The sequence below is a fragment of the Aquimarina latercula DSM 2041 genome, from assembly GCF_000430645.1.
Lineage (GTDB): Bacteria > Bacteroidota > Bacteroidia > Flavobacteriales > Flavobacteriaceae > Aquimarina > Aquimarina latercula.
On sequence record NZ_KE387186.1, the window covers coordinates 127583 to 185253 of the forward strand.

Here is a 57671-nt window from a genome sequence, read left to right on the forward strand (position 1 = left end):
AGACAAGACCCTACATCAGATGATTCAGTACTAACGGTATATCCAAATCCATCCAAAGAATCGATCACTATTCTGGGAGTGGAGGCTAATGATATCATTACTATTTATGACATCACTGGTAAAACGATTAAGAAAACGAAACTAACTTCTGGAGATGAGTTAATATCAATTTCGGGTATGGAATCCGGAGTTTACATACTATCTGTTTTCGGAAAAAGTAAAATACAATTTGTAAAAGAGTAAATCAGCTAATTAAATTAATTTATAATAATCAAACCATGAAAATTAAATTTTTAATTGGCTTTCTCTGGGTATTCTGTGCCCAGAGTTTACTCGCCAAGGACTATTATGTAGCAACTAATGGAAATGATAATAACAACGGTGCTATAAGTAGTCCTTTCAAAACATTTGCTAAAGCAGTTTCAGTAATGAAAGCTGGGGATGTATGTGTTATCCGAGAAGGAGTATATACCGAGCCTTTAGTTATTAATAAAAAAGGAACTCAAAATAATTATATCACCTTTAAAGCTGCAGATGGAGAAAATGTAAGAATCAAGGCGACAAAGTTTATAAATGGATGGCAATTACACTCCGGTAACATTTATAAGGCATCTGTGAATATGACCTTAGAAGAAAGGTTTCGGAATGTTTACCATAATCAACAATATATGGATTTGGCTAGGTGGCCAAACAATGTTGATAACAATAGATTTACGGTAGATTGTAAGTTTATTGATAATGGTGGTAGTAATTATTTTAGTGTGTCAGGAACACCAAACTTCGATTGGACAGGCGGATTAGTGTATTATATTGGCGGACACTCTGGTACTAGCTGGACGAGAAGAATTACTCGTAGTGCCGGAAATAGGATTGAACACGCAGGAGTGAATATAAATAAATGGCCATTTAATCCTCATAACCCAACAATTGTAAGAAATGGACATAGAGGACAATTGTATCTGTTTAATAAATTTGAAGCCTTAGATTATGCCAGAGAATGGTATTACGATACTGTAACTAAAACACTATATTTTCAACCTGCGAATGGTAAAAAACCTGCTAATAATACAGTAGAGTATGCCACTCGTAAATTTATTGCGGAAGTAAAAGGAGATTATATAAAAATTGAAGGTATTGAGTTTTTTGGAGGAAGTGTAAAGATCAATGGTCGTTCTAATATCTTTGAGAATAATAAAGTAATCCATGGAAGTGAAGGTTTTGATAATATAAATAGTACGAGCGCAGGTGTAGGTGAATCATCAATCGAAGTGTTGGGACCTAATACTATTATAAGAAATTGTACCATTAATCATAGTTCTGCAAATGGAATTTCGGTTCAGAGTTGGGCAAATGCTCATAATTCTATTATCGAGAAAAATACCATTTCAAATATCGATTATTTAGGAATTCATGCTACGCCTATAAGAACGAGAGCAAATAATGTAAAAGTCCTAAAGAATAAAATTACCAATTCAGGAAGAGATGGAATGTACGTTAGTGGAGATAACTGCGAAGTTGCTTATAATGATGTGTCAAGAGCGCAGCTAATCAATGCTGATTCAGGAGTTTTTTATACAGTTGGTGATGATAGACGAAAAGGAACTGAAATTCATCATAATTGGTTTCATGATTCAAAACCACCTTCATATGCCGGAAATAAAGCGGCTGGAATTTACTTAGATAATAATAGTAAAGGGTACGTTGTTCATCATAATGTAGTATGGAATGTATCTTGGACTGGTTATCAGGTAAACTGGAACAATGAACATTTAGACTTTTTTCATAACACTATCTGGAATGCAGGAGAAGCGATGGATTCTTGGGTAAATGGTTATCCACAAAGTGATAATAGAGTTTATAATAATTATTCGAATAAAGAAGGATGGCATGAAGCACCAGGGTTTGAATACAAGAATAATATAATAAATGCTACTTCTCCATTTGAGAATGCAAATGGTCTAAATTTTATGCCAAAATCTAATGGATCTGTGGTCAATAGCGGAAGAGTGATTGCAGGATTCGAAAAAGCTTATAAAGGTTCTGCACCAGATATTGGAGCTTACGAACGAGGAGGAACGAGATGGACCGCAGGAATTGATGCAATAGAAGATACAGGAGAGGGAGATGCAGCAAATGATCAAATTGTATTTATCAACCCTTCTACTACAATTGCTTCTCAAACTTCCTATGATTTTGAAGTGCAATACAGTGCAGATACCAATAGAGATATTGTAGTACAGTTTTGGTCAGCTACCGAATGGTTAGGTCAGAAAAGAGTTACTGTGGGAAGTGGTTCAGATACTACAATTGTAACAGTCGATTTACCAACAGCACCAATCCCGGGTTCTGGATATGTTTATAAAGCAGATATTAGACCTGTAGGTACTAGTTGGCAAGAGGCTATTGATACTGATCAGATTAATAATGTAACTGTGCAAGGGCAAACATTAGAAGATAAAATATCTTTTAGTAATTCTCCGAATAGTATGGCGCAGGCGACTTCTTATACTTTAGATGTAAACTATGAGGCTTCTTCTAATAGAGAAATTGTAATGTCTTTTTGGTCAGCTACCGGATGGATTGCAGCGCAAGAAGAAGTGGTAACAGCAGGAACTGGATCTAAAGCAATTACAATCGATCTTCCGAATATGCCACAACCTGGTTCAGGATATTTATTTAAGGTACATATTAGACCAGTAGGAACTACTTGGCAAGATGCATTAGCTACTGATCAGACAAATGATATTACTGTTACTGAACTTTTTACTCAGTTAATTCCAAATGGTATTTATCATATAGAATCTCCTCAGAATAATGAGAGATTACTAGCTCGTGCTTTAGAAAGCCATAGTGCCAGAATGCATAAGCCAACAAATTTTGATGATCAGAAATGGGAGATTAAGCATATTAGTGATAATTCATATACCATTAAAAATGTTGGAACTAATAGATATTTGGAAGTTCCTTATGCACGTTGTGAAAATGGAAGTAATGTAGGTACTTGGATCAATGATTTGGATTCTCATAAGAAATGGAAAATCGTTAAGAATGGAAATGATATTTATGGAATAAAACCGATGCATTGTCTTTCTAGAGCATTAGATAGAGCCGGAGGAACCATTGGGACAAATGCCATTATCTGGAATTATAGTAGTACCAATACAAACCAAAAGTGGAAAGTTCTCTCCGTAGGAAACAGACAGGATCCTACATCAGATAATTCATTACTAGCAGTATATCCAAATCCGTCCAAAGAATCGATTGCTATTCTAGGAGTTGAAGCGAATGATATTATTACTATTTATGATATCACTGGTAAAACGATTAAGAAAACGAAACTAACTTCTGGAGATGAGTTAATATCAATTTCAGACATGGAGTCTGGAGTTTATATCTTATCCGTCTTCGGAAAAAGTAAAACACAATTTGTAAAAGAGTAACAACTCTAAAAATTATTTAATTAAAAGAAAACATTCCTTATGCGGTTATCAAGAATATGGTAAGCGCGTGAGGTGATGTTAACGAACTAAACCGATTGATATTGTAGATCAAAATTTTTAGGGGAAATTATCTATATCTAGAGTAAAAAAATCTTGATATAGTCCTAATTTATGTAATGGTCTCGAAATATCTAACGAATTCTTTTTGAATCCTAGCGATTAATAAAATAGAAAAATACGTTTTAAACGTATTTTATACATTTAAAAACCAAAAGCTACTCAAAAACCATGAAAACTAACCAAAAACTTCAATTCATATTGCAAAAATATGTCTTGATATTCTTCTTAACTATAGCATCATCGTTATGTGCTAAGAATATTTATGTTTCTAAAAACGGAAACGATAATAATCCAGGAACACAATCTAAACCATATAAGACAATCGCAAAAGCTTCTTCTGTTGCCCAAGCTGGGGATGTGGTCATCATTGGAGGCGGTACTTATGAAGAACTGTTGCGGCCTGTGCGATCTGGAACAGCAGGGAATCCAATTATATACCGATCCAAAGCTGGAGAAAAGGTAATCATAACAGCAATGCAAGCTGTTAATAATTGGAGTAAAGACCAAGGTAAGATCTATAAAGCACAAGTTACTTGGGATTTAGGACAAGATAATATGACATTACATAATGATAAACTCATGGATCTTGCTAGATGGCCAAACAATGTAACGCAAAACTTATTCAAACGTGATTATTTACCAGCTTGTAATAGAGGTGCTGCAGGAGGTGGGAAAACTTGGTTAAATTATAATGGAAGCCAATCCAATGGACATGCAACGAGTATTCCTCATGCTGGTAAATGGCAAAATGGAGGTTCAATTCATTTTTATGGTGGAGCAGGATTTTTAGCCTGGACGGATTATGTAACGAATTCCTCTTCTAATCGAATAGATTTTAAATTACAAAGAGCGCAAAACTGGATTCAATTAAGGCATAATCCAGGATATACTGGACATGGTATCAAAAAGGGTGAGTTTTTTCTACAAGGAATAAAAGAGGCTTTGGATTATAAAAATGAATGGTTTTATGATAAAAGAAATAAAACACTTTATGTTCAAATTGAAGGTGGAGGATCACCAGCAAATAATTCTATTCGTTTTAGAAGAAGAACACAGACTATAAATCTAAATAAAAATTACATTCATATTGAAGGAATAGCTGTTTTTGGCGGTTCCATTGATATCAGTGGTAATAATAATAAGTTATATGCGGTTTCAAGTTTTTATGGTAATCACACCTTAGGTGTTATCAATGGATTTGACTCTAGACGACAAAGTGTTCTGATAACAGGTAATAAGAATCTTATTGAAAAATGTGAAATTGCTTGGGGAGCAGGAAATGGAGTTTATGATAAAGGAGATGATAATAGATTGTTGAATTCTTATGTTCATGATTTTAATTATTTAGGTAACTATGATTGTGTGCTAAATACTCGTGGGGCAAAACGAGGAAAATACAGAAATAATACCCTAACTAGAGCTGGTAAAGATGTAATTCAAGCATATGTTGATGGCGGGGAATTTGCATATAATGATATTAGTAATAATAACTTTATCGCCGATGATGGAGGATTACTTTATACGACTAACGCAAGAGCTGCTAAATCATCTATTCATCATAATACTTTTCATGACTCTAAAGCTCGAACTGGTAGATTTAAAGGAGCAGGAATTTATTTAGATAACGATTCTAAAAATTGGGATGTCCACCATAACGTTGTATGGAACACTAAATGGACCAACATACAGATTAATTGGGATGGTACAAACCTCAATATTTTCAATAATACCTTTGCCAAAGGTTCTGCAACTATGGGGGCATGGCACAAACCAGGTACTCAATTTAGTAATGTAAAAGTTTGGAATAACATAACAGATAAAGAAGCTACAGATCAAGATGGAAATCAAGAAACTGAAAGTACTTGGGAACCGCAGTCCGATAAGCAGAATAACTTGGTAAGCAGAAATTCTTTTAAAAACTATAATAATAATGATTATACCTTAAAATCAGGAGCTCAAGCAATTGATTATGGAAGGGTTATTAGCGGATACACAGATGGTTATCAAGGGAATAAGCCTGATGTAGGAGCTTATGAGTTTGGTGTGCCACCATTTAGAACAGGAATCAACTGGAATTCGGACCTAGGTCCTACAGGAAATGGGTGTTATGGATTACCAGGTGAAGGTTGTAATGTGAGTACTACTCCAGATGAGGTTACTTTTGTAAATCCAGCAACAACTATTCAACCACAAACCTCCTATGATTTTAAAGTGAATTATAGTGCTTCCACAAATAGAGAAATTGTGGTAGAATTTTGGTCATCAACGGGCTGGTTAGGTCAGCAAATGGTATCAGTGAATGCAGGGACGGGAACAACAAATGTTACCGTTGATTTAGCATCTGCACCAACTCCAGGTACAGGATATATTTACAAAGCGCATATAAGACCAGTAGGTACTACCTGGCAGGAAGCTATCGATAGAGATCAGGTGGAAAATGTAACGGTTGCTAACCAAACATTTGCAGATAAGGTTTCTTTTAGTAATGCACCAACTACTATTGTACAAGCTACTTCGTATTCATTTGATATTAATTATGAAGCTTCAGCCACTAGAGATATTATCGTAGAGTTTTGGTCATCTACAGGTTGGATTGCACAACAAAATGTGCAAGTTGCTAAAGGTATTGGTACAAAAACAATTACTGTTAGCCTACCTAATTTGCCTCCACCTGGAAATGGATATGTTTATAAAGTTCATATCAGACCGTTAAATACATCATGGCAAGATGCCATTGACAGAGATCAAGTAAATAATGTGACAGTAAGTACTCGTTTTACCCAGCTAATCCCAAATGGTATTTATTATATAGAATCTCCTCAGAATAATGAAAGATTATTAGCTCGCGCTTTAGAAAGCCATAGTGCTAGAATGCATAAGCCAGCGAATTTTGATGATCAGAAATGGGAGATTAAGCATATTAGTGATAATTCATATACCATTAAAAATTTAGGAACGAACAGATATTTAGAAGTTCCTTATGCTCGTTGTGAAAATGGAACCAATGTCGCCACTTGGACCGATGATGTAGATTCTCATAAGAAATGGAAAATCGTTAAGAATGGTAATGATATTTATGGGGTAAAACCGATGCATTGTCTTTCTAGAGCATTAGATAGAGCCGGAGGAGTAGTTGGTGCGAATGCAACTATTTGGGATTATAATAATACAAATGCGAATCAAAAATGGAAAATTCTCTCCGTTGGGAACAGACAAGACCCTACATCAGATGATTCAGTACTAACGGTATATCCAAATCCATCCAAAGAATCGATCACTATTCTGGGAGTTGAGGCTAATGATATTATTACTATTTATGATCTAACAGGTAAGATTGTTAAACAAACTAAATTAACCACCAATAATAAATCAGTGAATGTTTCTGATATGGCATCTGGACTTTATGTTTTATCAGTATTTGGTAAGGATAAAGTGCAGTTTGTTAAAGACTAAATCAAAATTTTCAACCCTTTTTTTTAAACATGAAAAACATAAATCAAATAGTTAATTAAAAGTTAAAAAACAATAATTTTCAGTAGGACAAAAGTCCATTTGACCCAATAAGGTAGCATAAGTTATAATAACTATTTTGTTAATTAAATATCGAATTCTAAATGAATTTTAACGAATTCTATTTCCAAAAGAACACTTAATAGTTTTGATAAATTTAATAAGCTTATGAGATCTTAAATTCGAGAAATCTTTCGTTTTTAACTTCGTGTTAAAACTTGTTAACTAACTGTTTGTTAGGTGTTTTGATTCGAAATTAAAAACAATAAAAGACGTTCTTTGAATACTTACACGAACAAAATAAATATCTTAAAACCAAACACACACAAAAAACAATTTAAATCATGAAATTAACTAAACTCAACGTTCTATTAACGTTCTTGTTTCTAGGGTTTTTGCTACAAGCTCAAACACCAGAAGGAGAATTAAAGAGATGGCACAAAGTCACTCTGACCTTTAACGGTCCTAACACCTCAGAGACCGCAAACCCAAATCCTTTTTCGGATTATCGATTGGATGTAACATTTACACATCAAGGTAGTAATACTAGTTATACTGTACCAGGATATTTTGCCGCTTGCGGAAATGCAGAAAATAATAGTTGTGATTCCGGTAATAAATGGCGAGTAAATTTTGCTCCAGATCAGACTGGTACATGGAATTGGTCGGCTTCTTTTAAATCAGGATCCAATGTAGCAATAAATGGTGGAGGATCTAATGCTGGATTTATGAATGGTGATACGGGATCTTTTAATATTGCTGAATCAAATAAGTCAGGAAGAGATTATAGAAGTAAAGAACTTGGAAGGCTTAAGTATATTGGAGAACATTATTTAAAGCATGTAGGAACAAATCCCAGTAATCCGAATGGACCTTGGTTTGTAAAAGCTGGAGCAGATTCTCCAGAAAATGCTTTTAACTATGTAGATTTCGATGCTACACCAAGTTATAATAATAACCTTAATAAAATAGGAAATAAAACGTGGCAACCACATCAAAGAGATTATGTAGCTGCTGATGCATCTTCTTATACTTGGTCGAATGGTAAAGGAACAGAAATTTTAGGTATGATCAACTACCTATCTGGTCAAGGAGCTAATGTTGTTTCTTTTTTAACATGGAACACTTCTGGAGATGGAGGAGCAGTTTTTCCGCATGTTTTGAAAGTTTCTGAACAAGAGTATGGAAACACAGCAAGAGGCCAACAATGGGATAAGGTTCATCACGATAGATTTGATGTGTCCAAAATGGCTCAATGGGAAAAAGTAATGGAGTATGCTGATAAAAAAGGAGTATATCTTCATTTTAAAACCATGGAGACGGAGAATGATAATAAAATGGATGGTGATAATTTCGGAAGAGAAAGAAAATTATACTATCGTGAATTAATTGCAAGATTTAGTCATCATTTAGCACTAAACTGGAATTTAACAGAAGAAACTACTTTAAAAGATCAAGTAGCAAAATCGACTGCAACTTATATTAAAAATGTGGATCCATATGATCATAATATTGTGATTCATACATATCCAAATCAACAAGACCAGCGATATAATCCATTGTTAGGAAATAACTCTGATTTAACCGGGGCTTCTATCCAAACAGGAAAAAACAACGTTCATAATGATGTGCGAAGATGGTTAGAAAAGTCTAGAAATTCAGGTAAAAAATGGGTAGTTGCTAATGATGAACAAGGTCCTGCTTCTACAGGAGTTAGAATTTCTGATAAAGAAGTAAGGCATAGAATTTTATGGGCTACTCTTATAGCAGGAGGAACAGGAGTAGAGTATTACAGTGGTTATACTAATGATGATGGTGATATAAACGGAAATGATCAGCGTAAAAGAGGTAATAAGTATAAAGAAGGAGGTTATGCACTTAGCTTTTTTAATCGTTATCTCCAGTCAGATATGGTGAACATGGTAAGTTCTGACGGTGTAACTTCGGATAATAACGATTATGTATTAGCAAAATCGGGTAGCATCTATGCAGTCTATAGACCTAATGGAGGATCTACAGGATTAAGTTTACCAGGAGGTAATAATAAATACGATGTACAATGGTATAATCCACGTTCTGGGGGAAATTTATCCACTAAACAAACTCTTGGAAACAATCTTGTTGCTCCAGATAATAATGACTGGGTAGCCCTAGTAACAAGTAAGGATGGTGATAATAATGGTGGAGGAAATTGTGGTACAATTTCTATGCAGGCAATTACAGATTTCCCTACACTTTCGGTAGCGGGTTTTTCACCTGCTTATAAAGATAATGCTCGAAATGCTCTAGCAATTAATGCCGCACAATACAAAGATAAGTTTGCTGCTGCAGAAGCTACTTTTAATGGAGATTCTGGAACTTATGATATCAATTTAGCTACACTTACAGAAATTGATGGCGAATCAACATACAGAGTTTCTGTTAATGGAACACGTATTGGTGAGTTTGTAAACCCTACAACTACTACTGATTATACTGCATCGGGGAGAACTTTTACAGGTGTTCAGGTTACTAAAGGTGATAAAATTAGAGTAGAATTTAACTCTCATACCAATGGTACCATACCAGAAGGTAATAGTACTGCATATTCTAGAGGAAGATGGACAGCTTTAAACTTCACTTGTACTGACAACGGTGGTGATGGAGGCGACGGCGGAGACGGCGGCGGTGATGGAGATAACTGTATCCCAACAGAACAAAATGGAATCCTAGCTGTAGAAGCAGAGAAGTTTGAAAGTCAAACTAAAGTAGCTGATAGAAAATGGTACGTGTTAGATGGTAGTGGAGCTTCAACTCCTACACCAGATCCGGATCCAGATCACTCTAATGGAGCTAGTGGAGGCGGATACTTAGAAATCTTGCCAGATACGCGAGTAACTCATAGTGACCCATTAGTAAATGGAGTAAGTTTTTCTAATACTCCTGGACAAGTAGCGATCATCGATTACAAAGTTAAGTTTACAAGTGCTGGAAGATACTTTGTATGGGTTAGAGCACATTCTACTGGATCCGAAGATAATGGAATTCATGTAGGATTAAATGGAAACTGGCCAGCATCAGGTGCAAGAATGCAATGGTGTGCTGGTAAAAACCAATGGACTTGGGAAAGTAAGCAAAGAACCAATGCAAATCACTGTGGAGAAGCGCAAAAGATCTATTTAGATATTCCTTCTGCAGGAGTGCATACAATCTCTTTCTCTATGAGAGAAGATGGTTTCGAAATGGATAAATTTGTATTGTCAAAAGCTTATAATAAGCCATCAGGTGCAGGACCAGATGTATTCTATACAGATTGCCAGGATCAAAATACCGCTCCTCAAGTTTCTGTGACATCTCCTGCCAATGGTGCAAGCTTTGATATAGGTCAAGCAATTCCATTAGTGGCTAATGCTTCTGATAGCGATGGATCTATTGCAAAAGTTGAATTTTATATAAATAACAACTTAACGGCTACAGAGCAAGTAGCACCTTACGAAACATCAACAACTATTAATGCTGCAGGTAGCTATACAATTACTGCAAAAGCTACTGATAATGAAGGAGCAACAAAGACGTCTTCTCCAGTAAATATAACTGTTAAAGATGATTCTACTCCACCAACTGATGCAATCGATATTCCTGGTTCTTTTGAAGCAGAAGATTTTGAGTTAAAATCAGGAAGTGTACGAATAGAAAATACTCCAAATAGTACTGGTAAAAACCTTGGGTTCATTAACAATGGAGATTTCGTATCATACAATGTAAATGTTGATGCAACTAGCGAGTACACTTTTGATTTCTATGCATCTACTAAAGGAACAGGTGGTACAGTGGATATTCTTGAAGCAGGAACAGTTGTAGGATCTGTATCAATTCCGGTTAATGGACAATGGCATGATTACAAGAAGTATTCTACCTCAGTGTCTCTTTCCTCAGGAGAAAAAGAATTGAGATTCGTATTCAAAGGAGGAACTGGATATCTGTATAATGTGGATAAAGTGGTTACAACAAAAATACAACCAGTAGAGCAAACAGTAACACTTAATCCAATACATGATGCATATATGCAAGGATCTACAGGATTCAATAACGATATGGTTCGTATAGAATTAAATAAGAGAACGGGATATTTAATGTTTGACCTTTCTTCTATAAATGGAACTATTACGAAAGCAGACTTAAAGTTTACTATATATTCTGATCCTGGAAATGGTAATATTAGTGTAACCAAAGGAAGTACTAACAACTGGACCGAAGCAAATTTGTCAAATTCAAACAAACCTGGAAAAGGAACCCAATTAGGTTCGTTAAATGCTAATTTCCCAGAAGGAAGCATAAAGACGATTCCATTAAAAACTGGGCAGATATCTGGAAATAGACTTTCGTTGATTATTGATGCTGTTTCTGGGAATGATTTTGCTTTTGCATCTAAAGAAAATGGATCCGTATCGAAGCCTCAGTTAGTAATTACATATACTACAAATAGGGATGATGGACAGGTTGAGGATGATATTACATTATATCCGAACCCAGTTGTGGATGTAATTAATATTTCTGGTTCAACTGCAGGAAAGACAATCAAGGTATTTAATACTGTTGGTATTCTTGTGAAAGAAGTAGTACTAACCGATGGTCAAAATACTGTTGACATGAGTAATTTATCATCTGGATATTACATCATAAATATTTTAGAAGCAGGTAAAACGAATAAGATTCTTTCGGCTAAGAAAGTATTAAAGCGTTAATCAAGTTCTTTCATCTTTTATTAGATCAAAATAAAATTTAAAAAGAAGGATAGGAAAATAGGCGGTCATTTAAAGACCGCCTTTTCCCCTAACTTATTATTAAATATAAGAAGTAAAGTGTTTTAAAACCTTTACCAAAAATGTTAAGATACTCTTGTATTATACAATCTGAAAAAGATTGGTTTTTGATCTAAAAAACAAAACGATTTTAATCATGGAAAAAAATAACAAATCAATCATATTCTTATTGTTATGTATGATAACAGTAAGTGTTTTTGCACAACCAACACCTCCAAATGGTAAGAAGTGGGAAAAAATAGACATCATGTCTGATGAGTTTAATGGTTCTTCATTAAATACTAATAAATGGGCAATAAATAGTCCTCAATGGGAAGGTAGAAAACCTGCCAGATTTGAAACATCATCAGTTTCTGTTGGAAACGGAGACCTTAAAATTTCTGCTTCTAAAAAGGCAAACCCATTTAATGGTTGGACTCATAACGGAGGTCTCGTTAGATCCTTAACAAAAAATACATACGGATATTACGAAACGCGAATGAAAGGTAATAAAACCTTTATGTCATCCACGTTTTGGCTTATTAATCAACGAAATGAAGGTAGTGGATGTAATCTTCGCGTTACAGAGTTAGATATTACGGAGACGGTAGGTGTTAACTCTAATGGAGCTAATTGGGTGAATAATATGATCACTAATATGAATTCCAATACGCACAGTAGAAATACAAATTGTAATAATACGCCTGTTGGGCAACAAGGAAACAAAGCTCCACTAGGAGAAGCTTCTTGGAAAAATTATCATACTTATGGAGTTTGGTGGAAAAGTAAAAGTGAAATTTTATTTTATCTAGATGGTCAGTTTGTTGGGCAAATTAAGCCACCAGCAGATTTTAATCTTCCTATGTACTTGCGTATGGTAGTGGAGACCTACGATTGGAATCCACCAAAAAATGGTCAGGATGGAATAAATGATTCTTTGGAAAATCGAACTACATATTATGATTGGGTACGCTCTTATAGATTAGTGGATGATACAAATCCTAATACCCCTCCAACAGTTAATGTTACGGCACCTACAAATGGAGCAGATTATCAGGTTGGTCAAACGATACCTTTAAAAGCGAATGCATCCGATAGTGATGGATCTATCTCTAAAGTAGAGTTTTTTGTAAATAATAACTTAATAGCAACAGAGCAAGTTGCTCCATATGAAACAACTACGGTTATTAATTCGGCAGGAAGTTACACTATCACAGCAAAGGCCACTGATAATGATGGAGCTGTTGCTACATCACAAGCTGTAAATATTGTTGTTAAAGATGATTCGGTTCCGCCAATTGATGTAATTAAGATACCAGGATCATTCCAGGCAGAAAGTTTTGAATCAAAATCGGGGAGTGTTCGTATAGAAAATACTCCTGGAACAAACGCTGGTAAAAATTTAGGGTATATTAAAAATGGAGATTTTACTAATTACACTGTAACTATAGATGCAACAAGTGAATATACACTCGATATATATGCCTCAAGTCAGGGAGTCGGAGGGAAAGTAGATATCTTAGAATCTGGATCTGTTGTAGGTTCTATAAATATTCCAGTTACTGGACAATGGCATAGTTATAAGAAATACTCTACTACTATTTCTTTGACTTCAGGAGAAAAAACATTGAGATTATCTTTTAAAGGAGGTTCTGGATATTTATATAACATTGACAAAGTTGTTGCTACAAAGATTCAGCAAGTGGAACAAACTATTACATTATCGCCAATTCACGATGCATATCTACAGGGATCAACGAGATATAACTCTGAGCTGGTTCGTATTGAGAATAACCGTCGTTCGGGATATTTGATGTTTGATTTATCGTCAATTAATGGGACAATAACAAAAGCGGATCTTAAGTTCACTGTATATTCGGATGCTGGAAATGGGAATATTGCTGTTAGTAAAGGAAATAGTAATAATTGGACAGAAACTAATTTATCCAATTCGAATAAGCCAGGAAAAGGAACACAATTAGGATCATTAAATACGAACCTTCCAATCGGTAGCACAAAAACAATTCCTTTAAAAACAGCACAAATTTCCGGTAATAAAATTTCATTTGTTATCGATGCTCTTTCGGGAAATGATTTTGCATTCGCTTCGAAAGACAATTCATCAGTCTCCAAACCTCAATTGGTGGTTACTTATACTACAAGTCGAAGTGATGAGAGTAACTCGAATATTATAAAATTATATCCTAATCCAGTGGTAAACACAATTAACTTTTCTTCTGACATGGAAGGCCAAATAGTTAAAGTGTTTAATGTTAATGGAGTATTGATGAAAGAAACTACTTTAGAAGCTGGTCAAAATTCTATTGATGTAACTAGCTTGTCATCTGGATATTATATTATCAACGTTTTAGAAGCGGGTAAGTCAAATAAATTAATTGTTTCTAAGAAAATAGTTAAACAATAAGAATCAATTATAACAAGAAATACTAGCTAACTACTAGTATTATTTACACAAACTCAGTATGTAGAAACTATCCCCTGAAAAAGGGATAGTTTCTCTTCTTTAATTTTAGAAGAAAACTCAAAAAAAATGAAAAATTTAGTTTCAAAAAAATATAAATATTCTACGCAGAAAACTATAGGAAGTATGCTGTTTCTATTGATTTTTATAACCACTCAATTAGAAGCCCAATTGAGAGTAGGAGATCCAGGAGTTACTTTTGATTCGGAAAAATTTGATAACCGTTATCAACAAATGAAAGAATGGGAAAAAGCCGGTGTTAGAGGTGGTATCCCTTTTTTAAAAGACATTAAAATTGTAAAAACTCTAACTAATGGTGCGGATAGTGATGCAATTAATAGGGCAATTGAGGATGCATCTAAACAAAACGGATTGGTAGCAGTGTTTTTGAAAAATGGAACCTACAATATCAATAAACGAGTTTCCATGAAATCAAATGTCTCTTTGATAGGAGAGAGTAGAGAAGGTGTTAAATGTATCATTAGGATGAATAGTAGCAATGCCTTTAGTTTTTATAAGGTTAGTAAAAGTGGAATATATACTCTAACAATCGAAGGGAGTTGGGGAAAACCAAAATACGACTGGAATTATAGTTTAAGTGCTAACGATGAATTAAGAGGTAATGATAATATATCTGTTAAGTTTAATGATTCTCCTGACTGTTGGTTAGATAAAGTAAATATTATTAATTCTGCAAGAGATCCAGTAAGGGTTCCTTCTAACCATGTGACATTGAGAGATTTAATGGTAGATGGAGCTCATAAAAAAGCAGGTGGTGCGCAAGGATATTTTTTTATACAAGGAGCTTATAATCTTATTACAGGATGTAAGGTTACCCGTTTACGACATATATCTTTACAAGGAAGTAACGTTGAATATAATGTGGTGTATGATAATGATTTTAGGCAAGAAGTAAGTTTCCATAGTGGTGATAATGGAAATAACCTAATAGAAAATAACAGAATTACATTACCTAGAGATATGCCTAACTCTAAAGCTGATACACCAAATGCGGCTTATAACAATAGAAATGAACCCAACTACTATGCAATTATGGGACCTTGGTCCATCCAACATCAAAATTCAAAAAAACCAAATTTTATATATAAGAATAATTGCCTTGAAGAAAATCATAATAATATTAAACCATGGTCAGATCCTAATTTATTGTACAAAGGACCTCGAGAAGTAAAACCTTCGAATCCTGCAACAAATTTTCCGGCGTTATCAGCGAGTGAATCTCCAAAAGGAGGAACGCTATACCCTGTATTACTTGGTAGTGGAGGTACTAATATAAAACCAGAAGTATCTGTAACCTCACCATCTAATGGAACTAATTTTGAAGAAGGGCAATCGGTTACGATAAAAGCTAACGCTTCTGATTCTGATGGAACAGTTTCTAAAGTAGAATTTTTTGTTAATGGTAGTTTAGTAGGAACAGACACTACCTCTCCATATAATATAACTACTACGTTAAATAATGTGGGAAACTATACAATAACTGCTAAAGCAATCGATAATGATGAGGCTGTATCTACATCTGTACCCATTACTATTACTGTAGAGGATGATTCGGTTCCTCCTGGTGATATAATTAATATTCCAGGATCTTTTGAGGCCGAAGATTTGATTACAAAATCAGGTAGCGTTCGTATCGAAGATACTCCAGGAACAACCTCAGGTAAAAATTTAGGCTTTATCAAAAATGGAGACTTTGTTGATTATACTGTAAATATTGATATTAGTAGCGAATATACTTTTGATATTTATGCCTCAAGTAATGGAGCTGGAGGAAAAGTAGATATTTTAGAATCAGGATTTATTGTTGGTACGATAAATATTCCGGTAACAGGACAATGGCATAATTACAAGAAATATTCCACTACTGTTTCTTTAACTTCAGGAGAAAAAACATTGAGATTATCTTTTAAAGGAGGTTCTGGATATTTATATAACATTGACAAAGTTATCGCAACAAAGATCCAGCAAGTAGAGCAAACAGTTACTTTAATTCCAATACAAGATGCTTATTTACAAGGATCAACTAGACACAATCTTGATATGATTCGAATTGAGCATAATCGACGTTCAGGGTATTTGATGTTTGATTTATCATCAATCAACGGAACTATAACAAAAGCTGATCTTAAGTTCACTGTATATTCAGATGCTGGAAATGGGAATATTGCTGTTAGTAAAGGAAATAGTAATAATTGGACAGAAACTAATTTATCCAATTCCAATAAGCCAGGAAAAGGAGCACAATTAGGATCATTAAATACGAATCTTCCAATCGGTAGCACAAAAACAATTCCTTTAAAAACAACACAAATTTCTGGTAATAAAATTTCATTTGTTATCGATGCTCTTTCGGGAAATGATTTTGCATTTGCTTCAAAAGAAAATATATCAGTCTCAAAACCTCAATTGATTATCACTTATACTACAAATCGAAGTGATGAAAATACATCGAAGGATGTGCTATTGTATCCTAATCCAGTGATAAATACCATTAATTTTTCTTCTAATATAGAAGGTCAAATAGTTAAAGTATTCAATGTTAATGGAGTGTTGATGAAGGAAACTGTTTTAGAAGCTGGTCAAAATTCTATTGATGTAGCCAATCTGTCATCGGGTTATTATATAATCAATGTTTTGGAAGCTGGTAAATCAAATAAATTAATTGTTTCTAAGAAAATAGTTAAGCAGTAAAGCAGGTAAAACTATAAGAGTAAATACTAGTTAACTACCAGTATTATTTGCACAAACTCTGTATAGAGAAACTATCCCTTAAAAAAGGATAGTTTCTCTTCTTAATTTTAGAATAACAAGAAAAAGGTCTTTGTAAGAATTTTTTTCAAATAGCATAAAAATATCTTATCACTCTCTTAACAATGAAAAAAAACAGCAATATGTAACCTGAAAAAAGAGTTATGAAAACCTTTAACCTCACATAAATTAAAATAATACACAAATCATTTAGACATGAAAAAAAACTTACGAAACTTATTGTTAATCTTTTTAGGATTACAAGGGACACAGGTCGTCGCACAACACAATTATGGTGAAGCTTTACAAAAATCAATATTGTTTTATGAATCACAACAATCAGGGGTTCTTCCAGATTGGAATAGAATTAGCTGGCGTAGTAACGCCGGTGTAAATGATGGGCAAGATGTTGGATTAGATCTAACTGGTGGATGGTTTGATGCTGGAGATCATATAAAGTTTGGTTTCCCAATGGCATTTTCCGTAACTGCATTAAATTGGGGGTTTTTAGAATATAAAGATGGTTATGATGCTGTGAATCAAACAGAACATTACAAGAGAAACATAAAATGGGTAACAGATTATTTTATAAAATGTCACCCTTCTAAATTTGAATTTTATGCTCAAGTTTCTAAAAAGGGACAAGATCATAATTTTTGGATGCCTGCCGAGATGATAGATGTACATCCGCAATATGGTCAAAGAGAATCTTATAAATTAGACGTGGATCACCCAGGAACAGAAGTAGTTTGTGAAACAGCTGCTGCTTTAGCTTCTGCTAGTATTATATTTAAAGACAGTGACCCTACATATAGCGCTACTTTATTACAACATGCTAAAGATCTATATGAATTTGGAGAAACGTATAAAGGAAAATATACTGAAGAAGGTGGAATTCCAGCTGTTGGGACTTATTCTTCTGGAGGGTATGAAGATGAATTAAGTTGGGGTGCTTTATGGTTGTACAAAGCAACAGGAGATAATACGTATCTTCAAAAAGCTGAAGCCGCTTATGGAGAACCAGATTATCTATGGAGTTTTGTATGGGATGATAAGCGATATGGAAATATGGTTTTATTAGCGCAGCTTACAGGAAAGCAACAATATATTGATAATACAGAAAGACATTTGCAGTTTTGGATAGACAATGGGAATGGTATAACATACTCTCCTGGAGGTCAGGCGCATCTTACACAATGGGGGTCTTTACGTCATTCTATGAATGCAGCATTAACAGCTTTAATATTTAGTGATACTGTAGATACTCCAAATAAGCAAGAATATCACGATTTTGCTGTTGATCAAGTTAATTATGCTTTAGGCGATAACCCTAATAATCGTAGTTTAGTTACTGGTTATGGAGTAAACCCTCCTACAAAACCACACCATAGAGGACAACATTCTAGTTGGATAAGAAGTGAAAGTATTCCAGAAGAATCAAGACATACACTTTGGGGCGCATTAATGGGAGGACCAGGAAATCCTGATGATGTTTTTGTAGAGAATAGATCAGATTTTCAAGCTAATGAAGTTGCTTGTGACTATAATGCCTGTTATCAAGGAGTTTTAGCTAGAATGGTAATGGAATTTGGAGGTACTGCATTGGATAATTTTCCGCAAGAAGAGCAAGCGAATACTGAATTTCTTAATGAAACGAAAATCAATAGTGAGTCAGGAAGATTTACAGAATTGGCAATTTGGCTAAATAATAGGTCAGCTTGGCCTGCAAGAATTCCGGGAAGTTTAACAGCACGTTATTTTATTGATATTACCGAAGGAATTAATGCGGGATATACACCTAGTGATTATGAAATTACTAGTCGAGGAAATGGTCAAGCTACAGGAGGTTTACAAGTGTGGAATGCAGATGACAATATATATTTTGTTGAGGTAGCTATTGATAATGAAAATATGCCTTTTCCAGGTGGGCAAGGAGAACATCGAAAAGAAATTCAAGTAAGAGTTTCAGTGCCTAATGACGCTTCTGATAGTTCTTGGGATCCTACTAATGATTATTCTTATGAAAATTTAAGTAATACACTTATCGAATCAGAAAAAGTTCCTATTTATGCTGATGGGGTATTAGTTTGGGGTACGGAGCCTTCAAGGTCATTATCTGTAACTGATTTTGATGTGTTAGGACTACAGTTATTTCCTAATCCTGCAAAAAATGTAATCTACATTTCTGGAGATTTAACAAAGATTCAAAATTCGACTGTTGTGATCTCTGGAATAACCGGAAATATCATAAAATCTATTACAGTATCTGACGTTGCTACAGATAGGATTTCGATACCAACTTGGAATTTATCATCTGGGATGTACTTTGTTAGTTTAACTTCTAATACTGGTGCTAAAGCGACTACCAAGTTTATGAAGAATTAATATGATCGTTTTATATCTATAAAAGAAGGTGCTTATTTGTAAGCACCTTTTTTTAGTAAAGTTGTTTTAAAACAAGAAGTAATTCTGTTACTAATCTCCCTATATTTGTAGGTTCAATATGTACAGATGCTTTATCAATACACAAAAGAGTTTAGTTATAATCTGAAGTTGGCAGCCCCAGTAATGTTGGGTATGTTGGGACATACTTTTGTGGGATTAATTGATAACATTATGGTTGGGCAATTAGGTACTGCGGAATTAGCTGCAGTATCTCTAGGAAATAGTTTTATGTTCATTGCGATGTCTCTAGGTATTGGTTTTTCTACTGCAATAACACCTCTAGTAGCAGAAGCAGATGGAGAAGATAATTTTAGCAAAGGTAAATCAGCATTTAAGCACGGATTATTTTTGTGTACAACCTTAGGTATAGTTTTATTTTTAGGGATATTATTAGCGAAACCACTTATGTACTTTATGAGACAACCAACAGAAGTGGTTGAGTTGGCGATACCATATTTGGACTTAGTTGCAGTCTCATTAATTCCTTTAATTATTTTTCAAGCTTTTAAACAGTTCTCCGATGGGTTGTCAATGACCAAATATCCAATGTATGCAACATTAATTGCGAATATTGTTAATGTGGTGTTGAATTATTTGCTAATTTTTGGGAAGTTCGGTTTCCCTCAGATGGGGATAGTAGGAGCAGCAGTAGGAACATTAGTTTCTAGATTTGTTATGGTAATCTTTTTATGGTTTTTTCTGAAATATAAAGAGAGATCAAAAGCGTATGTATCTAATATTAAATTCTTTTCTCTCCAAAAAAACATGTTGAAAAAAATAGTTACATTAGGTTTTCCTTCTGCATTACAGATGTTTTTTGAAGTTGCTATTTTTACGTCGGCTATTTGGATCTCGGGTATTTTAGGTAAAAATCCGCAAGCAGCCAACCAGATAGCATTGAATTTGTCGGCAATGACTTTTATGGTAGCTATGGGATTGAGTGTTGCTGCGATGGTTAGAGTAGGGAATCAAAAAGGATTGAAAAAATATAAAGAACTCAGAAGAATTGCTTTTTCGATATTCTTATTAACTTTTTTTATTGAAATTGTATTTGCATTATGTTTTGTTATTTTTAATAATGTTCTTCCCGAGATTTATTTAGATGTTAACGACACAGAAAATTTAGCGGATAATACAGAAGTAATTGGAATCGCTGCGAAACTTTTGATCATTGCTGCATTGTTTCAGATATCCGATGGAATACAAGTGGTAGTTCTTGGTGCGCTACGAGGATTACAAGATGTTAAAATACCTACTGCTATTACATTTTTTGCGTACTGGGTTGTTGGTTTTCCTGTTAGTTATTATCTAGGTTTATATACTGAATATAAAAGTTCAGGTATTTGGATAGGACTATTGGCAGGGTTAACAACATCGGCAATATTACTTTATTTTAGATTCAATTATTTAAGTAAAGATCTAATGTTAAAAAAAGGTAATGCGTAATCTTTTTTGACTTTTACAATATAGATAGTTTTAGATCGTTTCTTTTTTTGGACTAGTTTTTGTTACTTGTCAAAGTATATTTCATATTAAGAAATATTTAACTATATTTCGAATATATCTAAACCTGAAAAGAAAAGAGATGAATAGCCCAAAATCTAACCTTTACCTTTTACTTTTTGCGATTTTTAGTGTTAGTTTTAGTAACACTATTAATGCGCAAAATTTAATTCCTAATCCAAGTTTTGAAGAAACGAATGCAGCTGTTAGAAAATTAAAGCATGAGATGCGAAACTTTGGTGTCATTTCACATTGGAAATCTTTAACAAATACACCTGATGCACACCATCCAGCTGTAAGCGAAGTAAAGTTTGACCATAAAGCACCTGGATTTCTAAAGCAATTTGGTCCTCAGGTTCCTAGAACAGGTGAGTCTAAAGTAGGATTATATGTAACGGGTAACAATACGAAAGAATCCATTGTTACGAAATTGGTTAGCCCTTTAAAAGCGGGGAAGTATTATTATTTTCATATGTATGTGTCACTTGGAGAAGGAAGAGTTAGTAATTCGTGTACTTCATCAATAGGTTCTTATTTTACAGCTAGGGTTCCTAGGATTACAGAAACATCAACTTATAAACTGCACATAGAATCTTCAGAGATGATTTGTGATACAAAAGAATGGACGAAAGTTTGCGGAGTTTATAAAGCTAAGGGAACTGAAAAATATATCTCTTTAGGGTATTTTTCGGATACACCTAATGGAAAATCATTAAAAGGTGGACCATTTAACGATGCATATTATTATATAGATGATGTAGAGCTTAGAGAAATGCAAGATGTGCAAGGTGTAGCAGTGGATAATATCTGTGATATGGCACTTGACTTTTCTGATATAGAATACCTAATCGGAGAAAGTGAAGTTTATGAGGAGATTAAAACAGCACTTGATTCTTATCTTCAATATCTTAAAGTCTTTAAGTTTGATAGTATTAAAATAGTTGGTCATGCGAATGATTCTGAAATTGAATTTGAAAATGAAATTCTTTCATCTGCTAGAGCTGGATTTGTTAAAGATTACTTGATAGAAAATGGAATTGACGAAACCTTGATAGAATATGTGGGTGTTAGTAATACAGAACCTAAAGAAGGAGAAGGTATAGATAATTCAGAATTGGGTTCTAACGCTAGAGTTCAAATTATTATAGAATAAATCCTAATAAAGACATAACAAACAAGAAGAGGTAAATTTTAAAATAAATTTACCTCTTCTTGTTTTTGTTACTTTGGGATTAAACTTCGTAGCTTTGCTTAACATAATATTTTATATATGAGTTTTCCAAAATTCTTATTAGGTGATAATACAGATTATCCAAATGCCATCTTTGTAGTGCATACAGAATTTCCTCGGTTTATTATTAATTTAGAGAATGATGAGGTGGAGTGGTTAGAAGAATTTGATAAAAGCGATGAAAAAGAATTAGAAAGTGAGGCTGAGAATCTATTTCAGGCTGCGAATGATTTTTATGATCGAGAGATTGAACGTTATGAAGATTAATTAATGTTTTAATTAAAAAAGAAATATAAATTACTTGTCATTATGGAAGAACTTATACAATTAGATAAAGATCTGTTTGTTTTTCTTAACAATTTAGGAACTCCTTTCTGGGATGGTTTTTGGTTGTTTATGACAGAAAAATTATATCAAATTCCCTTGTATGTACTTCTGTTATACTTTTTTTATAAGTACTATGGAATTAAAGGTACGATTATAACACTTGTTATAGTAGCTGCTTTAATAACAGCATCTGATCAGTTATCTAATTTATTTAAAAATGTTTTGTTTATGAGGCCAAGACCTTGTCGGGCAGAAGGGGTAGAGGAATTTACCAGATTTATAGCTGAGAGATGTGGTCGTCATGGGTATTTTTCTGCTCATGCTGCTAGTTCTATGGCATTAGCCTTTTTCACTGGATTGGCTTTGCAAAAAAAGTTGATATATATATTTCCTTTTATGGTGGTTTGGGCTACTGTAGTTAGTTATAGCAGAATTTATGTTGGAGTTCATTACCCAGGAGATATTATAACGGGTATGGCTATCGGAATTCTTTTAGGTGTAGGCGCCTATAAATTACTTATGTTTTTAGTCAAAAAATATGTAAGATAGATCTATAATTAAGTCTAATGTTAGTGTTTCACTAATTTTATAACTTTTTTCTTTTCTAATATTAGATAATAGATACCATTACTGTAAGATGATATATCTATTTCTTTACGAGAACCTTGATCTAATATTTTACCCGCATTATTTACCAGTTTCCATTTTTTAGTGTTTTTTGTGATATGTATTATATCTGATGTTGGGTTCGGATATAATACCGTTGCTTCTGTAATATCAACTTCTGGTATAGAAAGTTCTTGATTACATTCTTCTGGAGTAGAAAATTGAAGTCCTGTATCAAAATCTTCGTTTAGATTTAATGCAATATTTTCGAAAATCAGTTCTTCTCCTAAAATTGAAGTTACTCTTAGATTCATCGGAGATGGAATTCCAGAAGTTTCTATAAAAAAGTTAAATAGTTCTCTATTTGTGTTTTTCCAAGTATTATCTGGTAATTGATATTCCATTTTAGAAATTGCATGATTAATGTTTCTAAATTGGATGGCTGTCCAGAATTCACTGGAACCTTCTTTAAAATTAATTTTAATAGTTTCATTAGTAAGTATAGTTTCACAGGGTACAAACTTCCACGATATTGGGACTCTACCGTCAATAACCTCGGCAATCATTTCAAAAGCCTCCATAGTCATATCGACATCACCAGAAGCGCACTCAGGACAACGATCAACTACATTTAGAATAACACTTCCTTTTGCTCCAGTCACTTCGATACAGGCTCCACAACCATTGCTGCCATCGTAATCAAAATTATTTAGTGCACAATGCATATAATCTCCAACTCCTACAGGCAAAGAACAATTACCAAAAGTACCTCCTGCTACACCATCATAAAATGTACCTTCACCCGTATGTACGGTATCGTTGCATTCCTGAGCAGAAATTTTCATAATCATGATTACTGCCAAAAAGCAGAAAATATAATTGTGTGAATTCATTAAGTTAGGTTTTAATTCTTTTTAAATTTCTTTCTTTTTTTCTTTTTACTAAAAAGCCTCTTTAAAAAATTATCTCTTTTTTCCGGTTTACATTCTAAATCTTCAAGCACATTATTAGAAGTTTTTTCGAAACTACTTTTGGTTATAGGATCGAAAACGGGGTTCTCGTTCATTTTTTGATAAAGTTCTCCGAAGATTGGTAATGCAGAATTAGCGCCTTGTCCCTGTTTGGTGGTTTTAAATCCAATATTATAATTATCATTCCCGACCCAGGTTACCGTGACAAGTTTTGGTGTAATCCCTACAAACCAACCGTCTTTGTTATCTTGAGTTGTACCCGTCTTTCCTGCTATATCATTTTTTAAGCCATAGGTTTTTCGTAATCTGGTTGCTGTACCATTATCTACAGTAGATTTCATCATTTCTAGCATTACCTGTCGGGTATAATCGCTATAGGCAGTTTCTGTTTTTTCTTTTTCAAAAGATGCAATTAGTTTGCCATTTCTATCTTGTATTTTTGTGATATAAAAAGGTTGAACACCTTTAGATTTATTAACGTAACTAGCATAAGCACCAGCTAATTCTTTAATTTTGATTCCAGCTGTTCCTAGTGCAATGGACGGTTGTTCCGGTAGCTCTTCATCGATTCCCATTTTTTTTATTTGATCAAGCACATTTGTAACTCCAACTTCGTCCATAACTTTTACAGCTATTGTATTTACCGAGTTACTTAAAGCAGTTTCTAGGTTGTAGTTTAAATAAGGATCTTGTTCTGTAGAAGAATTTTTTGGTGTCCAATCTTCTAAATTAGTATAAGTAACTTCTTTTAATGGGAAATAAGTACAAGGTTTCATTCCATTTTCAATGGCTGCAGTATATACAAAAGGTTTGAACGTGGAACCTACTTGTCTTTTACTTTGTGATACGTGATCATATTTAAAGTATCTATAGTCAATACCTCCTAAATATGTTCTAACGGCACCATCTGTAGGGTCAATTGCTATCATTCCTGCATTCAGAAATTTTAGATAATGCTGGACACTATCTTTGGTAGATACTTTTTTGGTAATATTACCTCCCCATTCAAAAAGTTCCATTTCTTGTTTTACAGATAATGAATCCTTGATCTGGTTTTCACTAAGACCTTGTTCAAGGTATTTCTTGTAAATAGGAAGTCGTTTAATTGTATTGTCTAGAAGTTTTGTGTTTCCTTTCCAAGGAGCCTTTAAACCATATTCTTTTTCATATACGTTTTGTAAGTTTCGCATATGATCTTTCATTACTTTTTCGGCTAATGATTGCATTTCGTAATCTAAGGTTGTATGTATTATCAACCCATCTTTATAGATATCATATAAGGTACTATCTGTTTTTTTGTGCTTTTTTAAGATCTGAATAAGTTCTTTCTTTACTTCTTCTCTAAAATAAGGTGCCAATCCCAGATCATGATTAAAGTATTGATAATCCAATACGATATTTTTATTCATCACTTGGTCTGCCACATTTTGAGTAATGTGTCCGTATTTTACCATTTGGCGTAAAACAACATCGCGTCTTAATTGACTTCTTTCTGGGAAGAGTCTAGGGTTATAGCTATGGTTAGCCTTTAAACTACCAATTAATGTAGTTGCTTCTGATAATGTAAGTTCTTTGGTTGATTTATTGAAAAATTTCTGCGAAGCACTCTCAATTCCATATGTGTTATCAGGAAAAGGAACAGTATTAAAATACTGGGTTAAAATATCTTCTTTAGAGTATAAATCTTCAATTCGTTTAGCAACAATAGATTCTTTTAATTTATTTACTACAATGCTAAAAACCCCATAGTCTTTTCTTCCAAAAATATTTTTGACTAATTGTAATGTAATTGTACTTCCTCCTCCAGAGGATTTATCACTTAATAAGATAGTTTTAAAAAAGACTCTAAGTAAACTAACATTATCAACGCCATTATGTTGGTAGAAACGAATATCTTCTGTGGCGACTAATGCATCTATTAAATGATCTGGGAGATCATCATAGGTTATGGGTTGTCTGTCATAGATATAATATTTTCCAATAAGACGTCCATCTTTGTCTAGAACTTGTGTTGCTTCTACTTGTTTTAATGAGCTCAATTCATCTTTGTTCGGAATGTTTCCCCAGAAACCAAAATAAATGCTTCCATAGAAAATAATGAGGATGAAAATAAATCCTCCTAATGAGATTAATGGATACTTAATCCATTTTTTTTTTAATAGTACTCGTATCATAGATCTGACTACTGTTAACGCTAAAAATATAATATTATTGAGGAGTATCATGCTTTACAATATTCCTAAAATTAATTTCAGGGAAACACTTACTTTTTTTGAAGGTTAATTATCACGGTTTTATGATTTTTTATTTTAAATTGTAGTAATAAATACTGTGTCATAAGCACTAGAAGAAAATTATTTGGAGCATCCATCAAAATTGAGCTTCAAAATGGATTGTATTAAAAAATGTAACACAAAATAACATTCTTTGATTTACTATTTATTAGTAAAGTAACCGACTAATCCTGCGCATTATGAAAAGAGTAATTGTTAACTACAAGAAACTGAATAAAGATATTTTAAATCTTTTAGTAGGTAAATTTCCAGATGGCTATTCAGACAGTGATATTATTTCTTTTAAAAATCATCAAAATCATACTATTGAGGCTGTTGAGGTAAAAACTAATGATACCATATATTTAGTCAAAATTAGTGAGCGTCTTGCTGGTGTTATGCAAGATCACGATGAGAACACTTCTAATATTAAAGTTCCGGAAGCTGTTACAAAAGAACAAGTGAGAGATGAAGTAAACTTTGATGTTTAACTGATTATATTATAGGCTCCAAGTAAACAGATAGTGCCGTTATTTCGATTTTTTATGTTGATTTAATAGAGATGTTGCTGCCGCAAAGGGAGTGATTTTATGTTGTTGTACAGCCTTAATTTGATCAGGTAAAGATTTTTTGATTTCTGGATGGTTATAGAATGAGCTTTTTAGCTCTTCTTCAATAGTTTGTAATAACCAAAATTTATTTTGTCGAATTCTATTTTGTTCGAAATACCCATTTTTTGTTGAAATATCTAAATACCTTAAAATTAATTCCCAGATCTCTTCAATGCCAGTATTTTTAAGAGCACTACAAGTCAATACTTCTGGAGACCAACTACTTTCAGCGATAGGGTAAAGGTGCAAAGCTTTTTTAAATTGGTTTTTAGCCTCCCTAGCACGTTTTAGATTGTCGCCATCTGCTTTATTAATAACAATTGCATCCGCCATTTCGATAATTCCTCGTTTAATTCCCTGAAGTTCATCTCCCGCTCCGGCTAATTTTAATAAAAGGAAAAAATCTACCATACTATGCACAGCAGTTTCGCTTTGCCCAACTCCAACAGTTTCAATGATTATTATATCATAGCCTGCAGCTTCACATAAAATAATTGACTCACGTGTTTTTTGGGCAACTCCTCCTAAAGAACTTCCGGAAGGAGAAGGTCTAATAAAAGCACCAGTTGATCTCACAAGTGATTCCATTCTGGTTTTGTCTCCTAAGATGCTCCCGCCAGAAATAGTGCTACTAGGATCTACCGCTAAAACGGCTACTCTTTTTCCTTTTTTTATAAGAAGATTTCCTAAAGCTTCGATAAATGTACTTTTTCCTACTCCAGGAACTCCTGTAACTCCTATTCTTATAGAGTTATTAGCATAAGGAAGACATTTTTCAATAAGTTGTTGGGTTTTTTGACTGTGTTTTTGTTGAGTACTTTCTACTAATGTAATTCCTTTGCTTAAAGCTGCTGTGTTTTGTGAAACAATTCCTTCAAATATATTAGGAATAGATACTTCCTTTTGCTGTAATTTTTTAAAACGATCAATAACATTCTTATTGGTGTTAGAGGGGATTTTAGAAGATTGATCTTTCATATAATTTTATTCAGAAACTACTTTAGAGCAAATTTATAAATTCATTTTAGTATACATTACTATTCTTGTATAGAATACAAAGTAAAATTATTATTTAGAAGTTATAGGGATCGCAATAGCCGTTTGATCCCAAGCTAAGAACATAATAGTAAAATTATTAGCCTCCTGAAAGTAAATAGAAAATTGTTCTACAACATTCAATAAATGTTGTACAGGAACTTCTATAGTTAGTATATCATATTCAGGGTTTCTAGATGGAGTACCGTCTGTAAAATTAACCCCCCAATTATATTGACCTTTATTAAAAATAACCTTCCAAGAGTCTTTTCCGGGGATTGTCCATAGCGTATAGGTTCCGGCTTTTAGTTCCGTGCCATCCACGAGAATTGACTTATCAGTCGTAAAAGTTGTGGCCTCATTGGCACCAGTTCTCCATACTTTATCAAAAGGAACTAATTCTCCAAAAATTTTCCTACCGTTTTTAATAGGTCTATTATAAAAAACAGTAAAGTTTGTTTCTTTACTTGCATGTGTCACTGTCTGTTCTGGACTATGCGCTTTGGTCTTCGATTTAAGAATTGATATTCCTGCAATTCCTATAATTACAATTCCGATAATTATGATTAATAATCTTTTTAAGAGCTTAGACATTAGTTGCTTTTTTGTTTTTAAAGATAATCCATTTTACATGTGAAAATACAGATATTTATGTACTTTTGGGCTCTTACTAGTGACATATGGTCGAAAAATCCTTTAAAAAATTTACTTCAGATATTAAATTTACCGATGATACTTATGTTATTATTGGTTCTGGAATTGGCGGCTTAACCACTGCGGTTTTTTTAGCTAAAGCTGGGAAAAAAGTAGTAATCTTAGAGCAACATTATACTCCAGGTGGATTTACACACACTTTTAAGAGACGAAAAGGATTGATTTGGGATGTAGGAGTTCATTACGTGGGGAACATGGAAGAAGATTCGGGATTACGTAGGATTTTTAATTATCTATCTGATAATAAGTTGGAATGGGATTCGATGGGAGATCCATACGATGTAGCGTACATAGGTGATCGTAAGTTTGAATTTGTTAGCGGAAAGGAAAACTTTAGACAGAAGTTTAATGAATACTTTCCTAATGATACTATTGCAATAGATAAATATTTAGAATTACTTCAGAAATCAATTAAGAAAAACCTTTTATATTTTGCTCAGAAAGCTTTTCCAACATTTCTAAGTGTAGTTTTAGGCCCTTTATTTAGAGGGATACAAAGTTCTATTTCTAAAAAAACTACATATGAGGTATTAAGTAGTATTACAGATAATCAGGAGCTTATTGCAGCGTTATGCGCCCAATGTGGAAATTATGGGCTATCACCTAAAGAAAGTAGTTTTGCTTCCCATTGTATAGTAATTAATCATTTTATGGAAGGAGGGTATTATCCTAGAGGAGGAGCTAATCGTATCCACGAGACCATAATTGATAATTTAGAATCTTTAGGGGTTCAGGTATATATCAAAGCAAAAGTTGAAAAAATTCTTACTAAAGGAAGAGCAGTGCGTGGAGTGATGATTAATGGACAAGAATATGTATGTAAGAAAGTAATAAGTAATGCAGGAGCTCGTAATACTTTTTTACGTTTATTAAACAATTCTTTGAACAATAAAAAATATTTGAATTTTGAAAAGATTAATCCATCTACCTCTCATTTGTGCTTGTATGTTGGTTTAAATAAAAGCGATAAGGATCTTAAACTACCAAAATATAATATTTGGTGGTATGATGATAAGGATACAGATAGTATTTTAAATGATAGAAATAATCTAGAAAAAGATACTTTGTCTTTTGCCTATATATCTTTTCCTTCTGCGAAAGATAGTTTATGGCCTTCTGAGCACCCTGATCAATCAACAATTCAATTAATAGGTAGGGCTTGGTATTCGGATTTCAGTAAATACGAAGATAAGCCTTGGCTCAATAGAGGCGAAGAATACGATAAAATTAAAGAGAAATTTAAGCTTAAAGGATTAGCATTGCTTAAAGAACTCTACCCACAATTGGATGGGCAAATAATCCATGCAGAAGTTTCTACTCCTGTTTCTACGAGAAAATTTAGTAATTACAGTCAAGGAGAAATTTATGGGATCACTCATGGACCGGAGCGATATCAAACTAGAGTCTTGAGACCTAGGACTCGTATTAAAGGTTTGTATTTAACTGGGCAAGATATTACATTAGTTGGAGTAGGTGGAGCTATGGGGAGTGGTGTTTTGACTGCAGCTACAATTATAAAATGGAATATGAGTAAGCAGTTTAAAGAAATTGCTGCTAAATATTAACCGCTATATTTTCTTCATGATTCTCATAGAATTCATCACATTTACTGCATATGTGTTTCGTTGAGTAACTAATAAGTCAAGTACTGATTTTGGCAATAATTTAGTTTCTAAGAAATTGTCTATTTGATTGATTATATCTTTCGTACTATCAACATTATCCTTCATAAGATTGATAACATTTTTAAACTCTTTAGTATCTGTTTTAGTATTGTTAATTGGAGTAAGCATTTCTTTGATAATTTGTGATTAACAGAATTAGTGTATTTCAATAGTCTTATCTTTTATAAAAAGCTTACTTCGTTTCGTGATTTTTTTTAACAAATTGATATTCAGTGTGTTTTGTTTTTTTGTTTTTTTTATCTTTAATTTTGCAACAAATTGATATTCCCTGTCGTCTTTAGAAGAGAATAGTAATTAGAACAGTTTTAAGAAAGTAATCACTAACCAAAATTTAGAAAAGTTTGTTACAGAGCGAGCTAATAGAACAATGTAGGGCTAATGATCGTAAAGCACAGATGAAGCTTTATAATAAATACTGTGATGGTATGTATTATGTAGCATTACGATTTCTAAAAGATCCTTTTGAGGCTGAAGAAGCCATGCAAGAATCTTTTATTAAAGCCTTTTTAAAACTTCATCAGTTTACCGGTGATGTGACTTTTGGTGCGTGGCTAAAACGTATAGTGATTAATAAGAGCATTGATATGCTCAAAGCGAAGAAGATGAATATGGTTGCTATTAATGAGCAGGTGATGTCTACCGTAGAAGAGCAGGATGATTGGTCTGTTGCTGATTCTACAACGGTTGACGAAGTAAAGGGAGCAATAGAAAGATTACCTGAGAAATATAAATATGCTGTAATGCTATTTTTAATAGAAGGATATGATCATAAGGAGATCAGTGAAATATTAGATATTACTCCAGTTGCTTCAAGGACTTTAGTACATAGAGGAAAGAAACAACTTCAGGATCAATTAAAACATTTGAGAGATGGGACAGGATATTAGAGAGTTATTAAAACAAGACAACAGAATTCCTTCAGAACGTTTGTCAGAAGGACATCAGAATCGTTTTATGGCAAGATTAGAGGAGGAACTTCCTAAAAAAGCCAGGAAATTTAACTATGGTTGGTTAAGAATTGCAGCCAGTGTTGTGGTAATCTTATCAATATCTATGTTCGCTTTTAATGAGTTTGGAAATAATAATGGTAGTAATACTAAAATTGTTGATACCAATACTCCAGATGTGAAAAATGCTACAGTGGTTTTGAGTAAGCAGACATCTTCATTAGCCGAAATGTTTCCTGAATATGAAAAAACGGAAAATTATTTGCTAACAGGAATAAAGTTTCAGTTATCTCAAATTAATGTGGATGATTCTAATAGGGAGCTAGTAGAAAGTTTTATGAAGAGGTTAGAGAATTTAAATAGAGAATATCAAGATCTTAATAAAGAATTAATAGAGATAGGACCTAATGAGCAAAGTGCGGAAGCAATGATAGAAAATCTAACACTTAGACTATCGCTCTTAAAGAGACTAAAAGACAAACTAAAAGAATTAGAAAAAATTGAGAATGAAAATTACATTGATATACAAGCTTAATCTTGTAACGCTTAGTCTAGTATGTTTCTCTGGAGTATTTGCTCAGAATAGACAAGACAAGTTAAGTGAAAAGTTTGTAGTAAATAAAGATGTTGCAATTCATCTAAATACTAGCCATACCGAAGTTGTGTTCGAAACTTGGAATAAAAATTCCGTTGAGATAGAAGCGTACATAGAGGGGGATAATATTACAGAAGAAAATAAAGAGCGGCTATTACAAAATTGGAAAATAGAAGCTTTAGGCAATAGTAAAGAGATTACTATAAATTCTATTACGGGTAATTTTTGGTCAGGAAAAGCAGCTGTTTCCAATACACAAAATATCAACTCACCAGAACTTAGACGATTGGAGCCAGTTATTTCTAATATGCTAAAGCCTATTTTAAAGAACATAGAGAATAATCCGATGCCAAGTGCTCTTTCCGAAAACCTGGCTAGTATGAATTTTGATACGAATAAGTTTAAAGAAAATGAAGAAAAATATATTCAACAATGGGGAGACCAGATAAAAGAAAAGTTTGGTGATAATTATGAGAATGTTGTAAAGAGTTGGACAAAAGAACTAAGTAAGAATGTAAAACAAATCCAACCAAATTCTGAATTGAGTTCTCAGAATTGGGCAGGAGAAGAGTTTGCTCGAAGAATGCAAGCTTGGGCATCACAATTCTCTGGTGATCTAGAAATTACTCAAACAAATGGTTCTAACGTTACCGTATATAGATATAGTTCTAGAATGAATAACTCAGGAACTATTCATAGAATTGTAAAAGTAAAAATGCCGAAAGCAGCATTACTTAAATTAAATATTAGACATGGAGATGTACAATTAGCAGAAAAAACTACGAATATAATTGCTTCTTTATCCCATACAAGCCTACAAGCTAATGTTATCGATGGAGATCGGACATTTATTAGAACATCGTATTCTCCGGTAAATATTAAACAATGGAATAATGGCAGATTAGCAGTTAATTACGTGAAGAATTGCAGGATTCAAAACGCTAAAAACCTTAGGGTAAATGCAGATTCTAGCAATATTTTTATTCAAGAACTAGAAGATAATGCTGCTATATCCGGAAGTTTTGGAGCAATTACTGTAGCAAATCTTTTAGAGTCATTCTCGACATTAGATTTAGCGGTTGAGAATAGTGATTTTAAATTGAAATTACCAGAAGTAGCATTTAATATAGCCTATAGTGGAATGCAAAGTAGAATCTCATTGCCGAAAACCATGGAGGTAAATGCAAGAAGAAATTTTGGAAATGTATTCGTCAATGGATTCAATCAAACCAGAAATACTGATAGGGTTATAACTATAAACGCCAAGTATAGCGATATCATACTACAATAATTTTATAATAATGTGTTAATTGTTTAAAAGCTCTGCTAATCAGTTTAGTAGAGCTTTTTTTGTTGTTGTGTTTTACTTGTAAAAGGATTTCTTCTTGTAAACGGAGTACTACATTTTTGTTTCTAAAATCGTTTAATTATGTATTTAGTCGACCATATTGAAATTTAAACTAAAAAGTTTTAAGGTTCTTTTGTCTATTCTGATTTTATAGTAAATTTAAAGTGGGAAAATACAGATCATAATTAATTTAATTTCAGTGGCTTATGAAAAAATTATTACTAATTTTTTCTTTAATATCTGCTACAGTTTTGTTTGGAAATAATGGGAATGACGAAAGCCTCATTGTCAAACGTAATGGCAACATCATCACTGTAGTCAATTTTAAAGATGGGGACAAAGTAAAATTGTTTGAGTTAAGAACAGGTAGGATTATTACCTATAAAACAAAAAGAGGAATCTTCGACCTTACTCAGCTTCCTGCAGGTAAATACCTTCTAGTAGATAAAGATGGACGAAAAGTTATTGTCGAGAAGTTATCAAATCCAGAGTTTTATGTTAAGTGATTGTAAATCAAAAATCAAGCTAATTTTGACATGAAAATTGTTTGAATAAATGTTAATTTATTCACATTTAAAGCTAATTGTTAATATTTTTTTAAGAGAATTATAATAGTACGAATATTAAAATCTGGTTTTTTCGTCTAAATAATGTGCTTTTTGTCGTTTTTTTCGAAACCTTACAAAAAATAAATACCTGATAATCAATTATTTGTAATTTTAAAATTAAATAAACGCACCTTTTTGTGTCATTTGTCGAAAATCAAAAACGTTTGATCTAAAAGTTGGTGTTTTTTTTCGGGAAACGATAATTTAACAATATTATTGTGTGGTAATCACGTAATAACATTACAATAAACATATCCAGACAATGAGGGCTTTAATTTTTATTTTCAGTTTATTCTTCCTAACAAATCTAAATGCTAGATTTGAGGATGATGATCTGCAAATAGCAAGAGAAGGATTTGTTATAGTAGTTGTCGATTTTAAAGAAGGAGATAAGATAAAAATGTTTGAAGTTGAAACCGGAGATCATATTTTATCTAAAACAAGAGGACAGATTGATCTTAGTCAAATACCATCAGGTAAATATTTATTGGAAAATAGTGAAGGTAAGTCTGTTGTAATCGAAAAAAGTGAAAATGATATAGTAATCGAGAAAGAACTTGGTACTGAATATATCGTGGAGTATGATAGCGAGTCAATGTCTTCAAATGATGTAACTGTAGAGGAAGAGTTAGAAGAATACTATTTAAAGTCAGAATTAAATCCTTTAGGAATAACAAGGAATGGAGATGTTATTACAGTGGTAGACTTCTTAGAAGGAGATAAGATTAAATTGTTCGAGATGATTGGTAAAATTCACGTTTTATCAAAAACAACAGAAGTTGTAGATCTTACGCAGTTGGCTATCGGTAAATATATTTTAGAAAATGATAGAGGGCAATCAGTAGTTGTAGAGAAGTTTGATGTTGATCTAGAATTTACTGAGACTGTGGCATTCAACTAGAAAATTAAAATTAATTATTTATTTTTATAGAATAAGTAGAATTTGGGGGAAAGACCTATCAGAAATGATAGGTCTTTATATTTTATAAACTATTTAAAAGTTTATTTGTCTAAATTGCTAGTCATTTTAAAACCAGTAAATAATCCTGCCCCAGCCATTAAAAAGATAGTTCCTGGGTATGCTACTTCTCCATCTACACCTAAGCTATAGTGCAGTATTCCTGCTATAAAAATACCTAAACCAATCCCCATTAATAATAATGAAAAATTAAGAATGAAAACTTTCCAAATGGGAGTTACTCTTTTAGTTTTACTGCTGTAAAAAATAGAAGCATCGGCTCCTTTATCAATAAGAGACATACGCTCTTTATTGCGGGCGGTAATAAATAAATAAAAAATACCAAAAATACATCCGAATATAGATAATGGTATTAGTACTTCGATAAAACTCATAATTTTTAGATTTAAAAAATTTAACTGTTCGTTTTTTATCTATGACGTTGATATGTAAAGTTCGGTTACAGAAAAGATGAAAAATTATTTTGTATCTTTTTACGTAAGGAGTGTAACCAGTTATAAAAAGGTATCGTCTAATGTATAAATGAACCATCAATCAGATCAATATTATATTAAACAAGTGTTAGAAGGAGATGTAAACGCTTTTTCGACATTAGTAGAGCGTTATCAAAATTTGGTGTATACTGTAATATATCGAATGGTTAGAAATAAAGAAGAAGCAGAAGAGATTGCACAGGATACTTTTATTAAAGCGTATAAATCCTTATCTAATTATAGAGGAGAAGCTAAGTTTTCTACTTGGTTGTATACTATTGCATATAGAAAAGGCTTAGACGCTATCAAGACTAAAAAACGATTCGTTGCTACAGAATTAATAGAGGAGATAAGTGAAGGAGAAGTGACCAATGTAAATAACGCATTAAGTTATTTACAGGATAAAGAACGGAAACAGATTATTTCCGATAGTATTCTTAAGCTTCCTGAAGAAGAAGCTGTTATTGTAACCTTATATTATTTTGAAGAGAAGAGTGTAAAAGAAATTAAAGCTATTGTAGGAATTACAGAAAATAATATAAAAATAAAATTATACAGAAGTAGAAAAAAACTATATTCGATACTTAAGTATCACATTTCACCAGAAATTAATACTAGCAATGGAAGAGCAATTTAATGACATAAAGAAATTAGTAAAAGAAGTAGGTTTAGAAAATCCTTCAGTAGATTTTTTACAAAATGTGATGCGTAGTGTAGAAAATACTTCGGCAGATCAACCGCTAGCTTATCAACCTTTGATTTCAAGAAAAGCATGGGTTGTTATTGGTTTAATAGTAATTGGAATTTTAATTTCTTTACCCTTTTTATCTGAAGGTACTTGGGCTTTGCGTAAATTTGATCTTTCATTATTTAGTCTATTTGATTTTAAAAATCCTTTTTCTGATTTTAGGCTTCATACTACTACAGCATATGGAATTATATTTCTTGCCATATTATTTATAGTACAGATTACAATAATTAAAAGAAGAATAGATAAGATATATTCTGTTTAAATTGCTTCCGCTGTTAATCTAAATCATAAATTACTTTTTAAACTTATATACATTCTTTATTTTACAAGCTGCTTTGGATAACAGAGTTATAGTTTATGAAATCAAGAATATGTATTATAGGGGCTGGACCAAGTGGTATTACTGCTCTAAAAAATTTGAAAGACAAAGATCTAACAGTTGTTGTTTATGATCGTAATCAGGAAGTAGGAGGTAACTGGATTTTTTCAGAGGATATTAGTCATTCTAGTGTATTCGAAACTACCCATATAATTAGTTCCAAAACGCTTTCTCAGTATGAAGATTTTACTTTTGATGATTTTGATACTACTGTAGCAGATTACCCATCTCATGATGAATTAAGAAGATATTTTCAAGCGTATGCTAAACATTTTGAGCTCTATCCTTATATAGAATTTGGAACTATAGTAAAGCATTGTGATCGTATAAGTGACAGTAAATGGGAAATTACCATACTGCAAAATGGAGATGAAAGAAAAGAAATGTTTACAGATTTAGTAGTTTGTAATGGACATCATTCCGTCCCTAGAGTTCCTAGATATCCTGGTCATTTTTCTGGAGAATTTATACACTCTCATGAGTATAAAAAGGCAGCACCATTTGCAAATAAAAAAGTTTTAGTAATTGGTGGGGGTAATTCTGCTTGTGATGTAGCTGTCGAGACAAGTAGGGTAAGTAAAAAAACGGCAATTAGTTGGCGTAGAGGTTATCGAATAATACCCAAATTCTTTTTTGGATTACCCTCAGACATTGTTGGATCAAGATCTGCATGGCTTCCGGTAAAAATTAGAGGTTGGTTTAATGATAGGTTGTTACGCCTTATGCTAGGGAAGAATAAATTATACGGTTTGCCAGAAGTGAAAACTAAGTTTGGTGAAACACATCCAACGATTAATGATGAACTTTTGTATAAAGTAAGACATGGAAAAGTGCATCCAAAAGTTGACATAGAAAGATTGCATGGTAAAATAGTATGGTTTAAAGATGGAACAAAAGAAGATTATGATGTAATTATAGCATGCACGGGCTATGTATTAAAACATTCATTTTTTGATTCTTCATTTATCGATTATAGTGATGGACCAGTTCCACTATACCTTAAGATGTTTCACGAAGAATTTCATAACCTTTTTTTTATTGGATTATTCCAGCCTTTAGGATGTATTTGGCCGGGATCAGAATTACAAAGTAAAATACTGGCAAATTACCTTACGGGAGACTGGAAAATGCCTTCTACTATAAAAAAATTATGTCAACGAGAAATAACACATCCACACTACAAACAGATTAATACACCTAGACATACGATTACTGTTGATTATCATAAATTTAGAAAATCGTTACTAAAACAGTTGCCTAAGAATTGGGTTTCGAAAACACCTAATAATATTTCAAAAAGTACTTTATGATGAATGATTCATTTTCTCAGTTTATAGAGAGCTTATCCCGTAGTTTTATACCTATTGTTGATCCTGATTTTTTAAAAGAGAATTATGTTTCTATAGATCTGTCAATATATAATAAAGATTTAGAGCGTATTGATGTATCTTCTTCTAAGGCTTTTGAAGGTTATATAAATAGATATTTGATCAAGAATGCGGCTGAGGTAGCTTTTGGTGGTTATAATGAAACCAGAGGTATTTATAGATGAAGTAAACATTTTAACCAACAAGACCCAGAAACCGAACGTAATATACATCTCGGATTGGATGTTTGGTGTGATGCAGGGACTGATGTTTTAGCTCCATTAGAAGGAAAAATTCATAGTTTTAAAAATAACAAAAACTTTGGCGATTACGGGCCTACTATAGTTCTAGAGCATAAGATAGAAAAAGTGATCTTTTATACATTATATGGACATTTAAGCGAAAAATCAATTGAAGATATAAAGATAGGACAACACTTTTATGCAGGAGATGTGGTAGCTAAGTTAGGGGATGCATCTGTGAATGGTGATTATGCCCCTCACTTACATTTTCAGATTATTAAGGATATGCAGGGTAATGTAGGCGATTATCCAGGAGTATCTAATAAAAAAGAATTGCGGTATTTTTTGCAAAATTGCCCAAACCCTAATTTATTACTTAAAATTTAAGCTAATTGTTGTGTTGTTTTAGGTTTGTTTGATTAATACGTGAGATAATCAAAATGTAAAATAATATGAAAACAGATAAGAACTTGGGAGTTTTTTGTGTTTTTGATCGATTTTAAAACGCCTTTCATCAGTATTTTCATAATTTTTTAAATACAATAACTTGATAATCAGTGTTTTGTTGTAAAAATTAACAAAACCTTTGTAGTTGAACGAAAATCCGTGTTATTTCATCTAAAAGTCTGATTTCTAGTTGGTGGCGTAAGTTTTTTGTGTTATTCTTGTATGGTAAAACCGTAATAACTTAACTTTAAAGCCCCAGAAAAAATGAAAGTTATAGCCCTAATATTCAGTCTATTTTTATCTCTTATCATTTCAGCCAATGAAGACAACAAACTTACTGTTCAGATGGATGGTTTAACTGTTGAGGTGTTAAATTTTGAAGAAGGAGATAAATTAAAGTTGTTTGAACTTGAAACAGGGGATCATATCTTATCTAAATCATATTCATTAATAGACTTAAGTCAATTACCTGTTGGTTCTTATTTATTAGAAAACAATGAAGGTAAGTCTTTAGTGATTAACCGTCAAGAAGAGGAGTTGATGATTGATGGCGCGGTTATTTTACAAGAAGAAGAGTTTATAGTGGGGGATGATGCTCAATTTGCTGATGTTACTGGAGATGAAGAAATGAATGTAGAGAAAGATTTCATCAATAACTATGTAAATTCAAACCAAAACTTATTGAATATTGAAAGACAAGGTGATATAATCGTAGTAGTGGATTTTGAAGAAGGAGACAAATTAAAATTGTTTGAAGTAAAAGATACTATTCACGTATTGTCTAAAACAACAAATGAAATAGATTTAAGTCAATTACCAGTAGGATTATATATATTAGAAAATAGTAAAGGGGATTCTGTTGTTGTTGAAAAATTTATAGAAACTCAAGCTACATTAACTGATTTGTAGGAAGTTTAAAGGGGATAAACAAATACAAGAATAAAGCGGGTTCGATTAGAACCCGCTTTGTTTTTATTTGTAATTAGTGTGTATTATTCGTCTATTATTTCTTTTAAAACATATTGATTATCAGATCCATGAGTAAATACTCCTGTTAACTGTTCTTGATTATTGATTTTATTAGATAATTCCAAACATAGATCTTGACAATCGATAGATATTGAAGAGTTTATTAGTGCATGGTTGTTTTCCTGATCTACAGTTGTCCAGTTGTAAAAGGTTCCATCGGTTGTATTCATTGTTAATCGTACTTTAAATTCTGTATTTGACGAAACGGCTGTTTTGGATAGCACTCTAATTAAGTCAATTCTTATACTAGAACCATCTTGTGGAGGATCGGGGATGTGGGTTTTGCTGACTTGTAAATCATGAATAAACCCTAATTCATATTCAAATCCCTGTATTTTTTCATGGGAATTTGTAAATTCTTCTTCTCCAATCTGATCTCCTTCTTGGGTTAGTATAATAACACCTAAATCTCCCCAAAATGTAACTAATCCAGTGTCCTGATAATGATTCACTCTAATGTTAGTGATTTCTATTATTTCATCATCATTATTACAAGAAATACTTATTGTTAGTATTATGACAAGCAAAAGGAATTTTTTTTTCATATAACATTTTATTATAGGATGGTTTATGTGTTTAAAGGTTGCTCACTATTTATCTTAAATAATGTTAAAATTAAATACATAGAATTATGATGTATTGTATTTTTATGTATATTTGATCTATGTATTCAAAAGAACTTTTAAAGGGAACACTGTCTGTAATTATTCTCAACTTATTATCTGAAAAAGGTAGAATGTATGGTTATGAGATTTTTCAGCAAGTAAAAGAGCGATCAGATGGTAAAATATTATTAAAGGATGGGTCACTCTATCCTGCTTTACAGAAAATGAAAAAAGAGGGTTTGTTGTCTTGTGAAGAAGAATATATCGGTAAAAGAATTAGAAAGTACTATTTGCTTACATCCAAAGGGAAAGAAGAAAAAGTAAATTATATAGAGGAGCTTAAGGATTTTATGGAAACACTTAATAAAGTTATTTTTCCAAAACTAGATGCTATATGAAATTGAATAGTGAACAAGAAAAGAAAATTAAAAATTTTGTAGATAAACAAGGATTTAAACTATTAGAATTACGAGATGATATAGAAGATCATCTATGTTGTGTTGTAGAGAGTGATCTTAAGAGAGGAAGAACATTTGATCAATCATTACGAGATGCTATATCAGAATTGGCACCTAATGGATTAATCGATTTAGAACGAAAAACAATTTTTTTATTAAACTCAAAACGAATTATTATGATGAAAAAACTGATGTATTTTATTGGATTTATTGGAGCGTTAACATTAACAGTAGGTGTTGTATTTAAAATATTATGGTATCCTGGTGCTAATAAACTTTTTATGACAGGTTTTCTATTATTGTTGTTGATTTTTGTTCCGATGCTAGCTATTGATAGATATAAAGTAGCGATTGCAAAAACGCTTTCAGAGCGCTTAAAAATTGTTTTAGGTTGTGTTTCTGGTGTTATTGTAGGTTTATCAGGATTGTTTAAATTGATGCATTGGATGGGAGCAGAGGTGCTATTGTTAGCAGGTGCTTTTATTTTTGTAGTAGGGTATCTTCCATTTTTGTTTTTTACAATGTATAGAAAGTCCCTTGCTTAAGTAAACGAGATATATGATATAAAAATGAAACAACCCTGAGGTATTACTTCAGGGTTGTTTTAAGTTAAGCGTTTTAGGGATTTATTCAGAAATAAGAACCCATTCTCCTTTTTCTATTAAAGGAATTGCTTGCTTATATTTTACCGTTTTGTTTTCTCCACTCATTACATGTTTGATGGTAACCTTATCATTACGTCCAATTTTTGGTTGTTCTCTAACAATAGTTTCTGTTACCTGAGGACGTTGTTGTGTTTCTCCAGCAGCTCTGTTTTGTGCAGCACGCTCATCCATATTAGGGATTTCTTCTTTAGAAGTTTCTAAATTCTCTTTTTTTCGTACCTGACGAGCTTCAGAAATGTCCTGAGTGTTACCAGTTGGCAACTCTCCTTTGAACAAGAAAGAAATAACATCTTTGTTAACCTCTTCAATCATTACTTTGAATAATTCAAAAGCTTCGAATTTATAGATCAATAATGGATCTTTTTGTTCGTGAACTGCCAATTGTACACTTTGTTTTAACTCATCCATTTTACGAAGATGTGTTTTCCAAGCGTCATCAATAATTGCTAAAGTGATATTTTTTTCAAAATCAGTAATTAATTGTTTTCCTTCACTTTCATAAGCTTTTTCTAGGTTAGTAGCTACATTTAAGCTTTTTACTCCATCCGTAAACGGAACTAAAATACGTTCGTATTTACTAGAAGGATCTTCGTATACTTGTTTAATAACTGGATATGCAGCTTCTGCATTTCGCTTCATTTTATCTTGATAGTGCTCATAAGCTGCTTTGTAAATTTCTCCAGCAATCTTTTGAGAATCCATTTTCTCGAACTCCTCAGCAGTTATAGGGCTGCTCATTGAGAAATAGCGAATCAATTCAAACTCAAAGTTTTTATAATCCTGAGCATTCTTATTAGATTCTGTGATCACCTCTGCGGTATCATAAATCATATTAGCAAGATCTACACGAAGACGCTCTCCAAACAATGCGTGATAACGACGTTTATATACAACTTCACGCTGCGCGTTCATTACATCGTCATATTCTAATAATCGCTTACGAACTCCAAAGTTGTTTTCTTCTACTTTTTTCTGAGCTCTTTCGATAGATTTAGAAATCATAGAATGCTGAATTACCTCACCTTCTTTCAGTCCCATTCTATCCATCATTTTAGCAATACGTTCTGATCCAAAAAGACGCATTAAATTGTCTTCTAAAGAAACATAGAATTGAGAACTACCAGGATCTCCTTGACGACCAGCACGTCCACGTAGCTGTCTGTCTACACGACGAGAATCATGACGTTCTGTACCTATAATTGCTAAACCTCCAGCTGCTTTTACTTCATCAGATAATTTAATATCTGTTCCACGACCTGCCATGTTGGTTGCAATAGTAACTACTCCTGGATTACCAGCCTCAGCTACAATATCCGCTTCTTTCTTATGTAGTTTCGCATTCAGTACATTGTGTGGTACTTTACGAATTGTAAGCATTCTACCCAGTAATTCCGAAATTTCTACAGAAGTAGTACCAATAAGTACAGGTCTACCAGCTCTTGATAATTCGGTTACTTGTTCGATTACAGCATTGTATTTCTCGCGTTTAGTTTTGTATACTAAATCTTCCATATCTTTTCTAGCGATAGGTCGATTTGTAGGGATTTCTACAACATCCAATTTGTATATTTCCCAAAGTTCTCCCGCTTCTGTAACGGCAGTACCGGTCATACCAGATAATTTTCCATACATACGGAAATAATTCTGTAATGTTACAGTGGCAAAAGTTTGGGTTGCATCTTCAATTTTTACATTTTCTTTAGCTTCAATTGCTTGATGTAATCCATCACTATAACGACGTCCATCCATGATACGTCCTGTTTGTTCATCAACAATTTTTACTTTGTTGTCCATCACTACATATTCTACATCTTTTTCGAATAAAGAGTATGCTTTTAGTAATTGGCGTAACGTGTGGATGCGTTCGCTCTTTACGCTGTATTCTCTGAAAAGATCTTCTTTTTTTTCTGCTTCTTCTTCTTTTGGTAAGCCAAGATTCTCAATTTTAGCAATCTCCATTCCTATCTGAGGTAGTACAAAGAAATCAGGCTCATCTTTACCAGAAAGATAATCTACACCTTTGTCAGTAAGATCAATTTGATTGTTCTTTTCTTCTATTACGTAATATAGATCTGCATCAATTTTATGCATCTCTCTATTGTTATCCTGCATGTAAAAATTCTCAGTTTTCTGAAGCAGCATTTTTACACCTTCTTCACTTAAGAACTTTATTAGCGCTTTGTTTTTTGGAATTCCTCTGTAAACTTGAAGTAATTTAAACCCACCATCTTTAGTGTTTCCTTCTTTGATAAGTTTTTTAGCTTCTGCTAAGACTGTTGTTAAGTATTTTTGTTGTACCCCAACGATATCAGCAATTTTTGGTTTTAGCTCATTAAATTCATGGATATCTCCTTTAGGAATAGGCCCAGAGATAATTAAAGGAGTACGTGCGTCATCAATTAATACTGAATCAACTTCATCTATGATCGCATAATTATGAGGGCGCTGAACTAAATCTTCCGGTGCATGAGACATATTATCCCTTAGGTAGTCAAAACCAAATTCATTATTAGTTCCATAAGTTATATCTGCGTTATAGGCTGCTCTACGTTCTGCAGAATTAGGTCTATGATTATCGATACATTCTACAGTTAATCCATGGAATTGAAATATAGGAGCCATCCACTCGCTATCACGTCGGGCTAAGTAATCATTAACAGTAACTAGATGAACACCATTACCAGATAATGCATTAAGGTATACAGGTAGCGTAGCAACTAGGGTTTTACCTTCTCCAGTTTGCATTTCTGCTACTTTTCCTTCGTGTAAAGCAATACCTCCAATCAGCTGCACATCATAGTGAATCATATCCCATTTTACCTCTTTACCAGCAGCATCCCAACTTGTAGACCAGATAGCTTGATCACCATCGAGATTAATATGATCTCTCGTTCCAGAAAGTTCGCGGTCATAAGCGGTAGCTTCTACTGTAATAGTTTCATTTTCTGCAAATCTCTTAGCAGTTTCTTTTACAACAGCAAAAGCTTCAGGTAAGATTTCGTTTAAAGCTTTTTCTGTTGCTTCATAAGCATCTTTCTTTAGTTTGTCGATCTCACCATAGATATCTTCTTTTCTATCAATATCTTCTGTAGCGTCCGCTTCTTCTTTAAGGGAATCAATTTTTGCATTGATATCAGCACGGGCTTCATTTATGGTATTTTTGAATTCTACGGTTTTGGCACGTAATTCATTGTCAGAAAGAGAAGCGATACCTTGCGCTGCTTTTTTTATTAATTCAACCTTTGGTTGGATTTCTTTTATATCTTTTTTGGATTTATCTCCAACGAATACTTTTAATACAGAATCTAAAACTCCCATGATTTATGGTTATGTGTTTTTTAATGAGATTTAATTTTAAAATGAAATTAACTTGTTTCTCCTTTAAAAAAAGAAGAACTCTAAATGTAACTTCAATTCTTTGAATCTATTGTAATCTCTATACCTCAAAGGTATTATTATACAATGCTTCACAGACTATTGACAGCTAGTGAAGGTGGCGTAATTTACGCAAAAAAAAAGCCTCTTGCGAGACTTTTAATACTATTTAAATATTTTTTTAATATTCATCCTCATTCCAAAGATAATCTTCGTCAGTTGGATAATCTGGCCATATTTCTTCTATAGAATCATACGAATCCCCTTCATCTTCAATTGATTGTAGGTTTTCCACAACCTCTAGCGGTGCTCCCGTACGAATTGCATAGTCAATTAACTCATCTTTGGTTGCTGGCCAAGGTGCATCACTTAAATAAGATGCTAATTCTAAAGTCCAATACATATGCTTACTGGTTTAATTTTTTTGCAAAAATAATTTTTTAGTTTAAAAAGTCAAGTAAAAAATTAATTATTTCAACAATAATTATAAGAACGTGATTTTTCGGGTATTACCCTTAACTTATTTTTAAGCTTTTTTTGAGCACTAAGAATTTTTTTGAGGAATCCATTGTATCTCGTTTGCTTGTAAATCGTAGGACAACTTTCGTGCCAGTACAAATAGATAGTCAGATAGTCGGTTTAAGTACTGTAAAGTTGTTGCTTCAAAAGGGTCTAACTCATATAACGCTGTGGCTAAACGCTCGGCTCTCCTACATACACAGCGTGCAATATGACAGAATGACACTGTTTGGTGTCCTCCTGGTAGTACAAAATGAGTCATTGGAGGTAAAGATTCATTCATACGATCTATTTCAGTTTCTAAAAGTGTTATATCTTCTATAGAAATAGTAGGGATGTTTAATCTTTTTTGTCCGTTTTTTAATGTTGCTTTTTCCGGATCTGTAGCTAAAACGGCTCCTACAGTAAACAATTTGTCCTGAATAGTCACTAATACTGTCTTGCTTAGCTCATCTATTTGCTGATCTCTTATTAAACCAATATGCGAGTTTAATTCATCTACGGTCCCATAGCTGTCAATACGAATATGATGTTTAGGGACTCTGGTACCACCAAATAATGCGGTAGTGCCTTTATCTCCTGTCTTTGTGTATATCTTCATCTCTTTTTTGTTGATTATCTTTTTTATATTTAGAAATATCTTTTTTCGCCTTATTTACATTTAAATAAACAAAGATTCCTCCGATTAATACAGCGGTCCAAAACCAAGGAAATTTCATTTTTTCTTCTTTTTGAAATAATTCTTCCTAAAATCTCTTGTCGAGCGATCATATAATTTCTTTTTATTTCTGCCAGAATTCCATCGCACTACAAAAAACAGTAATGCTATTCCAATAATAACTAAAACTAACTGGGTTTCTTCAGATAGTGCATCAAACATGATTTCTTCTTTTGCAGTAAATGTAATAAATAGCTATGAGTATTTTAGTACTAGAGTTTATCAGTGTTAGTACAGTTTGGTGTTAAGTTGATTGTTAAATGTTAAATAAGAACTTAAGTTGTGATCGTATTCCCTTAGAGACAAGTAAACTCAAAGACTATTTTATTACATTTGTATCGCTATGGAATTTTCGTCAAAATTATTGGAAAATGCAGTATATGAAATGTCTCAGTTGCCAGGGATTGGTAAAAGAACTGCGTTACGATTGGTTTTACATCTTTTGAGACAACCAGAGACGCAAACACAGCATTTGGTAAAAGCGTTGGGTACGTTAAGAGAAGATGTGAAGTTTTGTAAAAACTGTCATAGTATTAGTGATGTAGAAATATGCGATATCTGCAGTAATCCTAATAGGATACAAGATATTGTCTGTGTGGTGGAAGATATTAGAGATGTTATGGCGATAGAGAGTACTAACCAGTATAGAGGTTTATATCATGTTTTGGGTGGAAAAATTAGCCCAATGGATGGTATTGGCCCTCAGGATCTTAAAATCCATACATTGGTAGAAAAAGTAAAATCGGGAGCAGTAAAGGAATTAATTTTTGCTTTAAGTGCTACTATGGAAGGTGATACTACGAATTTTTATATTTATAGACAATTAGAAGGTGTCGATATTAAAATAGCTACTATTGCTAGGGGAATAGGTGTAAATGACGAGTTAGAATATGCCGATGAGGTAACTTTAGGTAGAAGTATTATTAATAGAATTCCTTTTGAAAACGCATTGAAGAGTTCCTAATTTGTTTCATTTTTAAAATTTGATCTTCTGAAATTATCTGTAGTCATCCTTAATTATAATGTTCGTTATTTTTTAGAACTATGCATTTTAAGTGTTCAGAAAGCCGTAACTGATTTAAATGCAGAGATTATTGTTGTTGATAATAATTCTCCTGATGATAGTTGTGCTATGGTTAAAGAACGTTTTCCTAAAATTCTCTTAGTAGAAAACAATGATAATGTTGGGTTTGCAAGGGCTAACAATCAAGGAGTTGATTTAGCAAAAGGTGAATATATCTGTATCCTAAATCCAGACACTGTAGTAGCTGAAGATACGTTTGTAAATATTATTTCGACATCAGAAAAGTTAATACATATGGGCATGTTAGGCCCAAAACTTATTGATGGTACGGGTAATTTTCTTCCAGAAAGTAAGAGAAATGTGCCATCTCCTTTGACTTCTTTTCGAAGATTGTTTGGTGTTAAATTAGGCAAAGTGAAAAATTATTATGCGGATCATATACCTGAAACTGGAATTGCAGCTGTTGATATTTTAGTTGGGGCTTTTGTTCTGGTAAGAAAAAAAGACTATAAGTCAGTAAAAGGTTTTGATGAAGATTATTTTATGTATGGAGAGGATATTGATCTCTCATATAAAATGAAAAAGAAAGGGTTACAAAACTACTATATAGGAACAATTCCTGTAATTCATTATAAAGGCGAAAGTACAGATCGTAACGCAGAATACATAAAACGTTTTTATGGAGCAATGCGATTGTTTTATAGAAAACACTTTAAGAGTAATTGGTTCTTGGACTTCATTGTATCTCTAGGAATACGTTTGACTTCTATAATTCAGTCGTTTAAAAGTTATCATAAAGAAAAGCGTGTGATTGATACTTATTATTTAGTATCAGAGAATCATAGTTTGAAGAAGCGACTTAGTGAGGTACTGCAAAAAGAAGTGAAGTTTATTTCATTGGAAGCTGCAAAGAATTTGGGATATACTAATAACGAACTTATCTTTGACAACGAGTTACTAAGTTTTGGTGAAATAATAAAAGAAATGCAAATTTTGAGAAAATCAAATATGACTTTTAAGATTAAACCAGTAGGATGTGATTTTATATTAGGAAGTGATTTTAGTGATGGAAAAGGAGAGGTAATTACTTTTTAAAGAAACTTTAGTAAATAAAAATTAATTTAAGAGCTTAACTTTTATTAATTTCGCAAAAAAAATAACTAATAAATACCTTTGATTAAGAATATGGCAAAATTTGAGCTTAAACTTCCGAAGATGGGTGAGAGTGTTGCAGAGGCAACAATAACAACTTGGTTAAAAGAAGTTGGAGATACTATCGAAATGGACGATGCAGTATTAGAGATTGCTACGGATAAAGTAGATAGCGAAGTCCCTTGCGAGGTAGAAGGAGTATTGGTTGAAAAGCTTTTTGATGTTGACGATGTAGTAAAAGTTGGTCAAACAATTGCTATTATTGAAACAGAAGGAGAAGTTGCTACAGATGCATCTCCAGAAAAAATTAAAGAAGAAGTTGTAGCTGCACCTGAAACCGCAGCTCAAGTTATAGAAAACGATATTGCTGCAGTAACTGAAACGGTTACTACAAAAGCTGATTTTTCCGAAAGTTCTAAGTTTTATTCTCCATTAGTTAAAAATATAGCTGCGGCAGAAGGAATTTCTGTAGCAGAATTAGAAAATATATCTGGAACTGGAAAAGATGGTAGAGTTACTAAAAATGATATCTTACAGTTTGTAGAAGATAGAAAAGCTGGTAAAACTGCGACTCCTTCAACACCAGTATTAAAAGAACAAAAAAATACTCCTGCAGCACCAGCTAAGAAAATGGATGCTCCCAAAGCTACACCAGTAGTTGCATCGGGAGAAGATGAGATTATAGAAATGACCAGAATGGGGAAATTGATTTCGCATCATATGGTAGATTCTGTACAAACTTCTGCACACGTACAATCGTTTATTGAGGCAGATGTAACTAATATCTGGAACTGGAGAAAGAAGGTGAAAGGTGATTTTATGAAGAGAGAAGGAGAAAACTTAACCTTTACTCCAATCTTTATGGAAGCTGTAGCAAAAGCCATTAGAGATTTTCCAATGATTAATATTTCTGTTTCTGGGGATACGATCATTAAAAAGAAAAATATTAATCTAGGAATGGCAGCTGCCTTGGCAGATGGTAATTTAATTGTTCCAGTAATTAAGAATGCAGATCAGTTAAACTTAGTTGGAATGACCAAAGCTGTGAATGATTTGGCAAACCGAGCGCGTAATAATGCATTAAAACCAGATGATATTCAAGGAGGAACTTATACAGTTACTAACGTAGGAACTTTTGGTAGTATTATGGGAACGCCAATTATTAATCAGCCACAAGTTGCTATTTTAGCGTTAGGAGCTATTCGCAAGGTGCCTGCTGTGATTGAAACACCTGATGGAGACTTTATTGGTATTCGTTATAAAATGTTCTTATCGCATTCTTATGACCATAGAGTTGTAAATGGTGCTCTTGGAGGACAATTTGTGCAACGAGTAAAGGACTATCTCGAAGCATTTGATGTAAATAGAGAGTTTTAAGAAATACTATAATTTATAAATAAAAAAACCGCATATGTATTATGCGGTTTTTTTATTTTATAATATTTAATTACTACCAAGATGTTTTGATTAGAAGACATATAAACGTGTTAGTTCTTGAAATACTCCTATTCCCTATATTCTGATTTTTATACAATAAATGCATATAATAGGGTAACATTTTCCTTCTAAATGATACATATGTTAAACTCTAATAAATATTTAAATTTTAAAATGTATGAGATTCTCAAAAGTAAATTATTTTTTGTGTGTATTGTTAGGAACGATGTTGTTAAGTTGTTCTCCGGAAGATGGAACTGATGGTGTTCCTGGGTTAAGTAATCTTACAATATTAAATGATGAGCCTAGCGGAGCAAATTGTGAAAATGGAGGGGTTAGAATTGAAAATGGCTTAGACTTAAATTCAAATACAATTCTTGAAACTAACGAGGTGTTAACGACAACTTTCTTGTGTGATGGATTTAATAGTGATTATCAAGATGAAACAAGGTTAGTTTTATTTAGTAACGGATCTGGTGCGTCTGGAACTAGTTCTGTAGAAGGAAGGAAAATGGGTGAAATAATAAAATTTGATAAAAAAAATTGGGAAAATGCGTCTTCAATTTATTATGTAGCTTGGATATATTCGGAAAATTCTAATAATAGTTGTTTTGTAGAATTATTTAATGAAACGGATGGGGAGGTTATAGCTAATAGTGTTCTTACTAACAATAGTACCAATTATCCTGGAATATTAATGATCTCAGAAAATATAATTTCTTCTATTCCTGAAAAAGAAATAGATATATCATTAAGATTGCGTTCAGAAAATGAAGGTACGACTGTGTATATGGGTAGAAAGGCTGAATTAGTTATAAAACGTTAATAACACAAACACTTTTTTTGATCACTATGAAAAATATTATAAAATTAAGTTTCTTATTTATATCTGTTTTAATATTAAGTGGTTGCGAACCAGAGGATGGAGAGAATGGTGTTTCGGGATTAAATTCCTTAACAGTGTTTTCTAAGGAAGATTCTGGCTCAAACTGTCAATATGGAGGTATTAAAATAGAGTTAGGTTTAGATGTCAATTCGAATTTTGTTTTAGAAACAAATGAAATAGAAACAACCAAATTTGTTTGTGGGGGAATTGATGATCCAATTTCAAAAGAAACGAGAATTATACTTCATAATAATAATGGTGGAGCTTCCGGTACTTCTGGTAACTATATAAATACGTATCCAGCCATTATAAAATTTGATAAAAGAAATTGGAGTAAATTAAGATCCGTTGTTTATACAGCGAGTATTAAGTCTGACAACAGTAATAATAGTGCAATTGTTGAATTGTATGATGCTACTAATTTTAGAACGATAAGTAATTCCGTTCTTGCTACAAGAAATACTGAATACGAAAATGTGATTTCTAACAATCTTGTTGAATCATTACCGGAGGAGGAAATAAATATTTATTTAAGATTGAGGTCGGAAAATAATACAGGAGACAATGTTTGGATATCTAATAAGTCTGAACTGATTATAAAACAAGAGAATTAATTATCAAAGAACAGTTTTTGTTTAATAAAACAGTTTTGGACTAGATTATTTAGGGTAGAAGATGAGGTGAATAACGAAAACATCTTTACGGTAGAGATGAAAAGTACTCCTTATGAAGATTGCGAATTGGTAGAAAAAATAATTATAGTTATGCTTCAAAATCAGCATAGATTATGAAGGCTTGTGAAATAAAAAATGCGGTTCCTGTACACTTTTCTCGTAAGTATGATGAAGATGAAATAAAAGAGTTGATAGAACAATTTAATAGATCAAAAAAATAAGTTTTTTTGAGATAAGTTTGAGGTCTTAAATAATTTTACCGTCATATCATTATTCTTTTATAGAATTGTGGATAAAGTGTCTAGTGAAGCTTGATTGACAAAAGAAATTTGATATTTCTATATAATTTAATAATAATAGATATACGGTAAGTTTCTTTTTAATATTGTAACAAATAAAATCGTATGACTACTAATAAGGTGGTGTCTAATTTTAAATATTAAAACGCTATACCTATGACTATTGAGGAAGCATCTAAATTTTTTAAGAACTTGGTTACAGAAACTGACGAAACATCAGAAATAAAGGTGTATAAAAAGTTCATTAGTATTTTATCTCAGTTAGAGAGTAGAGGTTTATCTGAAGACCAATTACGTGCTATAGAAAGTAAATTAGATGCATTTGATATAGATATACCAAGAGAAAACAGGAAAAAATACTACAACAAAAGACTTAGTGAGTTTATAACCTATTTAAAAAAGGAATTTTCTTTGATATCCGAAGGGTATTATATGACGATTGGTATGAGTTTAGGTATGAGTCTTGGAATGAGCTTAGGGATGACTTTTGGAGTAGTTTTCGGTGGTTCTAATGGATTGATCTACGGAATGACTTTTGGAATGACAATAGGTATGTCTTTGGGGTTAGCAATTGGTGCAGCTATGGATGCTAATGCAAAAAAAGAAAACAAAGTGTTAAGTGTCAAATGCAAGTAAAAAAGTATAAAAAATGTCTTTAGATATTTTTAAAAATACTTTTGAGAAGCGTATTAAACTGCATAACTTCGTAGTTAATATCTATAGGTATGGTCAAAAAGATAGCTTATATTACAGATGCTCATATAGATGAAGAATATCCTAAAGGCTTAGGTGTAAATGCCCGAAACAATTGGAAGACAATTTTAGAAGATATTGATTCAAAAAATATTGATGAAGTTATTTATGGTGGTGATATAGGAGAGAAATCATCTAATTCTTGGTTTTTTGATACTTTACAAAAGTATAAAGTATCTATTTCTTTGGGAAATCATGATTACTTTTCCGAGGTAATAGAGTACTACAAAAATGATTTTCTAATAGATTCTAATGAGCTTTTTTATTATAGAGAGGATGATTTTTTTAGGTTTATTTTTTTAGATTCTAGTACCGATGTAGCTAGTGAAAAACAATTAATATGGTTGGAGTCAGCGTTGGTTACTTCAAAAAAAATAGTATTATTTATTCACCATCCTGTTTTACCTATTCCTGCTATTATAGATAAAAAATTCTCTTTAAAAGGAAGAGAGAAGATTCAAACTTTATTAGAAAAAAATCCAAATGAAATTATACTTTTTTCAGGACATTATCATATGGAAGATTATCAAAAGTTTAATAATATAATGCAATATATTACACCAGCAGCATCTTATCAGGTAGAAAAAGATCCGAATGAGATTAAAGTTAATAATAATTCATTTGGATATAGAGTTATTGAGTTACATAAAGATCAATTATTTACTGAGGTAATTACCTTTAAGGTGTAGAATTTTAAACAGATCTTATAAATAGTAGTGTGTATTGTTTAGATAATAAGTGGCTATTACTTTTTTAAAAGTATTTGAATTTTAAGTTCGTTCTAAAAAAAACTTGTTCTTTTCCTTTGTTTGGGTTTCTTTGTGATCTCTTCAATAAAAACATCAAAATTTGTAATGGGATAATGCGTTTTTTTATCTTTTTTGGCAAATGGTAATTCTATGTTTTCTCTGGTATACCCTTTTTCTAACATGTTCCGCCAGAACACAGGGGATAGTAAATTATTTTTACTATCGATATCGACTTCTAAAAACTGTATTTTCTTTTCTTTTAGTTTTTTTATTAATGTATCACATCGATTACAACCTTGATCAGTGTAGATAAAGAGTTTGTAATTAGCTACAGTTCGTGATTGTATTTCTTTCGGTTTTTCTTTTTGCCTTCTAGTATTTATATTTTCTAACTTATCATTAACAATAAGGTTATATGTATAAGATGATTCTTTATCTGTTAAGGGAATTAGTATTAACATTTGTACTTTACTTTTAGCTGGAATGTTCTTAAGAATAGGGCGTTGTGCTCTTCTGCGGTAACCAATAGGATCTATTTTAAGAAAAACGCTTTTATCCGAGTCAGTGTCATTTTGAACATAGATAACACTACGTTTTTTTTGAACGTCTTCTACTAAATAAACTAATTCTTTTTGGCAAAAAGCCGTTGTGGTTTTTAATAATGTAAAAAGAAAGGAAAAGTAAAAAAGGATCTTCAAAACAAGTTTTAGTTTTTATAAAGATAAGTAATTTACTTTTTTAAAAGTAAAAAACAGCCCACTCCTAGTAATAGATACTAACCTCTAAATAAGAAAAAACGATCTTTCATTTTCTCAATTTCAGAATTCTTATTAGTTATGATATAATCAATAGCTTCAGTAGTGAAATGCTGTCCTTTTTCTGTTAAGGAAACGATATCGTCATTAATTTCGATCATATTATTCTTAAGAGCTAAATCTAATACGGATTTAGATTTTACTTTTTGCCAATTGATATGCTCATTAAGGTGTTTTACATGTCGTTCAGTTTCGTCATCTGCATGATTACCAAGATGCAGTAGAAAAGTTAGTAATGAAACTTCGATACGTTGTTGTCTGTGTCGGTAAATAACAGAGAAATACCCTCTATTTGGAGCAAATAAATATACTACTAGAAATAAAATACCAAGTACACTAGTCATGGAGCCAGAAATAGAAGTGTCTAGTCCGTGAGCGACCCAATATCCAACAATGGCGGAAATAACACCAAAAATACAGGCTAGAAGGATCATTTTTTTTAGATCATTGGTTAATAGATAAGCAGTAGCTGCCGGTGCTATCATAAATGCAATTACCAAAATGGCTCCAACCGCATCAAAAGCTCCTACTGTGGTTATAGATGCTATAGTCATTAAACCATAGTGCATTACGATCGGTGATAGTCCTAAGGCAGCGGCAAGGCCGGCATCAAATGTGCTTACTTTTAACTCTTTGAAAAAAGCAAAAAGCAAACCACAAGTTGTTAAAAGGATAGTTCCGATAATCCATAAAGATTTAGGACCCAGATCTATTGTGTTGATAATAAGTCTATCAAAAGGAGCAAAAGCCAACTCTCCTAGTAATACGGCATCTATATCAAGATGTACATCATTGGCATTTTGTGCGATCATTATAACACCGATACTAAATAAAGCAGGAAAAACCAATCCAATAGCGGTATCTTCTTTCACTAAACCAGTTTTTTGAATAAACTCTACTAAAACTACAGTGAGAACTCCGCTTAGCGCAGCGAGTAAAATTAGTAAAGGAGAAGATAGATCATGTGTGATAAAAAAACCAATTACAATTCCTGGTAAGATAGAATGACTAATTGCATCCGTAATTAGAGCCATTTTCCGTAATACTAAAAATGTACCAGGAATAGCACAAGCAATAGCAACAAGACTAGCAATTAATTGTATTTCAATCTGCGCACTACTCATCGTTTACTTGTGTTAGTTGATTGTATAAGTTCGAAGCAGTTTTGTATCCCGAAGAGGTTAGAGACCACATATTTCCTTCGATTTTTACATAATCTTTGTCTTCTAATTTTTGTAAGGATCGTTTGGTAAATCCCTGAAAGTTATTAAGTATTTTGATTGCGTGTGGATGCGAAATATCTTCGTGATCACGGGCAATATTATACATAAATGAAAGGGTTTTATGAAGTTGCAGATCGTTTCTGTTTTTTCTGAAACGTATTTCTCTAAATAGAAGTCCTCTACCAGGAGAAAATATAAAAGAAACTAATACAAATACCGCTGCAACTAAAACGATCACTGGACCTGTAGACAGATTATTATGACTAGCACTTATAGCGGTTCCGATAACTCCGGAAAATGCACCAAAGATAGCAGCAAGAATTACCATAATTGATAGACTGTTGGTCCATTGTCTTGCTGCGGCTGCAGGAGCAAGAATCATAGCGCTCATTAAAACTACGCCTACAGTCTGTAAGCCTAGAACAATTGCAATAACAATAAATGTAGTAATTAGTATATCTAAAAACTTAACATTAAAACCTAATGTTTTGGTATAATCACTATCGAATAGTGATATTTTAAGTTCTTTCCAGAATAATAATAAGACAACAAGACAAACTCCAGTGACTAAAGACATCATCCAGACATCACTTTCTAATAATGTTGCAGCTTGTCCAAAAAGATAATTCTCCAGTCCTGCTTGATTAGCATTCGGGAGTTTTTGGATATAAGTAAGTAATAACATTCCAAAGCCAAAAAATAAAGAAAGAATTAAACCAAGTGCTGTGTCGGATTTAAGGTGTGTTTTTTTTATAATACCTCTTATCCAGAAACTACCAACCAAACCACTGACTAAGGCACCTAGTAAAAAGGCATTACTGTTTTTTGCTCCGATAATTAAGAAAGCTATAGCTATTCCCGGTAATGCGGCGTGGGAAATTGCATCACCCAAAAGACTTTGTTTTCTTAATACGGCAAAACTTCCTAACATGCCACATATAGCTCCCAAAACAGCAGTTCCTAATGTGATTGTACGCAAGGTGTAATCAGTAAAGACAAGCTGTATGTATTCTAGGATATCCATAGTATTATTGTTGGACGCTTACTTTATAATTTATTCCGTATGTTTTCGTAAGATTATCATCGTTAAAAATGTCTTTCACAGGTCCTGTTGCAATTTTTTTTACATTCAAAAATGTAACCCAATCAAAATATTCGGGAACTGTTTGTAAATCATGATGTACTACAATTACTGTTTTTCCAGCTCTTCTAAGTTCTTTCAGGATATTGATAATTGCTTTTTCAGTAGTAGCATCAACCCCTTGAAAAGGTTCATCCATAAAATAGATAGATGCATTCTGGACTAATGCTCTAGCAAGAAAAATGCGTTGTTGTTGTCCGCCAGAAAGCTGACTAATTTGTCTAGATTTAAATGCAAGCATTCCTACCTTTTCTAAAGCTTCGAGCGCTGCCTTTTTTTGTTTTTGCCCTGGTCTTTTAATCCAGCCTAAACTTCCATAAGTTCCCATCATCACCACATCAAGTGCTGTTGTGGGGAAATCCCAATCAACACTTCCTTTTTGAGGGACATAAGCAACTAAAGACCGCTGTTTTTTATAAGGCTTTTTATAGATCTTTACACTTCCTGCTATAGGTTTGATGATATCTAACACAGACTTGATTAGTGTAGATTTTCCGGCACCATTGGGTCCCACAATCGCCATTAAAACTCCTTCAGGGATAGCAAGATCAATATCCCATAGCACGGGTTTGTAATTGTATGCAACTGTTAAGTCATCTATTTGTACAGCTATCTTTTCTTTCATTATTTCAATGCATTTACAATGGTGTTTACATTGTATTCAAACATTCCTATATATGTTCCCTCAATAGTTCCAGGGTTTCCTAAAGCATCAGAATATAAAGTACCGCCAATTATTACTTCGTGGTCTTTAGATTTCACTGCAGCTTGTAACGCTTCAATAGTACGTTTTGGTACTGAGGTTTCAACAAAAATAGCTTTTACTTGGTTTTCTATAATAAAAGCAGCTAACTTCTGAACATCTTGTACGCCAGCTTCCGTGGCAGTAGATAGACCTTGTAAACCAACCACATTAAAGGCGTATTCTTTGCCAAAATAACTAAAAGCATCGTGAGCAGTTACCAATATTCTTTTGTCCTTAGGTAAGGTTTCGATGGTAGTTTTTATGTTGCTTTCTAAAACATTTAATTTTTTTAGATATGATTTCCCATTAGTCTCAAAAACTTCAGCGTTTTTAGGATCTAATTCTTTTAGTTTTTCAATAGTAAATAAAGTTACTTGTTTCCAATTATTTACATTAAACCAGATATGAGGGTCGTAATTAGAAGCAAAATAATCAGATCCAATAAGAATGCTTTTGTCCAAAACTTCGCCAACTGCAATAGTTTTTATATTTTGACTCCCCATTTTCTCAAATACTTCTACTAATTTTCCTTCGAGATGCAGTCCATTATAAAAGATAACATCTGCGTTAACTAATTTGGTAACATCACCTTCACTAGCTTTATATAGGTGTGGGTCAACACCAGATCCCATTAATCCTTCGACAGTTATTAAATCTCCCCCAATATTTTTTACTAAATCGGTTATCATAGTAGTCGTTGTAACTACATTTAATTTTTGATTTACTTTCTTTTCTTCTTTTTTACAAGAAAACAAGGTAATTGTT

Annotated in this window: 50 protein-coding genes (1 of these 50 cut by a window edge); 33 read left to right on the forward strand and 17 right to left on the reverse strand. The window is 32.7% G+C overall.

The features are described 5' to 3' along the window. From H526_RS0125110 to H526_RS0125160, 11 genes are all read left to right on the forward strand, one after another. Positions 1-243 (forward strand): T9SS type A sorting domain-containing protein (locus tag H526_RS0125110; protein ID WP_027395473.1); only part of this gene is annotated, 243 nt, incomplete at its 5' end. A gap of 35 nt (positions 244-278) precedes the next feature. Then, positions 279-3440 carry an RICIN domain-containing protein gene (locus tag H526_RS0125115; protein ID WP_027395474.1) on the forward strand — a complete coding sequence of 1054 codons (3162 nt, stop codon included), beginning with the start codon at positions 279-281 and terminating at the stop codon, positions 3438-3440. A 288-nt stretch (positions 3441-3728) separates the two neighbouring features. Then, positions 3729-7013: a T9SS type A sorting domain-containing protein gene (locus H526_RS30170; protein WP_081415703.1), complete on the forward strand. Its 3285-nt coding sequence runs from the start codon at positions 3729-3731 to the stop codon at positions 7011-7013. Between the two features lie 401 nt (positions 7014-7414). Beyond that, positions 7415-11794 carry a carbohydrate-binding protein gene (locus H526_RS31290; RefSeq protein ID WP_051336353.1) on the forward strand — a complete coding sequence of 1460 codons (4380 nt, stop codon included), beginning with the start codon at positions 7415-7417 and terminating at the stop codon, positions 11792-11794. A 214-nt stretch (positions 11795-12008) separates the two neighbouring features. Next, positions 12009-14276, forward strand: a complete 2268-nt coding sequence (locus tag H526_RS31295; RefSeq protein WP_081415704.1) for a carbohydrate-binding protein — start codon at positions 12009-12011, stop codon at positions 14274-14276. 126 nt (positions 14277-14402) lie between these two features. Continuing rightward, positions 14403-17045 (forward strand): carbohydrate-binding protein, encoded by a 2643-nt coding sequence (locus H526_RS31300; protein ID WP_027395475.1) that lies wholly within the window; start codon positions 14403-14405, stop codon positions 17043-17045. A 273-nt stretch (positions 17046-17318) separates the two neighbouring features. Further along, a complete protein-coding gene (locus H526_RS30190) occupies positions 17319-19487 on the forward strand; it encodes a glycoside hydrolase family 9 protein (RefSeq protein ID WP_081415705.1) in 2169 nt (722 codons plus the stop codon). Positions 19488-19613: 126 nt separating this feature from the next. Next, a complete protein-coding gene (locus tag H526_RS0125145) occupies positions 19614-20993 on the forward strand; it encodes an MATE family efflux transporter (RefSeq protein ID WP_027395476.1) in 1380 nt (459 codons plus the stop codon). A 139-nt stretch (positions 20994-21132) separates the two neighbouring features. Continuing rightward, complete coding sequence (locus H526_RS0125150; RefSeq protein WP_027395477.1) at positions 21133-22203, forward strand: OmpA family protein; 1071 nt, start codon at positions 21133-21135, stop codon at positions 22201-22203. 117 nt (positions 22204-22320) lie between these two features. Further along, positions 22321-22548 carry a hypothetical protein gene (locus tag H526_RS0125155; protein WP_027395478.1) on the forward strand — a complete coding sequence of 76 codons (228 nt, stop codon included), beginning with the start codon at positions 22321-22323 and terminating at the stop codon, positions 22546-22548. A gap of 42 nt (positions 22549-22590) precedes the next feature. Next, positions 22591-23157, forward strand: coding sequence for a phosphatase PAP2 family protein (locus H526_RS0125160; RefSeq protein ID WP_035086664.1), 567 nt, complete (start codon positions 22591-22593; stop codon positions 23155-23157). A gap of 20 nt (positions 23158-23177) precedes the next feature. On the opposite strand, the gene H526_RS0125165 is transcribed toward H526_RS0125160, so the two are convergent. Both H526_RS0125165 and H526_RS0125170 read right to left on the reverse strand, forming a co-directional pair. After that, positions 23178-24107: an expansin EXLX1 family cellulose-binding protein gene (locus H526_RS0125165; RefSeq protein ID WP_027395480.1), complete on the reverse strand. Its 930-nt coding sequence runs from the start codon at positions 24105-24107 to the stop codon at positions 23178-23180. An 11-nt stretch (positions 24108-24118) separates the two neighbouring features. Beyond that, positions 24119-26359, reverse strand: coding sequence for a transglycosylase domain-containing protein (locus tag H526_RS0125170; protein WP_027395481.1), 2241 nt, complete (start codon positions 26357-26359; stop codon positions 24119-24121). A gap of 299 nt (positions 26360-26658) precedes the next feature. Here H526_RS0125170 and H526_RS0125175 point away from each other — a divergent pair, with 299 nt between their 5' ends. Continuing rightward, positions 26659-26949 (forward strand): hypothetical protein, encoded by a 291-nt coding sequence (locus H526_RS0125175; protein WP_027395482.1) that lies wholly within the window; start codon positions 26659-26661, stop codon positions 26947-26949. A gap of 39 nt (positions 26950-26988) precedes the next feature. Here H526_RS0125175 and meaB read toward each other — a convergent pair whose 3' ends face one another. Continuing rightward, entirely contained in the window at positions 26989-28047 is a 1059-nt protein-coding gene (gene meaB, locus H526_RS0125180) for a methylmalonyl Co-A mutase-associated GTPase MeaB (RefSeq protein WP_027395483.1), read from the reverse strand. 90 nt (positions 28048-28137) lie between these two features. Next, entirely contained in the window at positions 28138-28698 is a 561-nt protein-coding gene (locus H526_RS0125185; protein ID WP_027395484.1) for a DUF2911 domain-containing protein, read from the reverse strand. Positions 28699-28784: 86 nt separating this feature from the next. On the opposite strand from H526_RS0125185, the gene H526_RS0125190 reads away from it, so the two are divergent. After that, the gene (locus H526_RS0125190) at positions 28785-30383 is read left to right on the forward strand and encodes a phytoene desaturase family protein (protein ID WP_027395485.1); all 1599 of its coding nucleotides are present in this window, start codon (positions 28785-28787) and stop codon (positions 30381-30383) included. Positions 30384-30386: 3 nt separating this feature from the next. Here the strand turns inward: H526_RS0125190 and H526_RS0125195 are convergent, their stop codons facing one another. Next, positions 30387-30611: a hypothetical protein gene (locus H526_RS0125195; RefSeq protein ID WP_027395486.1), complete on the reverse strand. Its 225-nt coding sequence runs from the start codon at positions 30609-30611 to the stop codon at positions 30387-30389. A 233-nt stretch (positions 30612-30844) separates the two neighbouring features. Between H526_RS0125195 and H526_RS0125200 the strand changes: the two genes are divergently transcribed. The 5 genes from H526_RS0125200 to H526_RS0125220 all read left to right on the forward strand — a co-directional run bounded on the left by H526_RS0125200 (position 30845) and on the right by H526_RS0125220 (position 34902). Next, entirely contained in the window at positions 30845-31390 is a 546-nt protein-coding gene (locus H526_RS0125200) for an RNA polymerase sigma factor (protein WP_027395487.1), read from the forward strand. Further along, entirely contained in the window at positions 31374-31985 is a 612-nt protein-coding gene (locus tag H526_RS0125205; RefSeq protein WP_027395488.1) for a hypothetical protein, read from the forward strand. The genes H526_RS0125200 and H526_RS0125205 overlap by 17 nt, the downstream gene beginning before the upstream one ends. After that, on the forward strand, positions 31957-33336 hold the full coding sequence (locus tag H526_RS0125210; protein WP_027395489.1) for a hypothetical protein: 1380 nt from the start codon (positions 31957-31959) through the stop codon (positions 33334-33336). The genes H526_RS0125205 and H526_RS0125210 overlap by 29 nt, the downstream gene beginning before the upstream one ends. A gap of 263 nt (positions 33337-33599) precedes the next feature. Then, complete coding sequence (locus tag H526_RS0125215) at positions 33600-33899, forward strand: hypothetical protein (protein ID WP_027395490.1); 300 nt, start codon at positions 33600-33602, stop codon at positions 33897-33899. Between the two features lie 364 nt (positions 33900-34263). After that, the gene (locus H526_RS0125220) at positions 34264-34902 is read left to right on the forward strand and encodes a hypothetical protein (RefSeq protein ID WP_027395491.1); all 639 of its coding nucleotides are present in this window, start codon (positions 34264-34266) and stop codon (positions 34900-34902) included. Positions 34903-35003: 101 nt separating this feature from the next. On the opposite strand, the gene H526_RS0125225 is transcribed toward H526_RS0125220, so the two are convergent. Further along, positions 35004-35354 carry a DUF6249 domain-containing protein gene (locus H526_RS0125225; RefSeq protein ID WP_027395492.1) on the reverse strand — a complete coding sequence of 117 codons (351 nt, stop codon included), beginning with the start codon at positions 35352-35354 and terminating at the stop codon, positions 35004-35006. A gap of 148 nt (positions 35355-35502) precedes the next feature. Between H526_RS0125225 and H526_RS0125230 the strand changes: the two genes are divergently transcribed. The 6 genes from H526_RS0125230 (at position 35503) to H526_RS0125250 (ending at position 39548) form a co-directional block, all read left to right on the forward strand. Beyond that, complete coding sequence (locus H526_RS0125230) at positions 35503-36090, forward strand: RNA polymerase sigma factor (protein WP_027395493.1); 588 nt, start codon at positions 35503-35505, stop codon at positions 36088-36090. Beyond that, positions 36074-36466 carry a hypothetical protein gene (locus H526_RS0125235; RefSeq protein WP_027395494.1) on the forward strand — a complete coding sequence of 131 codons (393 nt, stop codon included), beginning with the start codon at positions 36074-36076 and terminating at the stop codon, positions 36464-36466. The genes H526_RS0125230 and H526_RS0125235 overlap by 17 nt, the downstream gene beginning before the upstream one ends. A 95-nt stretch (positions 36467-36561) precedes the next feature. Then, a complete protein-coding gene (locus tag H526_RS0125240; protein ID WP_027395495.1) occupies positions 36562-37893 on the forward strand; it encodes a flavin-containing monooxygenase in 1332 nt (443 codons plus the stop codon). After that, positions 37890-38135: a hypothetical protein gene (locus H526_RS32590; protein ID WP_342667700.1), complete on the forward strand. Its 246-nt coding sequence runs from the start codon at positions 37890-37892 to the stop codon at positions 38133-38135. The genes H526_RS0125240 and H526_RS32590 overlap by 4 nt, the downstream gene beginning before the upstream one ends. 54 nt (positions 38136-38189) lie before the next feature. Further along, complete coding sequence (locus H526_RS32595) at positions 38190-38579, forward strand: peptidoglycan DD-metalloendopeptidase family protein (RefSeq protein WP_342667701.1); 390 nt, start codon at positions 38190-38192, stop codon at positions 38577-38579. Between the two features lie 324 nt (positions 38580-38903). Further along, a complete protein-coding gene (locus H526_RS0125250; protein ID WP_027395496.1) occupies positions 38904-39548 on the forward strand; it encodes a hypothetical protein in 645 nt (214 codons plus the stop codon). An 83-nt stretch (positions 39549-39631) separates the two neighbouring features. Here H526_RS0125250 and H526_RS30200 read toward each other — a convergent pair whose 3' ends face one another. Then, on the reverse strand, positions 39632-40213 hold the full coding sequence (locus H526_RS30200) for a DUF4377 domain-containing protein (protein ID WP_035086668.1): 582 nt from the start codon (positions 40211-40213) through the stop codon (positions 39632-39634). A gap of 119 nt (positions 40214-40332) precedes the next feature. Here H526_RS30200 and H526_RS0125260 point away from each other — a divergent pair, with 119 nt between their 5' ends. Both H526_RS0125260 and H526_RS30205 read left to right on the forward strand, forming a co-directional pair. Further along, a complete protein-coding gene (locus H526_RS0125260; RefSeq protein ID WP_027395497.1) occupies positions 40333-40671 on the forward strand; it encodes a PadR family transcriptional regulator in 339 nt (112 codons plus the stop codon). After that, positions 40668-41276, forward strand: a complete 609-nt coding sequence (locus H526_RS30205; RefSeq protein WP_035086670.1) for a hypothetical protein — start codon at positions 40668-40670, stop codon at positions 41274-41276. The genes H526_RS0125260 and H526_RS30205 overlap by 4 nt, the downstream gene beginning before the upstream one ends. A gap of 81 nt (positions 41277-41357) precedes the next feature. Here H526_RS30205 and secA read toward each other — a convergent pair whose 3' ends face one another. The 5 genes from secA to H526_RS32010 form a co-directional block, all read right to left on the reverse strand. Continuing rightward, positions 41358-44714: a preprotein translocase subunit SecA gene (secA, locus tag H526_RS0125270; RefSeq protein ID WP_027395498.1), complete on the reverse strand. Its 3357-nt coding sequence runs from the start codon at positions 44712-44714 to the stop codon at positions 41358-41360. A 238-nt stretch (positions 44715-44952) separates the two neighbouring features. Continuing rightward, the gene (locus tag H526_RS0125275; RefSeq protein ID WP_006989959.1) at positions 44953-45174 is read right to left on the reverse strand and encodes a DUF2795 domain-containing protein; all 222 of its coding nucleotides are present in this window, start codon (positions 45172-45174) and stop codon (positions 44953-44955) included. Positions 45175-45315: 141 nt separating this feature from the next. Next, positions 45316-45891 carry a cob(I)yrinic acid a,c-diamide adenosyltransferase gene (locus H526_RS0125280; RefSeq protein WP_027395499.1) on the reverse strand — a complete coding sequence of 192 codons (576 nt, stop codon included), beginning with the start codon at positions 45889-45891 and terminating at the stop codon, positions 45316-45318. Continuing rightward, on the reverse strand, positions 45863-46009 hold the full coding sequence (locus H526_RS32140; protein ID WP_162144515.1) for a hypothetical protein: 147 nt from the start codon (positions 46007-46009) through the stop codon (positions 45863-45865). The genes H526_RS0125280 and H526_RS32140 overlap by 29 nt, the downstream gene beginning before the upstream one ends. Next, on the reverse strand, positions 46006-46170 hold the full coding sequence (locus H526_RS32010; RefSeq protein WP_155839784.1) for a hypothetical protein: 165 nt from the start codon (positions 46168-46170) through the stop codon (positions 46006-46008). Before H526_RS32010 ends, H526_RS32140 begins: the two co-directional genes overlap by 4 nt. Positions 46171-46351: 181 nt before the next feature. Here H526_RS32010 and recR point away from each other — a divergent pair, with 181 nt between their 5' ends. The 7 genes from recR to H526_RS0125330 all read left to right on the forward strand — a co-directional run bounded on the left by recR (position 46352) and on the right by H526_RS0125330 (position 52922). Then, a complete protein-coding gene (gene recR, locus H526_RS0125295) occupies positions 46352-46972 on the forward strand; it encodes a recombination mediator RecR (RefSeq protein ID WP_027395500.1) in 621 nt (206 codons plus the stop codon). Positions 46973-47017: 45 nt separating this feature from the next. Next, positions 47018-48127, forward strand: a complete 1110-nt coding sequence (locus H526_RS0125300; protein ID WP_342667703.1) for a glycosyltransferase family 2 protein — start codon at positions 47018-47020, stop codon at positions 48125-48127. A gap of 90 nt (positions 48128-48217) precedes the next feature. Further along, positions 48218-49561 (forward strand): dihydrolipoamide acetyltransferase family protein, encoded by a 1344-nt coding sequence (locus H526_RS0125305; protein WP_027395502.1) that lies wholly within the window; start codon positions 48218-48220, stop codon positions 49559-49561. Positions 49562-49799: 238 nt separating this feature from the next. Continuing rightward, positions 49800-50447 carry a DUF7151 family protein gene (locus H526_RS0125310; RefSeq protein WP_147404174.1) on the forward strand — a complete coding sequence of 216 codons (648 nt, stop codon included), beginning with the start codon at positions 49800-49802 and terminating at the stop codon, positions 50445-50447. 26 nt (positions 50448-50473) lie between these two features. Beyond that, positions 50474-51121, forward strand: coding sequence for a DUF7151 family protein (locus H526_RS0125315; protein ID WP_027395504.1), 648 nt, complete (start codon positions 50474-50476; stop codon positions 51119-51121). A gap of 515 nt (positions 51122-51636) precedes the next feature. Continuing rightward, positions 51637-52116, forward strand: coding sequence for a hypothetical protein (locus H526_RS0125325; protein ID WP_027395505.1), 480 nt, complete (start codon positions 51637-51639; stop codon positions 52114-52116). An 89-nt stretch (positions 52117-52205) separates the two neighbouring features. After that, positions 52206-52922, forward strand: a complete 717-nt coding sequence (locus H526_RS0125330; RefSeq protein WP_035086678.1) for a metallophosphoesterase family protein — start codon at positions 52206-52208, stop codon at positions 52920-52922. Between the two features lie 92 nt (positions 52923-53014). Here the strand turns inward: H526_RS0125330 and H526_RS0125335 are convergent, their stop codons facing one another. The 5 genes from H526_RS0125335 to H526_RS0125355 form a co-directional block, all read right to left on the reverse strand. Then, the gene (locus H526_RS0125335) at positions 53015-53680 is read right to left on the reverse strand and encodes a hypothetical protein (RefSeq protein ID WP_027395507.1); all 666 of its coding nucleotides are present in this window, start codon (positions 53678-53680) and stop codon (positions 53015-53017) included. Positions 53681-53757: 77 nt separating this feature from the next. Further along, positions 53758-54921, reverse strand: a complete 1164-nt coding sequence (locus tag H526_RS0125340; protein ID WP_027395508.1) for a metal ABC transporter permease — start codon at positions 54919-54921, stop codon at positions 53758-53760. Then, on the reverse strand, positions 54914-56044 hold the full coding sequence (locus tag H526_RS0125345) for a metal ABC transporter permease (protein ID WP_027395509.1): 1131 nt from the start codon (positions 56042-56044) through the stop codon (positions 54914-54916). Before H526_RS0125345 ends, H526_RS0125340 begins: the two co-directional genes overlap by 8 nt. A gap of 4 nt (positions 56045-56048) precedes the next feature. Further along, positions 56049-56786 (reverse strand): metal ABC transporter ATP-binding protein, encoded by a 738-nt coding sequence (locus H526_RS0125350; protein ID WP_027395510.1) that lies wholly within the window; start codon positions 56784-56786, stop codon positions 56049-56051. Then, positions 56786-57671, reverse strand: partial view of a metal ABC transporter solute-binding protein, Zn/Mn family gene (locus H526_RS0125355; RefSeq protein WP_035086680.1) — the 3' portion only. The gene runs 32 nt beyond the window's last position; the window shows 886 of its 918 coding nt (coding positions 33-918); its start codon lies beyond the right edge, outside the window; its stop codon occupies positions 56786-56788. Before H526_RS0125355 ends, H526_RS0125350 begins: the two co-directional genes overlap by 1 nt.

Excerpts from the sequence above, each read along its gene's own strand:
- H526_RS0125325 (WP_027395505.1), top strand. The coding sequence starts at position 51,637 with ATGACTATTGAGGAAGCATCTAAATTTTTTAAGAACTTGGTTACAGAA.
- H526_RS0125145 (WP_027395476.1), top strand. The coding sequence starts at position 19,614 with ATGCTTTATCAATACACAAAAGAGTTTAGTTATAATCTGAAGTTGGCA.
- H526_RS0125310 (WP_147404174.1), top strand. The coding sequence starts at position 49,800 with ATGAGATTCTCAAAAGTAAATTATTTTTTGTGTGTATTGTTAGGAACG.
- H526_RS0125280 (WP_027395499.1), bottom strand. The coding sequence starts at position 45,891 with ATGAAGATATACACAAAGACAGGAGATAAAGGCACTACCGCATTATTT.
- H526_RS31295 (WP_081415704.1), top strand. The coding sequence starts at position 12,009 with ATGGAAAAAAATAACAAATCAATCATATTCTTATTGTTATGTATGATA.
- H526_RS0125220 (WP_027395491.1), top strand. The coding sequence starts at position 34,264 with ATGAGGGCTTTAATTTTTATTTTCAGTTTATTCTTCCTAACAAATCTA.
- H526_RS0125230 (WP_027395493.1), top strand. The coding sequence starts at position 35,503 with ATGAACCATCAATCAGATCAATATTATATTAAACAAGTGTTAGAAGGA.
- H526_RS0125165 (WP_027395480.1), bottom strand. The coding sequence starts at position 24,107 with ATGAATTCACACAATTATATTTTCTGCTTTTTGGCAGTAATCATGATT.
- H526_RS0125175 (WP_027395482.1), top strand. The coding sequence starts at position 26,659 with ATGAAAAGAGTAATTGTTAACTACAAGAAACTGAATAAAGATATTTTA.
- H526_RS0125155 (WP_027395478.1), top strand. The coding sequence starts at position 22,321 with ATGAGTTTTCCAAAATTCTTATTAGGTGATAATACAGATTATCCAAAT.
- H526_RS0125225 (WP_027395492.1), bottom strand. The coding sequence starts at position 35,354 with ATGAGTTTTATCGAAGTACTAATACCATTATCTATATTCGGATGTATT.
- H526_RS30205 (WP_035086670.1), top strand. The coding sequence starts at position 40,668 with ATGAAATTGAATAGTGAACAAGAAAAGAAAATTAAAAATTTTGTAGAT.
- H526_RS0125205 (WP_027395488.1), top strand. The coding sequence starts at position 31,374 with ATGGGACAGGATATTAGAGAGTTATTAAAACAAGACAACAGAATTCCT.
- H526_RS0125190 (WP_027395485.1), top strand. The coding sequence starts at position 28,785 with ATGGTCGAAAAATCCTTTAAAAAATTTACTTCAGATATTAAATTTACC.
- H526_RS0125250 (WP_027395496.1), top strand. The coding sequence starts at position 38,904 with ATGAAAGTTATAGCCCTAATATTCAGTCTATTTTTATCTCTTATCATT.
- H526_RS31300 (WP_027395475.1), top strand. The coding sequence starts at position 14,403 with ATGAAAAATTTAGTTTCAAAAAAATATAAATATTCTACGCAGAAAACT.
- H526_RS0125115 (WP_027395474.1), top strand. The coding sequence starts at position 279 with ATGAAAATTAAATTTTTAATTGGCTTTCTCTGGGTATTCTGTGCCCAG.
- H526_RS0125260 (WP_027395497.1), top strand. The coding sequence starts at position 40,333 with ATGTATTCAAAAGAACTTTTAAAGGGAACACTGTCTGTAATTATTCTC.
- H526_RS0125185 (WP_027395484.1), bottom strand. The coding sequence starts at position 28,698 with ATGTCTAAGCTCTTAAAAAGATTATTAATCATAATTATCGGAATTGTA.
- H526_RS0125240 (WP_027395495.1), top strand. The coding sequence starts at position 36,562 with ATGAAATCAAGAATATGTATTATAGGGGCTGGACCAAGTGGTATTACT.
- recR (WP_027395500.1), top strand. The coding sequence starts at position 46,352 with ATGGAATTTTCGTCAAAATTATTGGAAAATGCAGTATATGAAATGTCT.
- H526_RS0125170 (WP_027395481.1), bottom strand. The coding sequence starts at position 26,359 with ATGATACGAGTACTATTAAAAAAAAAATGGATTAAGTATCCATTAATC.
- H526_RS0125345 (WP_027395509.1), bottom strand. The coding sequence starts at position 56,044 with ATGGATATCCTAGAATACATACAGCTTGTCTTTACTGATTACACCTTG.
- H526_RS0125160 (WP_035086664.1), top strand. The coding sequence starts at position 22,591 with ATGGAAGAACTTATACAATTAGATAAAGATCTGTTTGTTTTTCTTAAC.
- H526_RS30170 (WP_081415703.1), top strand. The coding sequence starts at position 3,729 with ATGAAAACTAACCAAAAACTTCAATTCATATTGCAAAAATATGTCTTG.
- H526_RS0125210 (WP_027395489.1), top strand. The coding sequence starts at position 31,957 with ATGAAAATTACATTGATATACAAGCTTAATCTTGTAACGCTTAGTCTA.
- H526_RS32010 (WP_155839784.1), bottom strand. The coding sequence starts at position 46,170 with ATGTTTGATGCACTATCTGAAGAAACCCAGTTAGTTTTAGTTATTATT.
- H526_RS30200 (WP_035086668.1), bottom strand. The coding sequence starts at position 40,213 with ATGAAAAAAAAATTCCTTTTGCTTGTCATAATACTAACAATAAGTATT.
- H526_RS0125275 (WP_006989959.1), bottom strand. The coding sequence starts at position 45,174 with ATGTATTGGACTTTAGAATTAGCATCTTATTTAAGTGATGCACCTTGG.
- H526_RS0125150 (WP_027395477.1), top strand. The coding sequence starts at position 21,133 with ATGAATAGCCCAAAATCTAACCTTTACCTTTTACTTTTTGCGATTTTT.
- H526_RS0125195 (WP_027395486.1), bottom strand. The coding sequence starts at position 30,611 with ATGCTTACTCCAATTAACAATACTAAAACAGATACTAAAGAGTTTAAA.
- secA (WP_027395498.1), bottom strand. The coding sequence starts at position 44,714 with ATGGGAGTTTTAGATTCTGTATTAAAAGTATTCGTTGGAGATAAATCC.
- H526_RS30190 (WP_081415705.1), top strand. The coding sequence starts at position 17,319 with ATGAAAAAAAACTTACGAAACTTATTGTTAATCTTTTTAGGATTACAA.
- H526_RS32590 (WP_342667700.1), top strand. The coding sequence starts at position 37,890 with ATGATGAATGATTCATTTTCTCAGTTTATAGAGAGCTTATCCCGTAGT.
- meaB (WP_027395483.1), bottom strand. The coding sequence starts at position 28,047 with ATGAAAGATCAATCTTCTAAAATCCCCTCTAACACCAATAAGAATGTT.
- H526_RS0125315 (WP_027395504.1), top strand. The coding sequence starts at position 50,474 with ATGAAAAATATTATAAAATTAAGTTTCTTATTTATATCTGTTTTAATA.
- H526_RS0125340 (WP_027395508.1), bottom strand. The coding sequence starts at position 54,921 with ATGAGTAGTGCGCAGATTGAAATACAATTAATTGCTAGTCTTGTTGCT.
- H526_RS0125350 (WP_027395510.1), bottom strand. The coding sequence starts at position 56,786 with ATGAAAGAAAAGATAGCTGTACAAATAGATGACTTAACAGTTGCATAC.
- H526_RS31290 (WP_051336353.1), top strand. The coding sequence starts at position 7,415 with ATGAAATTAACTAAACTCAACGTTCTATTAACGTTCTTGTTTCTAGGG.
- H526_RS0125305 (WP_027395502.1), top strand. The coding sequence starts at position 48,218 with ATGGCAAAATTTGAGCTTAAACTTCCGAAGATGGGTGAGAGTGTTGCA.
- H526_RS32140 (WP_162144515.1), bottom strand. The coding sequence starts at position 46,009 with ATGAAATTTCCTTGGTTTTGGACCGCTGTATTAATCGGAGGAATCTTT.
- H526_RS0125215 (WP_027395490.1), top strand. The coding sequence starts at position 33,600 with ATGAAAAAATTATTACTAATTTTTTCTTTAATATCTGCTACAGTTTTG.
- H526_RS0125330 (WP_035086678.1), top strand. The coding sequence starts at position 52,206 with ATGGTCAAAAAGATAGCTTATATTACAGATGCTCATATAGATGAAGAA.
- H526_RS0125235 (WP_027395494.1), top strand. The coding sequence starts at position 36,074 with ATGGAAGAGCAATTTAATGACATAAAGAAATTAGTAAAAGAAGTAGGT.